The 57,671-nt window shown below is 32.9% G+C and carries 44 protein-coding genes and 2 tRNA genes (1 of these 46 running past the window's edge); 29 read left to right on the forward strand and 17 right to left on the reverse strand.

Annotated features, from left to right (window positions below):
- On the forward strand, positions 1-260 hold a 260-nt coding region (locus tag HNV08_RS14365; protein WP_173282054.1), incomplete at its 5' end, for a T9SS type B sorting domain-containing protein.
- 7 nt (positions 261-267) lie between these two features.
- Positions 268-1,281 carry a PorP/SprF family type IX secretion system membrane protein gene (locus HNV08_RS14370; RefSeq protein WP_173282055.1) on the forward strand — a complete coding sequence of 338 codons (1,014 nt, stop codon included), beginning with the start codon at positions 268-270 and terminating at the stop codon, positions 1,279-1,281.
- Between the two features lie 55 nt (positions 1,282-1,336).
- Here HNV08_RS14370 and HNV08_RS14375 read toward each other — a convergent pair whose 3' ends face one another.
- Together HNV08_RS14375 and HNV08_RS14380 are read right to left on the reverse strand one after the other, a co-directional pair.
- Entirely contained in the window at positions 1,337-2,506 is a 1,170-nt protein-coding gene (locus tag HNV08_RS14375; protein ID WP_173282056.1) for a vWA domain-containing protein, read from the reverse strand.
- A gap of 11 nt (positions 2,507-2,517) precedes the next feature.
- Positions 2,518-3,546, reverse strand: a complete 1,029-nt coding sequence (locus HNV08_RS14380; protein ID WP_173282057.1) for an SIMPL domain-containing protein — start codon at positions 3,544-3,546, stop codon at positions 2,518-2,520.
- A gap of 235 nt (positions 3,547-3,781) precedes the next feature.
- On the opposite strand from HNV08_RS14380, the gene HNV08_RS14385 reads away from it, so the two are divergent.
- Together HNV08_RS14385 and HNV08_RS14390 are read left to right on the forward strand one after the other, a co-directional pair.
- Complete coding sequence (locus HNV08_RS14385; RefSeq protein WP_173282058.1) at positions 3,782-5,932, forward strand: histidine kinase; 2,151 nt, start codon at positions 3,782-3,784, stop codon at positions 5,930-5,932.
- A gap of 1 nt (position 5,933) precedes the next feature.
- Positions 5,934-6,668: a LytR/AlgR family response regulator transcription factor gene (locus tag HNV08_RS14390; RefSeq protein WP_173282059.1), complete on the forward strand. Its 735-nt coding sequence runs from the start codon at positions 5,934-5,936 to the stop codon at positions 6,666-6,668.
- A gap of 26 nt (positions 6,669-6,694) precedes the next feature.
- Here HNV08_RS14390 and HNV08_RS14395 read toward each other — a convergent pair whose 3' ends face one another.
- Positions 6,695-7,486, reverse strand: a complete 792-nt coding sequence (locus HNV08_RS14395) for a DUF2797 domain-containing protein (RefSeq protein WP_173282060.1) — start codon at positions 7,484-7,486, stop codon at positions 6,695-6,697.
- Between the two features lie 133 nt (positions 7,487-7,619).
- Here HNV08_RS14395 and HNV08_RS14400 point away from each other — a divergent pair, with 133 nt between their 5' ends.
- Positions 7,620-9,137 carry a GH3 auxin-responsive promoter family protein gene (locus HNV08_RS14400; protein WP_173282163.1) on the forward strand — a complete coding sequence of 506 codons (1,518 nt, stop codon included), beginning with the start codon at positions 7,620-7,622 and terminating at the stop codon, positions 9,135-9,137.
- A 146-nt stretch (positions 9,138-9,283) separates the two neighbouring features.
- Entirely contained in the window at positions 9,284-10,504 is a 1,221-nt protein-coding gene (locus HNV08_RS14405) for a carboxypeptidase-like regulatory domain-containing protein (RefSeq protein ID WP_173282061.1), read from the forward strand.
- 243 nt (positions 10,505-10,747) lie between these two features.
- Here HNV08_RS14405 and clpX read toward each other — a convergent pair whose 3' ends face one another.
- The 7 genes from clpX to HNV08_RS14440 all read right to left on the reverse strand — a co-directional run bounded on the left by clpX (position 10,748) and on the right by HNV08_RS14440 (position 17,435).
- Positions 10,748-11,977: an ATP-dependent Clp protease ATP-binding subunit ClpX gene (gene clpX, locus HNV08_RS14410; protein ID WP_173282062.1), complete on the reverse strand. Its 1,230-nt coding sequence runs from the start codon at positions 11,975-11,977 to the stop codon at positions 10,748-10,750.
- A gap of 111 nt (positions 11,978-12,088) precedes the next feature.
- Positions 12,089-12,763, reverse strand: a complete 675-nt coding sequence (locus HNV08_RS14415) for a ClpP family protease (RefSeq protein ID WP_173282063.1) — start codon at positions 12,761-12,763, stop codon at positions 12,089-12,091.
- A 157-nt stretch (positions 12,764-12,920) separates the two neighbouring features.
- Positions 12,921-14,243 carry a trigger factor gene (gene tig, locus HNV08_RS14420; protein WP_173282064.1) on the reverse strand — a complete coding sequence of 441 codons (1,323 nt, stop codon included), beginning with the start codon at positions 14,241-14,243 and terminating at the stop codon, positions 12,921-12,923.
- An 80-nt stretch (positions 14,244-14,323) separates the two neighbouring features.
- On the reverse strand, positions 14,324-14,671 hold the full coding sequence (locus HNV08_RS14425; RefSeq protein WP_173282065.1) for a phage holin family protein: 348 nt from the start codon (positions 14,669-14,671) through the stop codon (positions 14,324-14,326).
- Between the two features lie 42 nt (positions 14,672-14,713).
- Positions 14,714-15,808: an energy transducer TonB gene (locus tag HNV08_RS14430; RefSeq protein ID WP_173282066.1), complete on the reverse strand. Its 1,095-nt coding sequence runs from the start codon at positions 15,806-15,808 to the stop codon at positions 14,714-14,716.
- A 23-nt stretch (positions 15,809-15,831) separates the two neighbouring features.
- The gene (locus HNV08_RS14435) at positions 15,832-16,593 is read right to left on the reverse strand and encodes an alpha/beta fold hydrolase (RefSeq protein WP_173282067.1); all 762 of its coding nucleotides are present in this window, start codon (positions 16,591-16,593) and stop codon (positions 15,832-15,834) included.
- Positions 16,594-16,721: 128 nt separating this feature from the next.
- A complete protein-coding gene (locus tag HNV08_RS14440) occupies positions 16,722-17,435 on the reverse strand; it encodes a pyridoxine 5'-phosphate synthase (RefSeq protein WP_173282068.1) in 714 nt (237 codons plus the stop codon).
- 90 nt (positions 17,436-17,525) lie between these two features.
- Between HNV08_RS14440 and HNV08_RS14445 the strand changes: the two genes are divergently transcribed.
- From HNV08_RS14445 to HNV08_RS14485, 9 genes are all read left to right on the forward strand, one after another.
- Positions 17,526-18,182, forward strand: coding sequence for a CBS domain-containing protein (locus HNV08_RS14445; RefSeq protein WP_173282069.1), 657 nt, complete (start codon positions 17,526-17,528; stop codon positions 18,180-18,182).
- Positions 18,183-18,263: 81 nt separating this feature from the next.
- Positions 18,264-19,142 (forward strand): NAD kinase, encoded by an 879-nt coding sequence (locus HNV08_RS14450; protein ID WP_173282070.1) that lies wholly within the window; start codon positions 18,264-18,266, stop codon positions 19,140-19,142.
- Between the two features lie 112 nt (positions 19,143-19,254).
- Positions 19,255-19,944 (forward strand): type IX secretion system protein PorG, encoded by a 690-nt coding sequence (gene porG, locus HNV08_RS14455; RefSeq protein ID WP_173282071.1) that lies wholly within the window; start codon positions 19,255-19,257, stop codon positions 19,942-19,944.
- Position 19,945: 1 nt separating this feature from the next.
- Positions 19,946-20,686, forward strand: a complete 741-nt coding sequence (locus tag HNV08_RS14460) for an isoprenyl transferase (protein ID WP_173282072.1) — start codon at positions 19,946-19,948, stop codon at positions 20,684-20,686.
- Positions 20,658-23,237: an outer membrane protein assembly factor BamA gene (gene bamA / locus HNV08_RS14465; RefSeq protein WP_173282073.1), complete on the forward strand. Its 2,580-nt coding sequence runs from the start codon at positions 20,658-20,660 to the stop codon at positions 23,235-23,237. Before HNV08_RS14460 ends, bamA begins: the two co-directional genes overlap by 29 nt.
- A 138-nt stretch (positions 23,238-23,375) precedes the next feature.
- Complete coding sequence (locus HNV08_RS14470) at positions 23,376-24,500, forward strand: OmpH family outer membrane protein (RefSeq protein ID WP_241697237.1); 1,125 nt, start codon at positions 23,376-23,378, stop codon at positions 24,498-24,500.
- Positions 24,501-24,541: 41 nt separating this feature from the next.
- The gene (locus tag HNV08_RS14475) at positions 24,542-25,042 is read left to right on the forward strand and encodes an OmpH family outer membrane protein (RefSeq protein WP_173282074.1); all 501 of its coding nucleotides are present in this window, start codon (positions 24,542-24,544) and stop codon (positions 25,040-25,042) included.
- Between the two features lie 64 nt (positions 25,043-25,106).
- Positions 25,107-25,886: a glutamate racemase gene (gene murI, locus HNV08_RS14480; protein ID WP_173282075.1), complete on the forward strand. Its 780-nt coding sequence runs from the start codon at positions 25,107-25,109 to the stop codon at positions 25,884-25,886.
- A gap of 33 nt (positions 25,887-25,919) precedes the next feature.
- Entirely contained in the window at positions 25,920-26,267 is a 348-nt protein-coding gene (locus HNV08_RS14485; RefSeq protein ID WP_173282076.1) for a GTPase, read from the forward strand.
- A gap of 6 nt (positions 26,268-26,273) precedes the next feature.
- Here the strand turns inward: HNV08_RS14485 and HNV08_RS14490 are convergent, their stop codons facing one another.
- From HNV08_RS14490 to HNV08_RS14510, 5 genes are all read right to left on the reverse strand, one after another.
- The gene (locus tag HNV08_RS14490) at positions 26,274-26,789 is read right to left on the reverse strand and encodes a gamma carbonic anhydrase family protein (protein WP_173282077.1); all 516 of its coding nucleotides are present in this window, start codon (positions 26,787-26,789) and stop codon (positions 26,274-26,276) included.
- A gap of 127 nt (positions 26,790-26,916) precedes the next feature.
- Positions 26,917-27,111 (reverse strand): 30S ribosomal protein S21, encoded by a 195-nt coding sequence (gene rpsU / locus HNV08_RS14495; RefSeq protein ID WP_173282078.1) that lies wholly within the window; start codon positions 27,109-27,111, stop codon positions 26,917-26,919.
- A gap of 110 nt (positions 27,112-27,221) precedes the next feature.
- Positions 27,222-28,085, reverse strand: coding sequence for a sigma-70 family RNA polymerase sigma factor (locus HNV08_RS14500; protein ID WP_173282079.1), 864 nt, complete (start codon positions 28,083-28,085; stop codon positions 27,222-27,224).
- 116 nt (positions 28,086-28,201) lie between these two features.
- On the reverse strand, positions 28,202-30,898 hold the full coding sequence (locus HNV08_RS14505) for an AsmA-like C-terminal region-containing protein (protein WP_173282080.1): 2,697 nt from the start codon (positions 30,896-30,898) through the stop codon (positions 28,202-28,204).
- A gap of 113 nt (positions 30,899-31,011) precedes the next feature.
- The gene (locus HNV08_RS14510) at positions 31,012-31,716 is read right to left on the reverse strand and encodes a queuosine precursor transporter (RefSeq protein WP_173282081.1); all 705 of its coding nucleotides are present in this window, start codon (positions 31,714-31,716) and stop codon (positions 31,012-31,014) included.
- 72 nt (positions 31,717-31,788) lie between these two features.
- On the opposite strand from HNV08_RS14510, the gene folK reads away from it, so the two are divergent.
- Entirely contained in the window at positions 31,789-32,946 is a 1,158-nt protein-coding gene (gene folK / locus HNV08_RS14515; RefSeq protein ID WP_173282082.1) for a 2-amino-4-hydroxy-6-hydroxymethyldihydropteridine diphosphokinase, read from the forward strand.
- A 72-nt stretch (positions 32,947-33,018) separates the two neighbouring features.
- On the opposite strand, the gene HNV08_RS14520 is transcribed toward folK, so the two are convergent.
- Positions 33,019-33,675: a class I SAM-dependent methyltransferase gene (locus HNV08_RS14520; protein ID WP_173282083.1), complete on the reverse strand. Its 657-nt coding sequence runs from the start codon at positions 33,673-33,675 to the stop codon at positions 33,019-33,021.
- Between the two features lie 106 nt (positions 33,676-33,781).
- Positions 33,782-34,318, reverse strand: coding sequence for an RNA methyltransferase (locus HNV08_RS14525; protein ID WP_173282084.1), 537 nt, complete (start codon positions 34,316-34,318; stop codon positions 33,782-33,784).
- A gap of 184 nt (positions 34,319-34,502) precedes the next feature.
- On the opposite strand from HNV08_RS14525, the gene mutS reads away from it, so the two are divergent.
- From mutS to HNV08_RS14590, 13 genes are all read left to right on the forward strand, one after another.
- Positions 34,503-37,115, forward strand: coding sequence for a DNA mismatch repair protein MutS (gene mutS, locus HNV08_RS14530; RefSeq protein ID WP_173282085.1), 2,613 nt, complete (start codon positions 34,503-34,505; stop codon positions 37,113-37,115).
- A gap of 95 nt (positions 37,116-37,210) precedes the next feature.
- Positions 37,211-37,282 (forward strand) — tRNA-Gly (locus HNV08_RS14535).
- 47 nt (positions 37,283-37,329) lie between these two features.
- Positions 37,330-37,413 (forward strand) — tRNA-Leu (locus HNV08_RS14540).
- A gap of 338 nt (positions 37,414-37,751) precedes the next feature.
- Positions 37,752-40,556 (forward strand): triple tyrosine motif-containing protein, encoded by a 2,805-nt coding sequence (locus tag HNV08_RS14545; protein WP_173282086.1) that lies wholly within the window; start codon positions 37,752-37,754, stop codon positions 40,554-40,556.
- Between the two features lie 248 nt (positions 40,557-40,804).
- Positions 40,805-43,855: a SusC/RagA family TonB-linked outer membrane protein gene (locus tag HNV08_RS14550; RefSeq protein WP_173282087.1), complete on the forward strand. Its 3,051-nt coding sequence runs from the start codon at positions 40,805-40,807 to the stop codon at positions 43,853-43,855.
- Positions 43,856-43,861: 6 nt separating this feature from the next.
- Positions 43,862-45,340 (forward strand): RagB/SusD family nutrient uptake outer membrane protein, encoded by a 1,479-nt coding sequence (locus HNV08_RS14555; RefSeq protein WP_394353403.1) that lies wholly within the window; start codon positions 43,862-43,864, stop codon positions 45,338-45,340.
- A gap of 12 nt (positions 45,341-45,352) precedes the next feature.
- Positions 45,353-47,452, forward strand: a complete 2,100-nt coding sequence (locus HNV08_RS14560; RefSeq protein WP_173282089.1) for a hypothetical protein — start codon at positions 45,353-45,355, stop codon at positions 47,450-47,452.
- An 11-nt stretch (positions 47,453-47,463) separates the two neighbouring features.
- The gene (locus HNV08_RS14565; RefSeq protein ID WP_173282090.1) at positions 47,464-49,086 is read left to right on the forward strand and encodes a glycoside hydrolase family 16 protein; all 1,623 of its coding nucleotides are present in this window, start codon (positions 47,464-47,466) and stop codon (positions 49,084-49,086) included.
- Positions 49,087-49,260: 174 nt separating this feature from the next.
- Positions 49,261-52,725, forward strand: a complete 3,465-nt coding sequence (locus HNV08_RS14570; RefSeq protein WP_173282091.1) for a hypothetical protein — start codon at positions 49,261-49,263, stop codon at positions 52,723-52,725.
- 9 nt (positions 52,726-52,734) lie between these two features.
- Positions 52,735-54,027 (forward strand): glycosyl hydrolase family 17 protein, encoded by a 1,293-nt coding sequence (locus tag HNV08_RS14575; protein ID WP_173282092.1) that lies wholly within the window; start codon positions 52,735-52,737, stop codon positions 54,025-54,027.
- A gap of 2 nt (positions 54,028-54,029) precedes the next feature.
- A complete protein-coding gene (locus tag HNV08_RS14580; RefSeq protein WP_173282093.1) occupies positions 54,030-55,088 on the forward strand; it encodes a glycoside hydrolase family 2 TIM barrel-domain containing protein in 1,059 nt (352 codons plus the stop codon).
- Between the two features lie 77 nt (positions 55,089-55,165).
- Positions 55,166-56,674, forward strand: a complete 1,509-nt coding sequence (locus HNV08_RS14585) for a glycoside hydrolase family 30 protein (RefSeq protein ID WP_173282094.1) — start codon at positions 55,166-55,168, stop codon at positions 56,672-56,674.
- A 1-nt stretch (position 56,675) separates the two neighbouring features.
- Positions 56,676-57,671 carry the 5' portion of an MFS transporter gene (locus HNV08_RS14590; RefSeq protein WP_173282095.1) on the forward strand. The gene runs 417 nt beyond the window's last position, so only the first 996 of its 1,413 coding nucleotides appear in the window; its start codon is at positions 56,676-56,678; the stop codon falls past the right edge of the window.

Genomic DNA, 57,671 nt, shown 5'->3' on the forward strand with positions numbered 1-57,671 from the left:
ACCCATTGTATTTTACACCCAATGGAGATGGATTTAATGAAACTTGGAACATCGCAGGTATTGGAAGTAATGCAAAAATTTATATATTTGACAGATACGGAAAGTTGTTAAAACAATTAAGTCCAGACGGAAGTGGTTGGGATGGCACGTTTAATGGTAATAAAATGCCAACAAGCGACTACTGGTTTACAGTAGAGTATGACGAGCCAGGCACTGATATCCGTAAAGAATTTAAAGCCCATTTTACCTTGAAACGATAAAAAAAATATGAAATTAAAAAAGTATTGTTTAGTAGCCTTAATATCCTTAGTAGCAAATTTTGGATTTGCTCAAGAAGGAATCCCTATCTATTCGGATTATTTAACAGATAATTATTATTTAATTCACCCATCTATGGCTGGTGTGGCGAACTGTGCCAAAATAAGGTTAACAGCAAGACAGCAATGGTTTGGTGTAGATGATGCGCCTAGTCTTCAAACTTTAAGTATGAATGGCAGATTGGGAGATTCTCCTGTAGCCTTGGGAGGTGTTCTTTTTAATGATGAAAATGGATATCATTCTACAGTTGGTGGCTATGCAACTTTTGCCTACCACTTAATGTTTTCTAGAAATGAGATCGATTTAAATATGTTATCATTTGGTCTTAGTGCTGGGTTTTTACAATATAATTTAGATCAATCTAGTTGGTTAGCACCAGGTGAATTTGATCCTATTGTAGATCCATCGCAACAGAGTGCTACTAATTTTAATATAGATTTTGGATTCTCTTATCATTTTGTAGATTTTTATGCTCATTTTACGGCAAAAAATATTTTGGAAAACGAAGGTGTTAATGTGAATGAAAATGGACAATTTGAATTCAAAAATCTAAGAACATATTTATTATCTTCTGGATATACATTTAGTAAATTTGGAAGCGAATGGAGTTACGAGCCTTCAATAATGTATATGTATAGAGATGCCACTGAAGAATCTTCTATAGATATTAATGCTAAAGTTTATAGAGAAATGGATTTTGGTAAAGTTTGGGGTGGTTTATCATATAGACGTAGTTTAGATGGTGCAGAATTCTTTGATGGTACTGGAGTGAGTAGTCAAAAATTACAATATATTACGCCATTTTTAGGTGTGGATTATAATAATTTTGTGTTTGCGTATACCTATTCTTATCAGGCGAATACAGTGAATTTTAATACAGGTGGTTTTCATCAGTTTACTTTAGGTTTCAACTTTAATTGTAGAAGAGAGAAGTACGAATGTAATTGTCCTGCGATTAACTAATTATATTAAAAAAGGCTCAATAAAAATTGAGCCTTTTTCTTTTTCAAGATTTAGATTATTCCCATTTATAGTTTTTCTTTTCTGCTTGTGTTTTTAATGCTTCAAGCATAGCATTTTCTAAGTTGTTGGTTGAATTTGTTTTTTGTTTAGCAATGTAGTTTCTTCGTTTAATGTTAAGGGCTTCAATTTCATCTTGTAATTTTTCACGAGCTTTAGCTTTTTTTTCAACATAAGATTTAATTTCAGCTTTAGATTTACCTTTTAGTGCTTCTGGTAATTGTTTATCATCCAAATCATCATAAGAGAAGCCTTTTTCTTTTTCAGCATCTACTAAATCCCACGAACTATTTTTATATAAGCGTGAGCTTTTACTTACCGTTCTGCTTACAGCATTTGCTTTATTATAGCTCATAGCATTTGAATCTTGTTCTGCTTGCATTTCCATTTTTTTGCGACCATTTCTGCCATACGCCACATAAGTGTTATTTAGTTTGTTGTTTAACTCTAAAATTTTATCATCGTATGGAGACGCGACGTGTACTGTTGCTTCGTTGTGATTAATTGCCATATAATCTCCGTGCGTTAAGTCTGCACCATCTTTCCACAAGGCCGTGATCCCTTGATTATAATTTCCACAAAAAATTGTGTTCACAGTAACATCGTTGTTGTGCGCTAGTTTTGATGCTTCTTTATAGCTTACATTGCCTTGTGAATAGGGTTCATTTCCAGCTATAAAAATGAGTTTTAAATCCTCTTTACTGTTTCCCCATTCTAGTTGATTTAAGGCGGTTTTAATGACTTTTCCACAGTATTCGTTACCACCATTTGTTGTTAATGAAAATAAGGATTTTGAAATCTCATCTAAGTCATCACTAAAGGCAATAACTTGTCTTAAATAACCTTCATCGGCATTTAAATTATCGTTTCCATACTCATAGAGTGCAATTTTTAGGTTCGGACTTTCATCTTCACATTTTGCATAAGATAATTCGTTAACAATTTTCCATAATTGGGCTTTAGCCTGGTCAATTAAACCATCCATACTATTACTTGTGTCTAATAGCAAAGCAACTTTAATTTCTGGAGTTTCTTTTTTTGTATACGTTTCAATTACAGTTTCTGCGATAAGTTCATCAGAGGTTTCAGTGTTTTTGGTGTTGGCATTACAAGACATCAACGTAAACAAACTTACTGTAATGACAAAAGGTTTAAAATATGTTTTCATAATGTTTAATTTTAATTAGTTTTTAATTCTTTAACATCAATAGTACCGTTTGGTGAGATTACATAGTACTTATGATCTATTTTTGTTTGTACGCTAGGCGTAGGTTTTTGTTCAATGGGTTTTGGAGTAAATACCAGTTTAATATTCATGCCAATTTGTACTACGGGCTCTAAAATTGAAGGATTGACCACAACATCATAATTTTCGTAAGTCAAGGGTTGATAATAATAAGATGTTTGTTTTTTGACGGTTGTGACCCCTTTGTTTTTTTGTAAAGCTTCTACAGAAGTACTATTGTAAGCTTGGTAACTTTGGTAAAAATCTTTTGGAAAGTAACAGTATTTATCATCTGCTATAGCCACGTTATATGTAGACATGTCAAAGCCTAATGCTTTATAGTATGCTTTTTTCTCATCAACAAGTTGTAAAAGTTCTTCTTGAAGGTTTTTGTATACTTCTCTAATGTTTTCGATATAGTAATCTACTTTTACCAAGTTATAGACTTCACTTTGTGCGCAGGCTTCTAATATGGATTCAAAATGATTGGTATTAGTAAATTGAATATGAATGTTTTGTTGTAACTCAAATCCTTTAGGTACCTCAGTATAGGTTTTACTAAACAGTTTTTTTGTAACTTCAACTTCATAGATAGGGATAAAAGAGATGACATCTATAGCTATGTTTTTTTGCGGTATGCCTTTTTTATTCAATCGGTATTTTATACTGTCAATTCGTGCCTTCATTAATTTATTGGTAGTTTCTGCGGAAGGGCCCATTTGAGACAAATTGAATATGGCGGTGTACGTTGTGGCGTTTACATTTTGTAACGCTTTAACATCTATGGTTAACACGTTACTTGGATATAAGACTTTGTTGATTTGCTGCTGAACGGTTGGATTATAGATTTGTGCATTTCCAGAGGTTAAGATATTTTGTCTAGAAATATCATTAGTAATTTCATTGTAGTTGCCTCTATGTTGTGCATGTAGTTTAAGGCTAAAGACTAATAACAGAATTAGTGATAAATTGATGATTTTCATGTTTGTATCGTTTTTTGATTTATGATGTAAAACTCTGTCTAAAAAACAACGATAAAAACCACCAATGAGTAAAGCGGTCTTTTACATGAGTGAATAGGTCTATTGTTTTAGTATATCCTGCTTTTTTAGGGTTGAAATATGCGCAATAATAAAATTGACATTTTTTGAAACCAAATAAAGTATGTAAGTTTAGTCCAAGAAATAAAATAATACTGTGAATTTTTCTAAACCAAATATGCTGTTTCTAATATTTTGCTTCGTTGGGATTTTGTCCTATGCGCAACAAAATGAATTAGTAAGAGATAACAAGTCTGATGTAGTCTTTACAATAAAAGGTTCTGTGTATGAAAAGAGCACAAATACACCATATAAAGATGTTGAAATATTAATTAATGGAAGAGAATTTACAAGAACTCAAAGTGACGGTACATTTAGAATTAAAGCTAAGATTGGAGATGAGTTAATAGTTAGTCATAAAGATTTTGAAACCAAATATTATACAATAACCTCTAATGAGCGTATATCTATTGAGGTCATTGATGCCCAACGTACAGGTAGGAGAGAAAAACAATCGAGTGATCTGAAGCGATTTAATGCAATGATAGATTCTGCAGATGCTTATTTAAAGCAAGATGCGGAGAAAAGCATTAAGTTTATTGGTAATGCGCTAAATGTTAATATTAACATGTCTCAGAGTGCACAGGCACATGAATTATTAGGTGATGTTTACATGTACTGGAAGCATTATGATTTAGCCATTTCTGCATTTAAAATTAGTATTCAAAATACCGTAACGCGATCTGTACAACTAAAACTTGCTAAGGCATATAGAAACAATGGAGATTTTGAAAAAAGTCTTGAAATGTACCAGAAAATACCTAAGACTAATTTATCTAATTATCAAAAAGCGGTTTGGTATGAAGGCTATGGAGATACCTATACAAAGCTTAAAAACTATGAAGAGGCAATTGCCTCCTATGAAGCTGGTTTAGAAATAGCAAACACACATTTAATAGCACCAAAAATAACTGACTTAAATTCTAAAATAGCACAAGTTTACAGTGAGCAAGGACAAACCAGTAAAGCTAAAATGTATTTTAATAATTCCTTGAATTTAGCGAAGAATGAAAACAAAAAACGTGCGGTAGAAGAACAGGTAAAAGTAGCAGAGTTTAATAGTAATAATGCAGATTATGATGATGAAATACTACTGAGAAAACAAGCTATTGAAGGCATTAAAGATATAGAACGCGACTCTGTTATTACTAATGAAAGTCCTATTACCACGCAAAAGCAGAACTATAAAATAGGGAATGCATATTATTTGCAGAATGATATGGAAAATGCCATTCCGTATTACGAAAAAAGTAGAGAAGAAGCCGATAAGCGCGAAGATTTAGATGTAAAAATGGATGCGACCAGAAAACTATCTGAAGCGCATTTGAGATCTGGAAACACAAAAGAAGCTATAGCTTATAGTGAAGAATATAATAATGTTATTGATGCCCAATATGCTAAGAAAATACAAGAAATTTCTCAAGTTGCTCGCTATAGTAGAAACATCGCAGAACAACAGAGCAGAATAACATCTTTAGAGAGTGATAGGGCATTATCGCGAAGTAAATATGAGTTAACTCAAGAGAAAAACAAAAGACAAGAACTTATAATTTATAGTTTAATAGGTGGTTTAGTTTTACTGCTAATAACTGGGTATTTAATGTTTAAATACATAAAGCAGCAACGTTTAGCAAACAATTTATTGGCCTTAAAATCATTACGTAGCCAAATGAATCCTCATTTTATATTTAATGCTTTAAATTCGGTGAACACATTTATTGCAACCAACGATGAACGAACAGCTAATAAATATTTATCTGATTTTTCACTTTTAATGCGAGCTGTTTTAGAAAACAGTGAAGAGGATTTTATTCCGTTGAAAAAAGAAATAGAGTTACTAAATTTATATACCAAACTAGAGCATTTTAGGTTTCAAGATAAGTTTGATTATACCATAGATGTAGACGAAGCAATTGATGTAGAAGAATTTAAGATACCACCAATGCTGCTGCAGCCTTATATAGAAAATGCAGTTTGGCATGGCTTGCGTTATAAAACAGAAAAAGGCCATCTAAATATTAATATAGAGCCAAAATCTAAAGATGAAATTACAATTACAATTGCAGATGATGGTATCGGACGCCAACGCTCAAAAGCTTTAAAAACCGATCATCAAAAAAAGCAAAACTCTAAAGGAATGAACAACATTAAAAAACGTGTTGCCATTTTAAATGAAATGTATAAAGATAAAGTAGACGTAACCATTAGCGATTTTCAAGAATTGGAAGATGCAGGTACAGAGGTTGTTGTAACCTTAAAAAAGGATTAACATGAAATTAAACGCCATAATAGTAGAAGACGAAGAAAACAGTAGACTAATTCTTAGGAATTACCTTACTAAATACTGCCCAAATATTTCAATTCAAGGTGAGGCTTCAAATATTGAAGAAGCACTTATTCTAATTAGAAATAACGATTTAGATGTTGTGTTTTTAGATGTAGAAATGCCATATGGTAATGCCTTTGATTTGCTTGATAAAGTTGGTGATATAGATTTTGAAACCATATTTGTAACAGCCTACAATCATTATGCAATTGATGCATTAAATGCGCATGCCTCTTATTACTTAATGAAACCAATTTCTATAGATGAGTTAATAAAAGCTGTAGACTATGTTACCGAAATAAAAACCAAAGAAGACGCTTTACAAGATCAAGTACTTGTGCCAAAAACCAATGCAGTAATCGGTAAAATTACACTGCCTCAGCAAGATGGTTTTGAGGTCATAGAAACTTCAGATATTATGTATTGTAAAGCTGATGATAATTACACAGAATTATATTTAAGCAACAACAAAAAGAAACTCGTAAGCAAAACTTTAAAATATATAGAAGAAAGTTTGTCCGAAGGAAATTTTGCCAGAGTCCATAAGAGCTATTTGGTTAATGTCAATGAAATTGTAAAATACGTCAAAGGAAAAGGAGGTAGCGTGATTTTAAGCAATGGAAAAGAAATTATGGTATCTGCTTCTAAAAAATCTGATTTGCTGTCTTACTTCAAATAGTAACTTTTTGCTATTTACCTTAAAATTTAAATACCTAACTCTACTACTAAGCCTTCATTTGCTCTCACATTAAAAACTGTATTATCTTCAAAAATTAAATATTGACCTTTAATGCCTACTAGTTTTCCTGAGTAATTGGGCGTTTTGCTAAGATTAAGGCTTTTAGGTTTTACTGGATACTGGTCTACTGGGAAAAGGATATGGGTTTCAGAATTATTTTCAATCACATATTCTTGTGCCTCTTCTGGTATATATTCTTTTAATTTATGAGACCAATCTATTAAATTTTCATCTTCAATATCATTTTTTAGCATTTTTCGCCAGTTGGTTTTATCCGCGACATGTGCTTTGAGTGCAACTTCAGTAATACCTGCTAAATATCGGTTGGGCACTTCTACAATTTCCACAGCTTCGTGTGCACCTTGATCTATCCATCGGGTTGGGACTTGGCTTTTTCTTGTAACACCCACTTTTACGTTGCTAGAATTTGCTAAATACACTATATGTGGTTGCAGTTGTACTTTCTTTTCGTACTCTAAATCTCTATCTTCTTTTCCCAAATGGGCTGTACTTAATTCTGGTCGCATAATCCAATCACCTGCCAACGGTTTATCAAAAAAACAGGTTCTACAAAAACCTTGTCTATAAATAGGCCTATCTAATCCACAGCTTAAACATTGGTGGCCAACAAGTTTCATGCTAATAGATTTATTTAGCAATTGATTCATGTGTATAAAATCATTTTCAAAGACCAAATAGTATTGAATAGGCTCTAAAAATTCTGTTTGCATTTTTGTGAGGACTCCTGTGTAAACCATAAAAGAAATTTAGTATTTTTATCAAATTGCATCTTTATTCTTTTTTATAAAGTATGCTTTTAAACAACAAGATTTAAAATTACCATAACTAATAATAAACGCATCTCGCTTGGCGAGTAAAGATAGCTATTCTATGCCAATTCCAATTGTAAACTCTATAGCTTCATGGTTTTTAAAAAAGCGATTTCATCAAATAGAATTGTTTATTAAATATCCCAATGAAGTGCAGAATGAATTGCTTTTCAGCTTGTTAAAAGTTGCAAAGGATACAGAAATAGGTAGAAAATATAATTTTGAATCTATAAAGTCATACCGAGAATTTAACCAAAGAATTCCTATTGTTAATTACGAAGAATTTCAACCTTTAATAGAACGCTCTAGAAATGGTGAACAAAATATTTTTTGGCCAAGTGCTATAAAATGGTTTGCTAAATCTAGTGGAACGACTAATGCCAAGAGTAAGTTTATTCCGGTAAGTGCAGAGTCTTTAGAAGATTGTCATTATGCAGCGAGTAAAGATTTGCTATGCATGTACTTAAATAACAACGAAGATGCTCAATTATTTACAGGTAAGAGTTTGCGTTTGGGTGGAAGTAAAGAATTGTATAAAGAAAATGGGACTGTCTTTGGAGATCTGAGCGCTATTTTAATTGATAATATGCCGTTTTGGGCCGAATTTAGTAGTACACCAAGCAATAAGGTGTCACTAATGAGTGATTGGGATGCTAAGTTACAAGCGGTCGTTGAAGAAACAATAGAAGAGAACGTTACAAGTTTAGCTGGCGTGCCATCTTGGATGCTGGTATTACTGAACAATGTATTAGAAAAAACAAATAAGGATAGTCTTTTTGATATATGGCCCAATCTCGAAGTTTACTTTCATGGAGGTGTAAGTTTTAATCCTTATGTTGAGCAATACAAAGCCATACTGCCATCTCATAAGTTTAGATATTACGAAATTTATAACGCATCAGAAGGCTTTTTTGCTATTCAAGATCAAAACAATTCTAGTGATTTATTGTTAATGTTAGATTATGGAATTTTCTATGAGTTTATTCCAATGGGTACTTACGGAACACCACACCAAACGGTAATTCCTTTAAGTGACGTGCAACTAAACGTTAATTATGCTGTATTAATTACCACAAATGCAGGTTTGTGGCGCTACAAAATAGGCGATACTATACGATTTGTAAGTCTTAGTCCTCATCGTATAAAAGTAACAGGCAGAACTAAACATCATATTAATGCTTTTGGTGAAGAATTAATTATTGAAAACGCAGAAAGTGCTTTTAAAAATGTGTGCCAACAAACATCAGCAGAAATTGTGGATTATACAGCAGCTCCAATTTTTATGGAAGGCAAAGAAAAAGGATCACATGAATGGATTATAGAATTTAAAACACCACCAAAAGATATGTCTAATTTTGAGCTGTTGTTTGATTTAGAGTTGCAGGCCTTAAACTCTGATTATGAAGCCAAACGTTTAAATAATATGACATTAAATAAGCCAAAAATTCATAGCGCTAGACCTAATTTGTTTTACGATTGGTTACGAGAAAATGATAAACTTGGCGGCCAACATAAAGTACCACGTTTGTCTAATTCTAGAGCGTATTTAGAAGAATTATTACAACTCAATAGTCAATAATGTAAGGTTTTTTTGACCGAAAAATTAACAATCTGTACTATTTTATCGTTAAAAGTAGGGGATTTACCCAAAAAAATGTGAAATAATGATAGATTTTGTATGTATCAACGTATATTGAATTTGAATTAATCCATTATCCCTACATTATGAAATTTACAATTCACGTGCTCTGCGCACTACTGTTTTGTACATACACCTCGTATGACATTACGGACCCAGTAAAACCTAAAAAGGTTGATGCTCTTAACAAAAGTGGTTATGCTTTTGATGTCAAAGTTTCTCAAATAAATTCTAATTACTCCGAAATAGCAAGCACTATGTTTAGAAATAAACTAGTCATTGTGTCTTCTAAGAAAATTGGTGGCTTAGGGTCTGGTGTAGATCCTAAAACTAAGGAGCCGTACACGGATTTATTTTGTTTAGATGTAAAAGAGAACGGTAGCTTTTCTCAGCCTTTTTTATTTAGTAGAATTTTAAATACTAAAGGAAATGAGGGGAAAGTGGCGTTTTCGCCAGATGAACACACTATTTATTATACGCGTAGTGAGCGCGATAATGTGTTAAATTATAAACTGTATAAAGCAGAATTGAAGAAAAACTCTCAAGGAAAGTGGATAAACGAAACAGAACTTGCTATCAGTAGTGATGATTATTCTGTGGAAAACCCACATGTTTCTGCAGATGGGAAGTTTTTATTTTTCTCCTCTAATATGAAAGGTGGTTTTGGTGGTTTTGATATCTATATGGCCAGAATTAACAAAGATGGTAGTATAGGTAGTCATGTAAATTTAGGAGATAAAGTTAACTCAGATAAGAACGAAAAATATCCTTATACCACAGATGATAATAAGGAGCTATATTTTTCTTCCGAAGGTCACAATAGTATTGGTGGTTACGATATTTTTATTTCTAATCGTAAGCAAATTGCATACAGCAAACCTAGAAATTTAGGAAGAGCCATTAATTCTAACAAAGATGATATTGCGTTTATGATTATAAATGGAGATACAGGTGTGTTTTCTTCTAACAAAGGGAAGTCAACGAATGCATATAATATGTATCATTTTAAAGCAGAAATGATGTATAAAGATTTGCGAGGTGTTGTTACAACTAAAGATAATAAGATATTACCAAATGCAACCATTGTTTTGTTAAATGACGAAGGTGAAGAGGTAGAAAGACAAACAACGAGTGTAGATGCGTCCTATAGTTTTAAGTTAAAGCCTTATGATGATTATGAAATTATAATTAAAAAAGAAGGTTTTGAAGCTTACACCAAAAAACTAGCACCTAATACATTTCCGGAGAAGTCTGTTGTAAAAATGGAACCAAAAGTGGAGATCAGTTATAATACCGTAAAACATTAACGGTTTGTCTGAAAAATATACAGTTAAAAACCATAGAGCATGAATATTTAAGAGTTCAACCATTAATTGGCAACATTTGGTCAAACTTGTAATGAAGGTTCATATATTTGATGAAAATTAATGTGCTATTAACTTTTCAACAAATATTGCTAGCAATATTATTAATTAATTCCTTAACATAAAAAACCACAATTTCTAAATTGAAATTGTGGTTTTTTGATTTATTAAAGATTTTTAAGCAAGTTAAGACACGGCCTTAAGCTTTTTTAAAGTCGATTTATTTAATCGGTCTTCTGCGTAGGCTTTTGTAATGCTTAATTTAGTTTCTCCAGATCCTGGTAACTCAAACATAGCTTCAGTAAGGATTTCTTCACAAAGTGATCTTAATCCTCTGGCACCTAACTTATATTCTATGGCTTTTTCAACTATAAATTCTAAAGCGCCATTTGTAATTGAAAGCGCAACATCATCCATAGCAAACAATTTTTTGTATTGTTTAATTATAGCATTTTTAGGCTCGGTTAAAATAGCTCTTAACGTTTTAGCATCTAAAGGATCCATGTGAGTTAACACAGGTAAACGACCAATAATTTCAGGGATTAAGCCAAAATCTTTTAAATCCTTAGGAATTATATATTGTAAAATATTGTCCTTGTCTACACTTTCTTTATTAATAGAACTATAACCAATGGCTTGCATGTTTAAACGTTTAGTAATAACACGTTCTATACCATCAAATGCGCCACCAGCAATGAATAAGATGTTTTCAGTATCTACTTCTATAAATTTTTGATCAGGATGCTTACGTCCACCTTTTGGCGGAACATTAACAACTGTACCTTCTAAAAGTTTTAATAAAGCTTGTTGCACACCTTCACCAGATACATCTCTAGTAATAGAAGGATTATCACTTTTACGAGCAATCTTATCTATTTCATCAATAAAAACAATACCACGTTGTGCTTTTTCTAGATTGTAATCTGCAGCTTGTAATAAGCGCGTTAAAATACTTTCTACATCTTCACCAACATAACCAGCTTCTGTTAATACAGTAGCATCTACAATGGCTAAAGGTACGTTTAGCATTTTTGCAATGGTTTTGGCCATTAAGGTTTTTCCTGTACCTGTTTGCCCAACCATAATGATATTACTTTTTTGTATTTCAATATCATCTTCTGTTGGTGCTTGCAATAAACGCTTATAGTGATTATAAACCGCTACAGACATGACACGTTTTGTAAACTCTTGTCCTATAATGTATTCGTCTAAAAAGGCTTTAATTTCTTTAGGCTTTCTTAGCATTAATTCAGCACTTAATTCTGAATTTCCAGATTGTTTAGACTCTTCAACAACAATACCATGTGCTTGCTCAATACAACGGTCACAAATATGCGCATCTAAACCTGCTATTAATAAGCTAGTTTCTGGCTTTTTCCTTCCACAAAATGAACATTCTAATTCTTCTTTTGCCATAATTTTAAATTGGTGTCATTCTCATTAATGTGTCGCTTCTTATTAAGCGTTGCATCAATATGACTGTAAATAGTTTTGTAACTAGACATATTTAGTCGAAAGTAAATGGAATTACTTTCTTGTTAATACTTCATCAATCATTCCGTATTCTAAAGCTTCTTGAGAACGCATCCAGTAATCTCTGTCAGAATCTTTTTCTACTTGCTCAATAGATTTGCCAGAATGTTTTGCAATCACTGCATATAATTCTTCTTTAACTCTTATTGTTTCTTTTAAGGCAATTTGCATATCGCTTAATTGACCTTGCGTTCCGCTACTTACTTGGTGAATCATTACACGAGAGTGCGTTAATGCAGAACGTTTACCTTCTGCACCAGCACATAATAAAACGGCTGCCATTGAAGCTGCAATACCTGTACAAATTGTAGCAACATCTGGTTTTACAAACTGCATAGTGTCATAAATACCTAAACCAGCATATACTGATCCTCCTGGAGAGTTAATGTAAATTTGAATATCTTTTGTAGCATCTGTACTTTGTAAGAATAATAATTGTGCTTGTATAATATTAGCCACTTGGTCATTAACACCAGTGCCTAAAAATATAATACGATCCATCATTAAACGAGAAAACACATCAAAAACGGCAATATTCATTTGTCGTTCTTCAATAATATTTGGCGTCATGTTAGAAGGATACATGCTTTCTATTATTTTACTATAATAGTTGCTATTAATTCCTTGATCCTTTATTGCAAATTTTTCAAATTCTTTTCCGAAATCCATATAAATTTTAATTCTTTTTAATTAGTTGTGTGATATTTATAAAACAGAGAATTATGCCAAATATTATTTAAGCTTTTGATTAAAAAGCGAATTCATAAAAAAAGCGCAAAACTCATACGTTTTACGCTTTAAAGATACTAATTATTTTAAAGACTGCTTAACTATAAAATTCTTTTACAAAATCATCGTAAGTGATGTCTTTAGTCTTAATGTTTCCTTCAGTTTTATATAAGTTTAATAATTTTTGACTTACTAACTGTTCTGACATACGTTTTACTTCATCTTGGTTACCTAAGATACGTGCAGCGATGTCTTCTAATTCTTTATCTGATGGGTTCATTTGACCAAACTGAGCCATTTGACCTTTAATCATATCCATAGAATAGGATTTTAATTCTTCAAACTGAACTTGAAGATTATGTTCTGTGATTAATTTACCCTCTATTAACTGGTAGCGCATGCTTTTTTCAGATTTTTCGTATTCTTCTTTAGCTTGCTCTTCTGTCATTTCTTCTTCACCAGCGGTCTGCATCCATTTTTGTAAGAAGCTAGCAGGTAAATCAAACTTGGTGTTTTCAATTAAACTTTCGGTAACGTCGTTTAATAATTTTTGATCTCCTTGTTGTGCAAATTGCTTTTCAGAATCTTCTTTTATTTTTGCCTTTAATTCTGTTACTGAGGTTACTTTACCTTTTCCAAATAACTTATCAAATAACTCTTGATCTAAATCTGCTAATTCACGCTCGTTAATTTCAGTAACAGTAAAGTTAACTTCTATGTCTAATCCATGTGCATCATCATGAGGTACTTTTAAAGCATTCATTAAATCGTGATCGTCATTGAATAAACCTTTAGTTTTTAAAGAAATTACATCACCAACTTTTGCTCCAATAAATTTCTTAGGATTTGTTTTTCCTTTTAATTTATCTAAAGTAATCATTGTAGAATTCTCGATGTCTTTCTCTTCGTTAGTAAACGTACCTGAAATTTCAGAATCTTTTGTGATTTCAGTTTGAGAAACGATTTTTCCGTATTGTTTGCGGATGTGTTCTACTTGATCATCGATCATTTTGTCATCTGCAACAATATTATAATGCGTTATTGCTTTTTTGCTTTTTAGATTTACATCAAATTCTGGAGCTAAACCTAATTCAAATTCAAATGAAAATGCTTCAGCATCCCAATCTAAATCGTCTTGTGCTTTTGGTAATGGATTACCTAAAACGTCTAGTTTTTCTTCAACTAAATACTTACCAAGTGCATCTTGTAGTAATTTGTTTACTTCATCTACTAATACAGCTTTACCATATTGCTTTTTTACCATTCCCATTGGTACGTGACCTTTTCTAAAACCTGGGATGTTTGCAGACTTACGGTAATCTACTAATATTTTTTCTACTTTATCGCTATAATCTTCCTTTGCGATATCAACTTTTACAACTGCATTTAATGCATCGATGTTTTCTCTTGTAATGTTCATTTTTATTGAAACTAAAATTGGGCTGCAAAAGTACAATATTTTTTGCAACCCAACAACAGTTTTAAGCGTTTGTATATCAGCTACTTTTTGTCGTCTTTTAAAAACGATTGCAGCAACCATTGTAAGATAGAGAGTAGGATGCTAAATAAAATTGCGGTTCCGAAATTGGCAACGCTAAATCCGTCTATTAATTTATCTGCTACTAATATAATTATGGCGTTTATAACGAGTAGAAAAAGTCCTAATGTAATTATAGTAATGGGTAAGGTTAAAATGACTAATATAGGCTTTACCAATAAATTTAAAATAGATAAGACTACAGCGACAATAAGCGCGCCTATATAACCATCTACAGCTACACCAGTTAAAATATGTGCTAATACAAACACAGCTAAGGCGTTTAATAAGAGTCTTAAAATGAGATTCATGAGTAATGCTTTTTTGGTGACATGTAAGTTAAAAAATAATTGTTATTTCTGAACCTGAAATACAATAGGAATAGAAAAAGGCATTATAACTGGTTGGTCTCTTTGAAGTCCAGGTGACATTTTAGGCAATAAATTAATAACCCTTATCGCTTCTTCTGCCAAACCAGGATGTGGTGCTCTTGCTTTTACTTCTGTTACGTTACCTGTTTTGTCTATTTTATAGGTTACAATTATTCTTTGTTTTCCTATTAAATTTAATTTTGTCGCTAATTCTATGTTGAAATTTTTTCCAATAAGTTGGTTTACATGTTTATTCATACACGCTTTTTTGGTTGTGTTCGTTAACATGTCTTCACAACCAGGATAAACCGGAACGCGTTCAATAACACCATCTGCAACTTTTGAAGGTTTTAAAATTCCAATAAATTCAGCTTTACTAGCGATACCATCTTTAAATTTAATTTTTTCGACTTTTTTGCCCTTCGCGTTGTACTTTACCCAAGTATGAGTTAACATGCCATTGGAATAACTGCCTTCCCATTCTAGCACTTTTCCTTTTAAATATCGTTTTTCTTTACCATGCAGCTTTTCGTTTGCCATAGCGCCTTCTAATTTAAGGTCTCCATTTTCATAATAGTTTTTATAGGTTCCATGTCTGTAGCCATCCTTGTAGGTAACTATCCATTCTATTTGTCCGCTTTCGTAATATTTTTTCCATTCGCCAACTAAATCAAATTCTAAGTAAGTAGCTACTATTTCTTTGGCTCCGCTTTCGTAAAAACTTGTAAAATATCCAGATTTTAATTGTCTTTTAGATTCTAGATTTCCACTTTTAAAGAATCTAAAGTTGACATAAATATTGTCTTCTAATTCGGTTTTATGACTAACAATGCCAGTGTCGTAATACGAAACTTGTTCTCTGTTTAATTTGCCGTTGTCATAACTATAAGTTTTAGATATTTGGCCGTTTTTATGATATTGTTTCCATTGACCTACGCGTTTATTGTTTTTGTATTGTCCTTCTTTTTGGAGTTCGCCAGTCTCGTAATAGTCTTTGTACGGTCCATCTGGTTTAGCCTGAGCTTCAGAAAATTGAATGCGTAAAATGCATGCAATTATGATTAGGAGGGATTTCATATGAATCAATTATTTTTTTAAAGTTAAATGAAATTTATGACAGCATCATAAAATTCTTTAGGGTTTTCTGCATGTAACCAATGGCCAGCGTTGGTAATGGTTATAATTTTAGAATTAGGAAAATGACGATGTATAATGGTTTCGTCTGCTTTTGGTATATATTCTGAGCGATCTCCACGTAAAAATAAAGTGTCCTTTTCAAAACTAGCATGTATTGGCAAGGCTTCACCAACTTCAGAAACATTTTCTTTTAAGGCTTCTAAATTTATACGTAGACCTAGTTGCCCTTTTTCTACCCAATATAAATTTTTTAGCAAAAACATGCGTGTGCCAACATCTTGTATGTAGCTGCTTAAGGCTTTATCTGCTTCGCCTCTTGTTTTAATTTGTGTAAAATCTAAACTACTTAGACCTTCTAATATAGCATCGTGATGTACAGGATAGTAGCGCGGTGAAATATCTGCAACGATTAATTTATGTACTAATTCTGGATATTTTGAAGCAAAAAGCATCGCTGTTTTTCCTCCCATAGAATGTCCTAATAATACAATGTCCTTGAGATTATGAGTGTCGCAATAATGTTTTAAATCTTCTGCTAATAGATCATAATCAAACGCATTAGAATGGAAACTACGACCATGATTACGTTGGTCTACAAGGTGTATTTCATAATTAGATTCAGAAAATTGTCTTGCTAAGGTTTTCCAATTGTCTCCCATGCCTAAAAATCCATGTAGAATAATAAATGGTTTGCCTTCTCCTATGATGTTTGAGTGTAGTTTCATGTCGTTTCATTTTTTGCACAAAGGTGCAATGATACATAGTGTTAATTAATAAAGTGTGGTGTTAATACTAAGTAAATTATAGAATTTTCTCAATGTAATGAGCGCTATGTCTATCTATTAGTATGGTCTTATTTTAGTTTTTCTAAATACTTACCTATAACATTCTCTATTCCTAGATATAGGCTTTCGGCAATTAGCGCATGTCCAATAGATACTTCTAATAATCCATTGATATGGTCTTTAAAAAACTTAATGTTTTCTAGAGATAAATCATGCCCAGCATTAATGCCTAGGTCTAAGCTATTTGCTAGTTCTGCACATTCAGAATACGGCTTAATAGCGTCCATATTACCTAAACTATATTGATGCGCAAAGGCTTCGGTGTATAGTTCAATTCTATCCGTTCCTGTGGCTTTGGCACCTTCAATTTGTTGTAATTCTGGATCTACAAATATTGATGTTCTAATACCGTTGTCTTTAAATTCTTTAATGACGTCTACTAAAAAATCTTTGTGTTTTATGGTGTCCCAACCAGCATTAGATGTAATGGCATCTATAGAATCTGGTACTAAAGTAACTTGCGTAGGCTTTATGTTTAGTACCATATCTACAAATTTAGGAATGGGATTTCCTTCAATATTGTATTCTGTATAAACCTCTGTTTTTAAATCATAAGCGTCTTGGTAACGAATATGTCTTTCGTCTGGTCTTGGATGAATTGTAACGCCTTCTGCTCCAAATCGCTGAACATCTTTTGCAAACTGAACTACATTTGGTACATCACCACCACGACTATTTCTAAGGGTTGCAATTTTATTAATATTTACACTTAACTTGGTCATAGTTATAAATTTTGAAGAACAAAAATACAAACAAGTGCATGCTTTTTGTGGGTTTTTTTGATTAATTTGCAGCGTAATAAATTTTGCATAATGGAGCTTCAAAATTTTGTGATTAATGACATAAAACCGTTGCGTATCACTGATAAAATTAGTGATTTAAAAATGCTGTTCAATCAGCTAACGTATTCTCATATTCCTGTTGTAAAGGATAACGTTTATATGGGTTGTATTTCAGAAACAGATGCCCATTGTTTTGAGGGTAGTATTACAATTGAAGATTGTGCTTATGCAATTGAAGGCTTTTTTGTAAGACCGATGACCAACTGGTTAGATGTATTAGAATCTTTTGCGCAAAATGATTCTAATATAATGCCGATTTTAGATGAAAATAATAAATATCTTGGCTATTATGAGCTAAACGATATTATTCATCTTTTTAATGAAACGCCATTTTTTGCAGAACCTGGTGGTATTTTAATTGTAGAAAAAGGCATAAATGATTATTCATTTAGTGAAATTAGCCAAATAGTAGAGTCTAATGACGCCAAGCTCTTAGGCGCATTTGTTTCTAAGATGGATGGTGATTTAGTGAGAGTAACGCTTAAAATAAGTAATTCTAGCATCAATGAAGTTATTCAAACCTTTAGACGATATAGTTATAATATTGTATCTGGCCATGAGGATGATTCTTATGTTGAAAGTTTAAAGGAACGCTCAAAGTATTTAGATAAATACCTTAACATGTAAAGACAAAAAGGCGCTTTTACATTGATTCTGTAAATAGGAAATGAAAGCGACTTAAAGTGATTAGGAATAATAAAAATAAGCATGAAAGTAGCAATTTACGGTCAGAATTATGTTAAAGAAACTACACAAAAGGCAGTAGAGCAACTACTTGATGTTTTATTGAATAAAGACGCTAATGTTTTTTTTGAACGCGAATTTTTAACGACTCAGAGTTCTGCGGTTCAAAATAATGCTAGCGTACAAATATTTGATGCGCTAGATGCATCTTATGATCTATTGGTTAGTGTAGGTGGTGATGGTACAATTTTAAGGGCAGTGACTTATGTTAGAGATTTAGGGATACCAATTGTTGGTATTAATACTGGGCGTTTAGGATTTTTAGCGACCATACAAACAGAAGATATAGAAACAGCCTTAACTGAAATTTTTAAAGGAAAATATAAAATATCAGAACGTTCACTGTTGAGCGTGTCTACAGACCCTGAACATAAGGATATACTAAAAACAAACTTTGCCCTTAATGAAATCGCAATAAGCAGAAAAAACACCACCTCCATGATCACAGTAGATACGCATCTTAACGATATGTATTTAACGTCTTATTGGGCAGATGGTCTTATTTTATCGACACCTACAGGATCAACCGGTTATTCGTTAAGTTGCGGCGGACCAGTAATTACGCCAGACGCTAAGAGTTTTGCTATAACGCCAATTGCACCTCATAATTTAAGTGCTAGGCCATTAATAATACCAGATAATACAACAGTAAAATTAAAAGTGAATGGAAGAGAGGATCAATTTTTAATGTCTTTAGACTCTAGAATTGTGACCCTGTCTAACACCACGTTTGTAACCATAATGAAAGCAGATTTTGTGGTAAAAATGGTAGAGCTATTAGATGAATCATTTTTAGAAACACTTCGAAAAAAATTACTTTGGGGAGAAGATCGACGCAACTAAATAATTAAGAATAACAATAAATACCTTAAAAATCAGTTAATCTGTAATACATTTTGTGTCAAATTGTTTCACAAAAATCTTAATTGTTATATTTGCAAACTTTGAAAAATTTATGAGGTATTTTTTTCTATTTTTATTAAGTGCTTTTTTGGTTAATTCAACTGACGCTCAAATCTATGAGGTTGGTATTTTTGCTGGTGGAAGTAATTTTATTGGAGACGTAGGATCTAGTAAGTATATTTCGCCAAATCAACCAGCTTTTGGTGCCTTAGTTAAATGGAATAGAAGTCCAAGACATTCTTTTAGGGCTTCTGTAATATTTACAGATTTAAATGGAATTGATGGAAAATCAGATGATCCAAGACGCATAGAAAGAGGTTATGAATTTAGTGCTAATATTATAGAGATTTCTGCAGGTATGGAATTTACCTTCTTAGATTTTGATTTGCACACTAGCGGAATGAAAGGTACACCATATTTGTACTCAGGGATTTCAATGGCAAATCATGATAATTTTTATTTTTCGCCAGCAGGTGAGATTACCTCAGAAAACACAAGCAGTTGGGCGTTTGGAATTCCTATGGTTATTGGTTATAAAACCAATATTTCAAACCAATTAATCTTAGCAGCAGAAATAGGAGCTAGGTATACATTCTCAGACGAATTAGATGGTAGTATGCCAGATTCTGAGTATAGAGAGCAGTATAGTTTTGGAAACATTAATAATAATGATTGGTATATGTTTACAGGATTTACATTAACTTACACCTTTGGTAGACGACCTTGTTATTGTAATTTTTAAAATGAGTATTAAAGAACAAATAAATAAAGACAAACTTCCTAAGCATATTGCTGTAATAATGGATGGTAACGGACGATGGGCTAAGCAACAAGGTTTAATAAGAGCTATAGGTCACGAGAACGGTACAAAATCTGTAAGGGAAACGGTTGAAGCTAGTGCAGAATTAGGTATAAAACACCTAACGCTCTATGCATTCTCTACAGAAAACTGGAACAGACCAAAACTAGAAGTGCAAACTCTAATGAAACTTTTAGTAAAATCTTTAAAGAAAGAAATTAAAACATTACAAGATAACGGAATAAAGCTGTCTGCTATAGGGTCTCTTAAAGATCTTCCTAAAAAAGCCCATACAGAACTGTTAGATGTTATAGAAAAGACAAAAAATAATGAAAATATGACATTAACCTTGGCTTTAAGCTATGGTTCTCGTGAAGAAATTGTTAATGTTATTAAAGAATTGTCAGTTAAAGTTAAAAATAATATAATTTCTTCTGAAAGTATTGATGAATCAATTATAAATAAGCATCTTTACACGCAAAATTTACCAGACGTAGACTTACTTATTCGCACAAGTGGAGAACAACGTATTAGTAATTTTTTGCTTTGGCAGATCGCCTATGCAGAATTATATTTTACAGATATTTTATGGCCAGATTTTAAAAAAGAAAATCTATATGAGGCAATCGTAAATTATCAAAACAGAGAACGAAGATTTGGAAAAACAAGCGAACAACTTACCTAATAATTCAGTTTTGAATTCATTTTTTAAACTTTTTTGTACCCTATTACTATTTACAATATCAATTGCTAGTAATGCCCAAGTAGAAGGAGGAGAAACCTATTTAATCAAAGAGATTTCTGTTACGGGAAACACTAATTTTAGTGCACAAACTATTATTGCTTATTCCAAATTAAGAAAGGACGAAGAAATACAAGTAGGTGGAGAAAAAATTGCTAATGCTGTAAAAACGTTATGGAAATCTAACCTATTTAGTAGCATAGATATTTATGTTACTAATATTGATGGTAGTACTGCCGATCTAGAAATTCAGTTAATAGACTTGCCAGAGCTAAAAGACCTTAGCATTGAAGGTGTAAAGAAAAACAAGAAAGACGAAATTATTTCTGAAAATAAGTTAAAGGCAGGTACTAAAGTCACTGAGAACTTAATCGCTACGACAAAAAATTACCTGACAAATAAATATAGAAAAAAAGGATTTTTAAATACTAAAGTAAAAATCTCAACAACTCAGGTTGTAGACTCTGTAGAGAAGGAGCGTGTTAATATGAATATAGATATTAGCAAAGGAGAGAAAGTAAAAATAGAGGCAATTACTTTTGATGGTAATGACAAAATCTCGGATAAGAAGCTTCGCAAAGCGATGAAAAACACAAAGCAGAAAAGCCTTAGCCCTTTGAGAATTATAAAACGCTCTAAGTATATTGAAGATGATTTCAGAACGGATTTAGTAACGTTAATAGATTACTACAAAGAAAATGGTTATAGAGATGCCAGAGTTATATCAGATTCAATTACATATTTAGACGAAAAAACTATAAACCTAAATATTAAGGTTGAAGAAGGTGAGAAGTATACATTTGGTAAAATAACCTTTGTAGGTAACACAGTATATTCAGATAGACAATTAGCCTTAGTATTAGGTATCAAAGAAGGTGATACGTATAATGGAGTAGAATTAAGAGAGCGTATTGCAGATGATACAAATCCAGATGCACAAGATATCACTAATTTATATCAAAATAACGGTTATATGTTCTCTACTATAAATCCAGTAGAAGTTAGTGCAGAAGGTAATGTTATTGATATGGAAATCCGTATTTCTGAAGGAAAACCAGCTTACTTTAATAATGTAACTATAGTAGGTAATGATGTCACGAATGATCATGTTATTTATAGAGAGATTAGAACACGTCCAGGAGAATTATATAGAAAATCAGATATAATTAGAACCATTAGAGAACTAGGACAATTAGGATTTTTTGATGCACAGCAAATTGCACCAAACATTAAGAACCCAAACCCAGTAGATGGTACATTAGATGTAGAATATTCAGTAGTAGAGCAAGGTTCTAGTCAAATTCAGCTACAAGGTGGTTATGGTGGAGGAGGTTTCATTGGTACGTTAGGATTATCATTTAATAATTTCTCAATCAAAAACCTATTTAATAAAGATGCTTATGTGCCAGTGCCTCGAGGTGATGGTCAAAGTTTAGCCTTAAGACTACAAGCGAGTCAGTATTTTCAAACCTATAGTTTTTCATTTAGTGAACCTTGGCTAGGTGGTAAAAAACCATATCAGATGTCAACATCGCTATCACATTCTAAACAGTTTTTGTATGATTCATCAACAGGTACTGCAGATAAGAGTAGAAGCTTTAATATTACAGGCTTAACATTTGGTTTATCTACCAGGTTATCAAAACCAGATGATTACTTTTTGTTATCTCAAGCTTTAAGTTTTCAGCATTATAACCTAAATAACTATACCACAAGCTTATTTACCTTTGGTGATGGTACATCTAATAACTTGTCGTACACTATTGGTTTAAGTCGAAGTGATTTAAGAATAGATCCAATATTCCCAACAGGAGGATCAAGTTTCAATATCTCTGCTAAATTCTCATTCCCTTACTCTTTAGTTAATGGTGTAGACTATGGCGCTTTAATAGAAGAAAGAGATGGATTAGATGCGTCAGATGCTAGTGATTTTGAACGTATAGCAGAAATTGATCAAGAACGTTTTAAATGGTTAGAATTTTATAAAATTAAATTTAAGGCAGATTGGTATCAGTCGTTAACAAAAAAGTTTGTTTTAAAGCCTAGTGTAGAGTTCGGATTCCTTGGTGCATATAACAATGATAGAGGTGTAATTCCTTTTGAGCGTTTCTTTGTTGGAGGAGATGGTTTGGCCAATTATTCATTAGATGGAAGAGAGGTTATTCAGTTACGTGGTTACCCTAATCAATCATTGTCAGACACGGATGGTGGTTCTATATACAGCAAATTCTCTTTAGAATTACGTTATCCAATTACATTAGCCGCTCAAGCTAAAATCTATGCTTTATCATTTTTAGAAGCAGGTAGTTCTGTAAATACGTTTAGGGATTTTGATCCTTTTAACCTTCAGAGATCTGCCGGATTTGGTCTAAGAATCTTTATGCCAGCCTTTGGTTTACTAGGTATTGATTTTGGTCATGCGTTTGATGAAGCGCCTTATGGTGCCTCAGTAAAAAGATGGGAAACTCACTTCATAATTGGTCAGCAATTTTAAGTTTGGCACGATATTTTCTAATAGTAAATTAAGAAATCATCATGGTGTTAAAATTTTTAAGAATTTATTTCGTTAAATTTGAACATTAGTAACTATAAACTAAAATGATTTATAGTTACCATAAAAATGGCTCAAAACATGAAAACAAAAGTGATGAATTATAAAGTTCTTTTTTTATTAATTATTATAGGTTTCTTTGGCTTTAATGCAAATGCGCAACGTGGTGTAAGAATAGGATATATAGATACAGAGTATATATTACAAAACGTACCAGAATATCAAGAAGCTTCTGCGCAGTTAGATCAAAAAGTTTTAGGATGGAAATCCGAAATAGAATCAAAACTTAATATTATTGCACAGAAGAAAAAAGAGTTAGATAACGAAAGTGTTCTTTTAACAAAAGAATTGTATGATGAACGCTATGAAGATATAACTTTTGAGGAAGCTGAGGTTTTAGATTACCAACAAAAAAGATTTGGGCCTAATGGCGATTTAATGATACAAAAACGTCAATTAATTGAGCCTATACAAGATCAAATTTTTGCAGCAGTACAAGATATTGCAGAAACAGGGGAATATGATTTTGTGTTTGATAAATCGGCAGATGTGGTAATGCTATATTCAGCAGATCGCTATGATATAAGTGAGCGTGTTTTAAAAACGATAACAAGAACATCTAAACGTACACAAGCAAAAAATAAAAAGGAACGAAAAGAATTAGAAGAGGAAGAAGTTGTGCCTACAGTGAGTGCTGGGAAAGATGATAGACAAAAAGCGTTAGAAGAGCGCAAAGCAAAGCGCGAGGAGCAATTAGCAGCTGCGCGTGCAGAGCGTGAAAAAGCAGCGGAAGAAAGAAAGAAAGCGCAACAAGAGTTAAGAGATAAAAAGAAAAAGGAAGCTGAAGAGCGTCGCCAAAAAGCGATGGATGAGAGAAACGCAAAAACTGAAGCAGTAAGTAAAATAAATACTTCAGAAAAAGATTCAGTTTCGCAATCAAATAAATCAGCGATAAAAATAGACAGTACATTGGCTAAGGGCGTTGTAAAAAAGGATTCTATTAGTTCAAAAACACCAAAAACAGCAGCGGAAATAGCTGAAGCAAAACGGTTACAAAAACTAAAAGAAAGAGAAGCGCGTCAAAAAGCACTAGAAGATAGAAAAAAGAAAATTATAGAAGACCGTAAAAAAGCGCGAGAAGAGCGAGAAAGACAAGTGAAAAAGAATGATTCTATAGCTAAGGCAAAAGCAAAAAATAACGATTAAACAATAAATAATTTATAACACACAAATACAATTAACAAACAATGAAAAATTTAAAATCACTTTTATTTGCAGCAGTACTATTTATAGGTGCTACTGGTTTTACAGCAGCACAAAGTAAAATTGCACATATCAATAAACAAGAGCTAATAAAGGCTATGCCAGAATATGCACAAGCTCAAGCTGAAATTGAAAAATTAGGAAAAACTTATGAGGCAGAAATTCAAGGATCTTACAAAGAATTAGATGCTAAGTACAAGCAGTATAATGCCGAAGCAGAATCTAAAACTGAGGAGGAAAATTTAGCACGTATGCAAGAAGTTGAAGGTATGAAACAAAGTTTAGGTCAATACCAACAACAAGCTCAAAAGCAGTTGCAAGAAAAAGAATTTAATCTTTTAAAGCCAATTGTTGAAAAAGCAGATAACGCTATTAAGGCTGTAGCTAAAGCTCAAGGTTTTCAATACGTTGTAGATGAAGCTATGTTAATCGTTGCTGAGGGTAAGGATATTATGGCAGATGTAAAAAAACAATTAGGTATGTAATCCTAAAATAAAATAAACAAACAGAAAGTCGCTTATTATTAAGCGACTTTTTATTTTTGTATTAATGAGTAAACATCCTATTGGCATATTTGATTCTGGTATTGGAGGGACATCAATCTTCAAGGAAATTCATGCTTTGTTACCAAATGAGAACTGTATTTATTTAGCAGATAGTAAAAACGCACCTTATGGTGATAAGTCAAAAGATGAGATTCTTCAACTCAGTATAAAGAATACGGAATATTTAATAAATCAAAATTGTAAAATTATCGTTGTGGCTTGTAATACAGCTACCACCAATGCTATTAATCAATTACGGGAAAATTATAGTATTCCTTTTATTGGTATTGAGCCAGCAATAAAACCAGCGGCTTTAAACACGCAGACCAAGGCGGTTGGAATATTGGCAACAAAGGGGACTTTAAGTAGTCAACTCTTTCATAAAACCACAGATTTATATGCATCTGGTATAAAAGTGATAGAACAAGTAGGCGAAGGGATTGTACCACTAATAGAATCGGGTAAAGTGGAATCTAAAGAGATGCAAGATCTTCTAGAAATGTATTTAAGTCCTATGTTAGAACAAAATATTGATTATTTAGTGTTAGGGTGTACGCATTATCCTTACCTTATTCCAATGCTATCTAAAATGCTTCCTGAGGATGTTAAAATTATTGATTCAGGGTTGGCTGTAGCAAAACAAACCCAATCTGTATTGTCTGCTCATAATTTATTGAATGCTTCTGAAATGAAGCCAAATATTAACCTGTTCTCTAATGGGAATGTGGCTGTTTTAAATTCTATTTTAGACCATAAATTCAATGCTTCTTTTTTAGAATTCTAGTAAGGAATTATCATTTAGTTGCACTAATGCAACATGAAATTACTTTTTATTTACAATGCTAATTCTGGGAAATTAAACGCTTTGTTTGATATTGGTCATAAATTAATTAGCCCTTCCACTTATGCCTGTAGTCTCTGTGCATTAACGCATGATGTTTTTAAGGAAAATACACAATGGAAAAATTTTAAAGCGAATAGTGGCTACGAGATGGCATTTTTCCATAAAGATGAGTTTGAATCTAATTTCCCAAACGTAAAGGTTTTGTATCCGACGGTTCTAAAATTAAATGAGAAAGGGGTTTCTACCGTTTTAAGTGCTGATGTTTTAAACCAAATTTCAAATGTTGATGAATTGATAGGGCAGTTAGACCAAAGGCTCTAAAAGAACTTAGTCTTTAAACCAACTTGAATACTCTACGTAATTATTAGCAATTCTATCAATTTCTCCTGAGATGAGTTTTTTACTAATGTCTTTAACTTTTTTTGCAGGCACACCAGCATAAATGCTCCCAGATTCTACGGTTGTGTTTTTTGTGACTACAGCACCAGCCGCAATAATGCTATTGCTTTCTATAATACAGTCGTCCATTATAATGCTTCCCATACCAATCAATACATTATCTTTTATAGTACAGCCGTGTACAATGGCATTATGGCCAATGGATACGTTATTTCCTATTGTAGTTGGCGATTTTTGATAAGTTGCATGGATCACGGCGCCATCTTGTATATTAACTTTATTACCAATTTTTATAAAATGGACATCGCCTCGTAGTACAGCATTAAACCATATACTACATTGTTTTCCTAGGGAAACTTCTCCAACAATTGTGGCATTTTCTGCGACATAACAATCGTCTGGTATTTGTGGTTGATGTCCTCTAACTGCTTTAATAATTGGCATAATGTGAAATTAATTTTGATTAAAAATACTCAAGAAATATTGAAAAATTAAATTACGACAAATTATGGCATAAAAAAAAGAGTAGCACAAATGCTACTCTTTTATAAAAACTTTATAATTGAGAAAACTATACGTTTGCAGCGTCTCTTAAACCTTGAATGTATTCTGCTTTTTGAATTTCTCTTCTTCTCTTTACAGAAGGCTTAGTGAAATAACGCGATTCTCTAAGGTTTTGCATAATTTGCACATTTCTGTGTTTACGCTTGTAACGTTTTAAAGCACGTTCTATATTTTCTCCTTCTTTGATTTCGATTTTAATCATTATCGATATATTTTTATTAACTAATTCTTGCAAATGGTCGGCAAATATATGCTAACTATTTGAGAATAAAAAATTAAATGCGTCTTTTAGGCATTTATTTTTAATCTCCTTTATCCTAAATACGTTTTTAAGATTTTACTCTTACTAGCATGTCTTAATCTTCGGATCCCTTTTTCTCTAATTTGTCTTACTCTTTCTCGAGTTAAATCATAGATGCTTCCAATTTCTTCAAGCGTCATTGGTGGTTGATCTCCAATACCAAAGTTTAAACGAATCACATCACTTTCTTTTTGAGTAAGTGTTTCTAAAGCGCGTTCTACTTCTGTATTTAAAGACTCTTTCATTAATGCTTTGTCTGGTCTTGGTGATTCACCAGAACTTACAACATCATATAAACTAAACGTTTCGCCGTCTTTTAATGGCGCATCCATTGATAAATGACGACCAGAATTTTTCATTGACTGCTTTACTTCACGCTCGCTAATATCAAGCTCTCTAGCAATTTCGTCAGCGTTTGGTGGTCTTTGGTTAATTTGCTCTAAGTGAGAAAATGCCTTATTTATTTTATTAATTGTACCAATTTTATTTAATGGTAAGCGAACAATACGCGATTGCTCAGCTAATGCTTGTAAAATGGCTTGTCTAATCCACCATACCGCATAAGAAATAAATTTAAAACCTCTAGTTTCATCAAATCGTTTTGCTGCTTTTACCAAACCTGCATTACCTTCATTAATTAAATCTGGTAATTTTAAACCTTGGTTTTGATATTGTTTTGCAACAGAAACAACAAATCTTAAGTTGGCTGTTGTTAGTTTGTCTAATGCTGCTTGATCACCGTTTCTAATTAGCTGTGCTAATTCTACTTCTTCATCTGCAGTAATCAATGGGATTTTACTTATATCTTGTAGATATTTATCTAAAGATTTATCCTCTCTATTGGTAACCTGCTTGGTGATTTTTAACTGCCTCATATATCCTATTTAAAATTTAGTGAACCTTCAATGTAACTTTATAATTAAGAAAAACAAGTATATAGGTGAATATTAACACATTTTAGGTTAAAATACTTGTTTTTAACGTTAAACGGTTAGTTTTTTGTGGAGTCTTGTGCTTTTGTGTCAGTATTTTTTTTCTTACCACTTAAGAGTCCACCCAAGATATTATTGACACCTTCTTTAACTTTATCTGCCGCTTCTTGCTTTGTGTTTTCTTCTTTTGTTGGTGTCGTTGTCGTTGTAGAATCTGTTTGGGTTGTATTAGAGTTTCCGCCTAAAAGTCCACCAATTAAATCCGTAACTTTATCTTTTCCGGTGTTAATTAATTTTTGCTTTTCAATCTCAATTAATTGCTTTGTTAAGTTGGTTACACCTGAGGTTAAATCAGTTTTTATATTTGGGCTTGTAAAGGAACCACCAATATTTGCCGTAACCGGAATAGTTAAATTACTGACTTCGCTATCATTTATCTTACCTATTAATTGATTGACATCACTTCCTAAATATTTTGCAGGCACTTGCAAAACAGCACTATAATTCATAGTGTTTGAAAAACTATGAGAACCAGAAACTTCAATAGGAATATCTTTATAATTAATAGTGAATGGTTTTACAGCAACTTGTCCGTTTTCAAAACTTAATTTTGTTTTAAGGTCTTTTAAATCGAGTTTACTAAAGTCTATAAAATCTAATTTGCTATCTAAACTAGAAAGTAATGGACTATTAGTAGCATCAATATTATTGGTTAATATATCTGCAATGGCGCTACCAGAAATAGAACTTAAATCTGGTAAAAAACTACTATCTAATAAACCACTAACATCTATTGTAGAATTTAATTTTCCTTGCAGCACTTTAGCAATAGGTGCTAAAGCTTTCAACATATCTAAATCTTTAAAGGATTGTGAAATATCAAAATTCTGCATGGCTAAACTCATATCAAAAGCAGGTTGAGCCTCTTTTGTAGATACATTACCAGATAAGCCTAATTGACCATTAAAAATATCCGTAGTCATGTTTTTTAAGGTAGCACTTTGGTCTTTAATTAATAACTGCCCTTTTACATTTTTCAGGTTTAGATTATCGTAAATAACCGTTTTTGCATTGGCAGTTATGGTGCAATCTAAAAAATCTGGAATCTTTAACGATTCGGTTGTAGATGTAGTTTCAGAAGGTGTTTTAGTTGTGCCTGTTGTTTCGGTTGCAGGTTCTTCCTCAGACATAAAATCTGAAAGGGCAAACGTATTAGAATTCAGGTTAAAATTCCCTTCTAATTTTTTATCGCTTAATAAGAAACCTAATAAATTATTAATGGTTCCTGTGGCAGAAAAATCACTTTTTCCGGTTAAGGCATCAAATTTATTTAAGCTTACCGTTCCTGGTTTAAAAGATAAATCTGCTGTATTTATTTGAACAGGATTTAGAATATCTTCCGAAGAAAATATAAAATTACTCATCGATACATTACCAGTATTTTTAATACGTTGATAAGCATTCGTTTCAAGAGCATTCATATCAAAAGCGGTAGTGATATTGGCTTTTAAAATACCACTCAATTCATTTTCTAATTCAACAGGATAGGCTTTGGTAATGTTTGCTAAATTTAAAACACCGTCTAATTTGGCATCAATTTGTTGATTGGTCGTTAAGTTTTTCACATGAATTTCCGACTTAAAAATGTCTTCATCAATTTGAAAATTAAGCTTATCAATATTTACAAACGTATCATCTACATTTCCGGTTGTGTTTTTTACAGAGGCATCAATAGCAATGTTTCTTACACTTTTTGGTAGGTCTGGATATTTAAATGATGCATTGGTTGCGTTTAAATTAATATCTAACGTCGGAATTGTTTCTTCTGAAACCAATCCTTTTACGATACCATTAACCGTAAAGTTTCCTGTGGTGCTTACATTTTCTATATCCTTGGCATAGGCTTTTGGTATTACTGCTAAGAAATCTTTAAAAGAGGCTTCTGGGTTTTTAAATGTAATATCCATTTGTTGCCCAGCTTCTACCATTTGAATATAACCATCAAACTCAAGTGGAAGTGCATTTATATAACCTTTATTTTCTTTAAAGGTGTATTTCTGTTGGTCTAAATCTAAATCTATAAGCGCATCTAATTTTATACTATTGTTGCTAAAATATTCAGTGCTATCCATTGCAAAAGTAATGTTAGCTTCTGTATTGGTATCTAATTGAGACGTGCTACCAGAGAAAATTCCTGTTCCGCCGTGATTAATTTCTGTGAGGTAAAATTTTAAATCTGAAGTATCATCGATATAAGTAAAAGCACTATTGTTTAATTCGTAGTGGTCTATGTCAAAACTAAAACCTGCAGCACTCTCTGATTCTGTTGTTGCCTCTGTTTCAGCTGATTCGCTTTCCTTAACAATATCATAATTTACTGCACCTGTTTTATTGGTTTTAATAACAAGTAGCAACTCATCTGCAATGATTTCGTTAACTTCTAAGGGCTCTTCTGTTCCTTTTAATAATTGCGTCATTCCCATTTCAAACGATAATGATTTTGCAACCAGTAAATTTTCGCCTTCAAAAGGTGCTCTATTGGTGATTTTTAAATTTTCTACGCTCACTTCAGCTTTAGGAAAACTACTAATTAAGCTTAAGCTAATATCATCAAAAGATAAATCTGCATCTAAATTTTCATTGGCATAATTCTGAACAATGGTGTCTATTTTAGATTCTAAAACAAAAGGTATAGCGATAAGAATTGCAATGAAAATAAGTAATACAATTCCGATAATTTTTAAAAATTTCTTCATAAGGTCTATTTGTAGGTTTTTAAAACAGCGTCTTTATAGGATATACGCAAATTTCTGCATAAAAGTTGCTGTGAGTGTCAAGTTTAAGAAGATTTTAATGTTTTGGTTAACCGTTACAGTAAATTTATTTCCTCATTTACGTTGAGCTTAAAACGTTTTCTAAACAAAAACACGCCAAGATATAACAATGGTGTATCTAACATGGCGATTAAAACTTTGAACAGAAAGCCGCTAATAAGTAAGCCTTTGAAGTTTTCCCAAGGTATAATTCCGAAACTACAGAGTAAAACAAGTATGGTAAATGTGTCTACAAATTGCGAAAACCATGTAGAAAAATTATTTCTTAGCCACAAGTGTTTGCCTTTGGTTAATCGTTTCCAGAAATGGTAAATCTGAATATCCACAAACTGCGCAAACAAATAAGTAACCATACTAGCGAAAACCGCTAGTGCAGTATTGCCAAAAACCAATTTAAAAGTACTATCGTCTACATAAGACCATGAGGTAGCAGGTACGTTTGAAGCGGTATAAATAATTAATAACGAAAATAATGAGGCAAATATGCCAACAATAACAATGTCATTGGCGCGTTTTTTACCATAAATCTCGCTGATTAAATCTGTGATAAGAAACGTAATAGGATACGGTAAAATACCTACTGAAATTTCAAATAACTTAGAACCAAATATTTCAAGGTCAAAAGGATGCCAGTAAAAGAATTTTTGAAAAATTAAATTTGAAACTACGAGCGATGTGATAAAAAGTCCACCAAGAACGAAGTAAATACGTTGGGCTAAAAGCTTGTCTTTTAATGACATTGAAAATGGTTAATAAATAGTTTCCGTAAAGGTAAAGTTATAAAAATTGTTTTAGTTATTTTGTTGATTCAAATGAAACCGACCAAAATCACTCACATAGCATTAGGAAGTAATAAAGGCAACAAATTGCAATATTTGCAAGCTGCTGTAGATGCTATATTTGAAAAAATTGGTGCGGTTAAAAAGATTTCTAAAGTTTATAAAACACCAGCTTTAGGCTTTGAAGGCGATGATTTTTACAACGCATGTATCATCGTAGAAACCGAATATAGACCAAAGAAAGTTTTAAAGTTGCTTCAAACAATTGAAGTAGAGTTAGGACGAGAATCTAAAACTACTAACGGTTATGCATCGCGAGAAATAGATTTGGATATTTTATTTTTTGAAGATGAAATTATAGACGAAAAAACTTTAGTGATTCCGCATCCACAGTTGCAGCATCGTAAATTTGTGTTGCAACCGCTTTTAGATATTACTAAAGATTTTAAGCATCCTATTTTAGATAGAACACTAGAGTTGTTGCTACTAGAATGTGTTGATGAGTCTGTTATTGAACCCATAAATATCTGGCTTAAAAATCCAAGAAAATCTTATAGCTTTACCGACTACAATTATATCGCAATTGAAGGTAATATTGGTGCCGGAAAAACAAGTTTAACTAACAAGATTTCTAAAGATTTTAATGCGAAACTTATTTTAGAACGTTTTGCGGATAATCCGTTTTTACCAAAATTCTACAAAAATCCAGAACGCTACGCATTTACCTTAGAAATGTCTTTTTTGGCAGACCGTTTTCAGCAAATTAGTGATGATTTATCGCAATTAGACCTATTTAAAGATTTTATGGTTAGCGATTACGACGTTAATAAATCGCTCATATTTTCTAAAATCACATTGCCAGAAGACGAATTTAGACTATACAGAAAACTGTTTTACCAAGTCTATAAGGATATTGCAAAACCAGATTTGTACGTCTATCTCTACCAAAACACAGAGCGTTTACAACGAAATATTAAGAAACGCGGACGCAACTACGAGAAAAATATAAAGGATGATTATCTAAAAAAAATTAATTCAGGTTACTTAGAGTTTTTAAAAAGTCAGCCAGAAATGAATGTGAAAATCATAGATATTTCTGATAAGGACTTTGTGAAAAATCGTGAGGACTATTTGTGGTTGTTGGGCGAGATTAATGAAGTTTCAGTAAGCAGTAAGCGGTTGGAAGTGTGAAGTAATTAGTCTGAAGTTGGATTCATAAATTAAAATTACGCTTTGTCATTCTGAACTCTTTTCAGAACCTACTTATAAGCTATAAAGCGTAGTCACAATAACTCCTTTATTATCCTTTGGAATTATTTCATTTAAAATTTTCATTTCTTTTACTTTTAAATAAAAAGGAGCAGCCAGTACATCTGCACCACTTTGTTTTTTAATCCTGATGCCTTGACCTGAAATAATATCTTTATTGGGTTCAAAATTTCCAATAGGTAAATGTTCGGTTAGAATCACATAATTGTAATTTGAAAGTTTATGCACCACTTTCAAAATTTCAGTATTAGATAAATGTTGTAATACTTGTCTTAGTATAATGCAATCGGCTTTTGGTAAGTTATCTTCAACAATATTTAAGCAGTGGAATTCTAAATTTTCAGCTTTAAATAATTTTTTGTTGCGTTCAATGAGGTTCTCTACGATATCAATTCCAATATATTTTTTGGTGTATTGCGTAAGTTGTTTTCCAATATTAAAATCGCCACAACCTAAATCGCAAACGGTAAGTGAATTTTTATGTGATTGCAAAAATGTAGACACAGCATCTAAATAAGGTACTACAATATGAGCATCATGAGAGCCAAAACCTGAGTAAAAATCAAAGTCTTTTCCGCCCCAAAGATGTAAATCATAAATCTGATTCATGACGTCTTTAGTTGGCCAAGGTGTCTTTGTTTTCTTTTTCATATTTTGTCATTCCTGCGAAGGCAGAAATCTTTTTGTTTGAAATAATGTGGATTCCTGCCTTTGCAGAAATGACAGTACTGAGTGAAAGTCTTCCTTTTGGGAAGATTTAGATGGGCTTCTTCATTTTACTAAACACATCCCAAATCACAACACCGCAACTCACTGAAATATTCAAAGAATGTTTGGTGCCATATTGTGGAATTTCAATCACAACATCACTAGCATTAACCACATTTTGGTCTACACCTTTAACTTCATTACCAAACACAAATGCATATTTTTTATTGGGTTGAGGTTCAAACGCATTGAGCATTGTGGCGTTTTCGGCTTGTTCAATTGCACATATGTTTACGTTTTCAGCTTTTAGCTTTTCAATAATGTCTATAGTGTTTTCAATATATTCCCAATCTACAGTTTCCGTGCTTCCTAAAGCGGTTTTTCTAATGTCGTTATGAGGTGGTTGTGCGGTAATGCCACAGAGATAAATTTTTTCAATTAAAAAAGCATCACTCGTTCTAAAGACCGAACCAATATTGTTTAAACTTCTAATATTATCTAGAATAATAATGATAGGCGATTTTTTAGCGTCCTTAAATTCGGAAACTTCTAATCGGTCTAATTCTTCGTTTTTTAGTTTACGCATTTTTGTAGTTTAGGAGACCTCGCAGGTTTTAAAAACCTACAAGGTCAGTGAAAGCAACGTTATCAACAGCTGTAAATAACTTCTAGTCTTTCGGTTTTAATAAGCCTCAAAATATAAGTAATTTAGCAAACTTGCAATTCTGAAATAATTCAGCACAAAAGTATAATTTAAAACGCGATTTCCATTGGCAAAAAAGGCAAAAAAAGTAACACCGTTAATGAAGCAGTATAATGCCATTAAGGTAAAATATCCTGATGCTTTATTGTTGTTTCGTGTGGGCGATTTTTATGAAACTTTTGGTAGTGATGCTGTAAAAGCGTCTAAAATCCTCGATATTATTTTAACCAAGCGTGGTGCTGGTAGTGAAAGTGAAACCGAATTAGCAGGTTTTCCGCATCATTCCTTAAATACCTATTTGCCAAAATTGGTAAAAGCAGGTGAGCGTGTGGCTATTTGCGACCAATTAGAGGACCCAAAACAGACTAAAACCATTGTGAAACGAGGCGTTACGGAATTAGTAACACCAGGAGTTGCGCTTAATGATGATATTTTACACTCTAAATCTAATAACTTTTTAGCAGCTGTTTATTTTGAAAAACAACGCATAGGTATCGCTTTTTTAGATATTTCAACAGGCGAGTTTTTAACCTCTCAAGGGAATACTGAGTATATTGATAAATTGCTTCAAAATTTTAAGCCGAGTGAAGTATTAATTTCAAAACAAAGCCGAAAAGTGTTTTCTGAAACTTTTGGAAATGATTTTCATACGTTCTATCTGGAAGATTGGGTGTTTCAAGCCGATTACGCCAATGAAACTTTAACCAAGCATTTCAATACGAAAACATTGAAAGGGTTTGGTATTGAAGATTTGTATGAAGGGATTATCGCTTCTGGTGTTGTATTGCATTATTTAGGCGAAACACGTCATAATAAATTAGAGCATATTGCTACGATTTCGAGAATTGCAACGGACGATTATGTGTGGATGGATAAATTCACGATTCGGAATCTAGAACTATACCATTCTACCAATGCTAATGCGGTAAAGTTAATTAACGTGATTGATAAAACGATTTCCGCAATGGGAGGACGTACTTTAAAACGTTGGTTGGCCTTACCACTTAAGCATGCCGAAAAAATAAAACAACGTCATGAAGTTGTTAAGTATTTATTGGAAAATGAAAGTGTGCTTCAAGATATTCAAGGACAAATAAAACAGATTGGTGATATTGAACGCTTAATTTCGAAAATTGCCACGACTAAAGTGAGTCCTCGTGAAGTGATTCAACTTAAAAATTCTTTAGATGCTATTGTTCCTATAAAATCGGTTGCCGAAACTTGTGAGAATGAAGCCTTAAAAATTTTAGGCGATAATTTACATCGCTGTGATTTGCTTCGCGAAAAAATAAAGGAAACTATAAACGAAGAAGCACCAGTAAATATTTTAAAAGGGAGTACGATTGCTACAGGTTTTTCTGCGGAATTAGACGAACTAAGAGGCTTATCGCAATCAGGTAAAACCTATTTAGATAATATGCTAACGCGCGAAAGTGAGCGTACAGGAATTACCTCTTTAAAGATAGCATCTAACAACGTGTTTGGCTATTATATTGAAGTGAGAAATGCTCATAAAGATAAGGTTCCTGAAGAATGGATACGTAAGCAAACATTAGTAAATGCAGAGCGTTATATTACCGAAGAACTCAAAGAATACGAAGCAAAAATATTAGGTGCTGAAGAACGTATTTTGGCCATTGAACAACAATTATTTGCAGAATTGGTGACGTGGATGCATCAGTTTATAATTTCTGTGCAGCAGAATGCACAGTTAATAGGTCAGTTAGATTGCTTGTGTGGTTTTGCAAGTTTGGCTAAAATGAATAAATACACCTATCCGCAAATTGATGATAGTTATGATTTAGACATAAAAGAAGGTCGTCATCCTGTTATAGAAAAGCAATTACCTATTGGTGAGCCATATATTGCTAACGATTTGTTTTTAGATAGAGATGCGCAACAAATTATAATGATTACAGGTCCTAATATGTCTGGTAAATCGGCTATTTTAAGACAAACCGCTTTAATTGTATTGTTAGCGCAAATAGGAAGTTTTGTGCCTGCAGCAGAAGCTAGAATCGGTTTAGTGGATAAAATATTTACCAGAGTTGGTGCTAGTGACAATATTTCTATGGGCGAATCTACATTCATGGTAGAAATGAATGAAACAGCTTCGATTCTTAATAATATATCTGATAGAAGCTTGGTGCTTTTAGATGAAATAGGAAGAGGAACGAGTACCTATGATGGTATTTCCATCGCTTGGGCCATAAGTGAGTATTTGCATGAGCATCCATCGAAACCAAAAACATTATTTGCTACACATTACCATGAACTTAATGAAATGTGTGAAACATTTGGTCGGATTAAAAATTTCAATGTAGCGGTAAAAGAATTAAAAGACAATGTGCTTTTTGTTAGAAAATTGGTTGAAGGTGGAAGTGAGCATAGTTTTGGTATTCATGTAGCAAAAATGGCAGGAATGCCTCAACAAGTCATTAGACGAGCTAATAAAATTTTATCAAAATTAGAAAAATCGCATTCCAGTGAAGAGCTAACGGATAAGGTAAAAAGTATTAAGGACGATTTGCAATTAAGCTTTTTTAATCTCGATGATCCTCTTTTAGAGGAGATTAAAGATGAAATATTGCATACAGATATAGACACATTAACACCTGTTGAAGCCTTAATGAAGCTCAATGAAATAAAACGAATGTTACTTAAGAAAAAGCAAGCTTAAAATTTTTTTAATTTATTTTTAAAAAAGGCTTTGCAATTCTAAGAAATATTATAAATTTGCATCCGCTTTGAAAGCGAAATAGTTCTTTAAAAACTGCGAAAGTAGCTCAGGGGTAGAGCATCACCTTGCCAAGGTGGAGGTCGTGGGTTCAAATCCCATCTTTCGCTCTATTCATTAAAAATATACCAATTTGATTGCAGTCTGTAATCAAGATGCTGAAGTGGTGGAATTGGTAGACACGTTGGACTTAAAATCCAATGTCCATTAGGACGTACGGGTTCAAGTCCCGTCTTCAGTACTGAACCTCCTTTGTTTAACGACATTGGAGGTTTTTTTATGCTTTTTTGTATGGTTTTTGATGGTCAATTGCTAATAAATCACATTTTATTTTAAGTGTATGATTCTGATTAAAACATTAGACGCTGTCCTGAATTAGCGTGTTTTTGAAAACCTAATGTCATTTATGTACAAATTTGAATTATGTATTGTAGTGGCACTACAATCTTGCTCGTAAGTACTACAAAAAAGAGTTTGTCCTTTTATTTATCTAACTTAGTACCTTAACATTAAATTTCGGATATAGATTTCTTCGTAATTTTATACTATTAAAATGTAGCCCTTAAGGTGTTCGTGGCCATGCAGTATATTAAATATTTTTTATTCATAATTTTTGCATTATTCAGTGTAATTCTGAATTCGCAAGAATTTCCTCCTATTCAAGTTTTTGCTCCTAATGATTATGGAGCAGAAGATCAAAATTGGAAAATATCTCAATCAATGGATAATTATATCTATGTGGCTAATAATAAAGGCTTATTAGAATATGATGGTGCCACATGGAATGTCTATGATTCGCCTAATAGTGGAATTTTAAGATCAGTTAGAGTAGTTGGTAATAAGATTTACACTGGAGGATACATGGATTTTGGGTATTGGACAAAAAATAATGAAGGTACAATGTTGTACACTTCCTTAAAACATGCTTTAACTACAAAAATTAAGGAGGATGAAGACTTTTGGAGTATAATTGATTTAGAAGGGTTTGTGTTGTTTCAATCCTTTGATAGGATATATGTTTATAATACGGCAAATTCAAGTGTTTCCATTATTGAATCTGAAGCTAGGATTAATAAAATGTTTAAAGTAGGAGATGCTATTTATTTTCAGAAAACAGGCGTTGGTGTTTTTGAGATTATAAATGGTGTTCCAGAAATGATACTATCATCTGAGATTATTAATTCTAATGTATTGGTGAATATTTTTAAGGCAGATAATGGCTTATTGTTACAAACACAATCTAACGGTTTTTATACTTTTAATAATCATGAAATAGCGAAATGGGAGACACCTTCAAATAGTTTATTATCTACATTAAGTGTTTATAGTAGTATAAAACTTAAAAATGGAGGTTATATGATAGGTACTATTTCAAATGGTATCGTTCAATTAGATAAACATGGAAATGAACTCCTGAGAATTGACCAAAATTATGGCTTAAGTAATAACACTGTATTATCGATGTTAGAAGATAATTATGGTAACATATGGCTAGGGCTCGATAATGGTATTAACGTTATAAATATTAACTCTCCATTTAGGGTTTATAAAGATAAGCAAGGAGAGTTGGGTACAGTTTACACGTCTGCAAAAGTAAATGAAGTGATCTATTTAGGTACTAATCACGGGTTGTTTTATAAGTTAATAGATTCAAAAGAGAAATTTAAATTTGTTGAAGGCACTGAGGGTCAAGTTTGGAATTTATCTGTAATTAATGACACGCTGTTTTGCGGACATGATAGTGGTACTTTTATTATAGAAGGGTTTTCAGCAAGCAAAGTTTCTAGTGAATTAGGAACATGGATTATTAAGGAAATTGATAGCGCTCCAAATTTATTGATACAAGGAAATTATCGTGGTTTAAATATTTTAGAAAAAATTAATAATCAATGGCGTCATAGGAATAAAATAGCAGGATTTAATATTTCTTCAAGATATATAGAATTTATTTCGTCTAATGAGCTATTGGTAAGTCATGAGCATAAAGGGGTTTATAAAATTAAAATAGATGATGCTTTTAGACGCATAACAAACCTTAAGGAGCTGCCAGTAAATAAAGGTGTGAAATCCAGTATTGTGCGCTACAATGAAAAGGTGTTGTATGGTTTTAAAGAAGGGGTTTTTGAATATGATGATAAAAAAGAATTGTTCCAAAAAGATTCAGTTTTATCTTCAGTTTTTAGTGCAGATCACTATGTGTCTGGTAAACTAATAAGTGATGAAAAAGAAAATAAATTATGGGGATTTACACAGAATGAAATAGTTTGTATTTCTCCTGGTAATTTAACACATAAACCAAAAATTGATAAAATAGCCATTTCAAGTATGGCTCGGAAAACAAAATCTGCCTTTGAAAACGTATTAAATTTAGGGAACAATTACTATCTCATCGGAACTACTGAAGGATACTTAGTAATGGATTTAAACAAGTTTATTGATAAGGCCTTAGATATTAAGCTAAATACTGTGTTTTGTGGAAATTTACCAAACGCATTAGTGCCAATTGATACACATAAAACGGATGTTTTTAAAAATAAATCCAATAATATCAAATTTAATTATAGTGTAGCTAATTTTAATAAGTTCATAACCTCGAAATATCAATATAAGCTCACAGGGATTTATGATGAATGGAGTGATTGGTCTGCAGAACCTGAAGTGTTTTTTAAGAACTTACCTCATGGTGATTATACGTTTGAAGCTAGAGCAAAGACAGGAGGCGAAGTTTCTAATACACGTATTACATATAGTTTTACTATAGAGAAGCCTTGGTATTTAAGGTCTATTGCTATAATTACTTATTTTTTACTCGCTTTGCTATTTATTTATATCCTGTTTTATTTTAATAGAAAACATTATAAAAAAATTCAGAAAAAACTAATAGAAAAGAAGCAGCGACAGCTAGAAATAGAGCAATTAGAAAATCAACGCCAATTAATTCAATTCAAAAATAAGAATCTACAGCTTGATATTGAAAATAAAAATAGAGAGTTAGGTATGGCAACAATGAATTTAGTAAAACGTAATGAGTTGCTTGGAAGTATTAAAAATGAGTTGTCAAAAAGCAAATCCTTAAACGAGGTTGGGAAAGTAATAAAAACAATAAACTCAAGTATCAATGATACGAGTGATTGGGCTTTGTTTGAAAAAGCATTTAATAATGTTGATAAAGATTTTATGCAACGGATAAAAGCACTTCATCCAACTATTACTCCAAACGATTTAAGACTATGTGCATATTTGAGATTAAATCTGTCTTCAAAAGAAATTGCGCCACTACTAAATATATCTCATAAAAGTGTTGAGGTGAAGCGCTATCGTTTAAGAAAAAAGCTTGATTTAGATCACAAACAGAGTTTAACAAACTATATCATTGAACTGTAGAGCCTATACATCTGCAAAAAACACCTATACATTACCTATACATTTCTATTATTTTTGACTTTTTGAAATGTAATTGTTAATTATTGTTAAAACCTTAATAATTGTAAGAAATCTATAATTTAAGGGTGTTTCTGTTGTGGTATTGTTATTTTTTACTGAATTAATTTATTATGTATGTTTTTTGTATAGTATTATTTTGAGAATTTTGCAATGATATGTTCTACATTGCAGTAACTAAATAATAAACTATGAAAATAAAACTCTTTACGCTCATATCCTTCATTTTTACAATGGCAGTATTTGGGCAAAATGTAAATGTTACTGGGACTATTATAGAAGCATCCTCAGGGCAACCTTTACCTGGTGTTAACGTAGTCGTTAAGAATACATCGAAAGGAGCATCCACAAACTTTGATGGTGAGTTTACTTTAAATGATGTGCCGTTAAATTCTGTGGTGGTTATTTCTTATCTAGGATTTGTAACTCAGGAAATCACTATATTAAATAGTGATCCTTTAAAAATTTCATTAGTAGAAGATACTGAATCTTTAAATGAAGTTGTAGTCATTGGTTATGGTACTCAAAAGAAAAAAGAAGTAACAGGTGCGGTGTCCGTTGTTAGTTCGGAAACACTAGAAGAGTTACAACCCGTTAAAGTTGAACAAGCTTTGCAAGGAACAGTTTCTGGTGTAAATGTAACCTCGCAATCTGGAGCACCAGGTGCTGGATTGGATATTAGAATTAGAGGTATATCTACTAATGGAACTAATGGACCATTAGTAATAATAGATGGTTATCAAGGAGATTTAAGTATTCTTAATCCAAATGATATCGATACTATAACGGTTTTAAAGGATGCGCAAGCTGCTATCTATGGTACTATTGGAGCCAATGGAGTTGTTCTTATTACCACAAAAAGTGGTAAGAAAGGAGGGAAAGTTAAAGTTTCATATAATACATATGTAGGCCTGCAAGAAACTTCAAGAAAACTACCATTATTAAATGCTACAGAATATGCATTGTTGCTCAATGAAAGTTATGCTAATGGAGGTCAAGCTCTACCATATACTAATGTATCTAATTTAGGAGCAGGAACGGATTGGCAAGATGAAGTATTTAATGAGTCTGTTCCAATCAATAGTCACGACTTCAGTATTTCGGGTGGTTCTGATAAAATTGCATATTCCTTAAGTGGTTCTCATCTCTATCAACAGGGAATTATTGCTCCAAAGAAATCAGATTTTAGAAGAAATACAGCAAGGGCGTCTATTCGCGCTGATCTGTCCGATAAATTTAAAGTAAGTACAAACATTATTTATACGTATTTAGATCGAGATTCTGTAAATGATTTTGGTTTAGGTTCGGTTTTATTTAATGCATTAAATACACCATCTACTTTATCTGCATATGATGAAAACGGAGATTTTACTTTGGTGCCAAGTGTTGCAGGTTTAGGTATAGAAATTATAAATCCACTAGCTCAAATAGCAAACACATTTAATGATTATGATTTGAGAAAATTGAATGGAACAGTTTCTTTAGATTATCAAATACTAGAAAAACTTAATATTACAGGACGTATTGGTTTCAATACCACAAATAGCGAAAGTAAATCATTTTCAAAGATTGTGGATTATGGAGGAAAAGTTTTTGATGTAAACAGAAGTAGTGTTGCCCAAAATTCTATTAATGATAATGATTATTCATTGGATCTGTATGCAACTTATAAAAATACTTTTTTAGAAGATCATAATGTAACTCTTACAGGAGGAACGACGGTTTTTAAGACTTTTGGAAATGGGTTATTTGCAACAGGTTATGATGTACCTAATAATTCGTGGGAGTTTGCGGATATTTCATTGGCATTAGGAACAGGAGGCGATGGTGTTAGAGATGTAGGTTCTTATTCTTACGATGAAAGAAGATTATCTTTTTTCACAAGGTTGCAATACGATTATAAAGGGAAATATTTATTTTCTGCAATGTTACGTAGAGATTCTTCAACAAAATTTGGTCCTGAAAATAGGGTAGCTTATTTCCCTTCTGTAACGGCAGGTTGGATTATTTCAGATGAAGAATTTTTTAATGATTCAGGTGTTTTTAACTTATTAAAGTTGAGAGCAAGTTATGGTATATTAGGAAATGATCAAATTCCAAATAACGGATATGTTGGTCAACTGAGTGGTGAGGCAACATATATTTTTGATAATTCATTAGTCAACGGAACTGCAATTGGTCAATTGCCAAATTCTGAGTTGCAATGGGAAGAAGCAAAAAAATTAGATATAGGTTTAGATATTCGTCTGTTGGATAATAAGCTAGATATTACAACTGATTATTTTATTAATAAAAGAGATAATCTATTAATATCAAACATTCCTGTTTCCGGAATTACAGGTGTATTTGCACCTGGTAGTTCTGCTCCAACAGTAAATGCTGGTGGTGTAGAAAATAGAGGTTTTGAATTTGCTGTAAATTATAAAGATAATATATCAGATAATTTTAAAATATCGGCAAGTTATAATATTACTACTTTAAAAAATGAAGTAACCGAAGTAAACAACAGCACTGGCTTTGTTGAAGGAGGAACATTTGGTGTGGGTCAACCAGCCATTTCAAGAATGGAAACGGGTCAACCTCTAGGTTACTTTTATGGATATAAGACTGATGGGATTTTTCAAAATCAAGCTGAGGTAAGTGCGCACCCTTCACAAATTGATTTAGGTGCAGAAGCATCGCCAGGAGATATAAGATTCGTTGATGTTAATAATGATGGGGAAATAAATGCAGATGATAGAACAAATCTTGGTGATCCCATTCCAGATGTTACTATGGGACTTAATCTTACTTTAAATTTCAAAAATATTGATTTTACAGCGTATGCATTTGCTTCAATCGGTAACGATATGGTTAGAAATTATGAAAGAACGTTAACGGATGTAAATAGATTAAACTACGTTTTAGATAGATGGACAGGTGAAGGAACTAGTAATTCAGTGCCAAGGCTAACTACAGCGTCTACATCTAATAATGTATTTTCAGATTACTTTGTAGAAGATGCCTCTTATTTAAGAATTCAAAATGTTCAAATAGGTTATTCTATACCTAATGATGTTGTTGAAAAAATAGGAGTAGATAAAGTTAGAATTTATGTAGGAGTTAACAACTTGTACACATTTACAAAATATAGAGGTTATGATCCTGGTGCTACAAGTGGAGCACCTATTGGTGGAGGTATTGATTTTGGTTTTTACCCAATTCCAAGAACGTATTTATGTGGTCTTAATCTAAACTTTTAAAAAAACATGAAAATGAAAAATAATAGTATAAAAAAGGTACTTGCCTTATTGATAGCTTTAGTTTGCTACCCATCTTGTACCGATGATTTCGTTGACAGAGATCCCGTATATTCTATAGATTCAGAAAATTATTTTAATTCTGAAGATGATTATTATAATGCATTAATTGCAACATATGATTTACTGCAGTCAACCTACGTAAATGTTATGTTAGGTGAGATAGCTTCAGATAACACGTTGTGTGGAGGAGAAAGTGCGACTGATGTAATAGGTTTTCAGCAAATTGATGACATGATACATACGTCTGTAAATAGTAATTTAAGAGATATTTGGAACTGGATGTTTGCAGGTGTTAATAGAGCAAATTATTTATTGGAATTTCAAAATAAAATAGATTTTGAAGGAAAAGAAATAATATTAGCAGAAGCTAAATTTTTAAGAGCATATTATAATTTCGAACTTGTAAAGTGGTTTGGAGGTATTCCATTGAAAGTAGATCAAAGATTCGGTTTAGGTGACGAAACAACTATTCCGAGATCGTCCGTATCAGAGGTTTATGCTTTAATTGAGTCAGACTTAGAATACGCAATAGCTAATTTGTCTTATACAGCACCTCAAATTGGTAGAGTTACTAAAGGTGCAGCAGAAGCATTATTAGGTAAAGCGTATTTATATCAAGACAAATTTGCAGAAGCAGCTACAGTTTTAGACAATTTAATTATAAATGGACCATACGATTTGGTTTCTGATTATGATACGATTTTTGAAAACGCAGGAGAAAATGGAATCGAATCTGTTTTTGAAGTTCAATATACAGATGTTGAAGGTGCAGGTTTTGGATGTCTACAATGTAGTGAAGGAAATGTAGCTGTTGGTTTTAACGGAATTAGAAATTACAACGGACCAATGTTTGATTCCGGATTTAGTTTTAATGTTCCAACGCAAGACGTTGTAGATGAGTTTGAAGATGGTGATTTACGTAAAGATGTTGCAATTTTAGATATTAATGATTGGGCAGCAGATACAGGAGCTACATTTGGAACTGGTTTTGAGCATACAGGGTATTATAACAGAAAATATATTGCTAGACAAGGTGATTTAAATACAGGTGATCAAAACTTAACAAATCCTAACAACTATAGAGCTATTAGATATGCTGATGTATTATTAATGGCTGCTGAAGCTTTTAATAGAGGAGGAATAGATGATGCTAAAGCGCAGCTTTATTTAAATAGAGTAAGAAATAGAGCATTTGGAAATACTGATAATGAAGTTAGTGCTTTAGGAGCAACACTTACTGAAGCTATATATCACGAAAGAAGAGTAGAGTTAGTTGGTGAAGGACATCGCTTTTTCGATTTAGTGAGAACTGATAGAGGATCAGAAATTGATGGATTTTCTTCAAATAAAAATGAATTATTCCCAATACCAATTGAAGAAATTCAATTCTCTAATGGTAATTGGAATCAAAATCCTGGATATTAAAAAAAAACAAGCATGAAAATACTAAAACACACATTAAGATTTTGTCTTTTAGTTATAGTCTTTTACGGCTGTACTAAAGAAGATGATAATACAGATTTTGTAGATGCAATAGAAGCACCAATTAATATTTCTGCAAATGTTACTATAACTCAAGATAATTCAGGTTTAGTGACATTAACTCCTCTTGGAGAGGGCGTAACAAATTTTGTGATTGACTTAGGTGATGGCTCAGAATTGTCTGATGCAATTACACCAGGTTCTAGTTTAGACCATACATATGAGGAAGGAAGTTATGACGTATTAATTACAGCGTATGGGTTAAATGATTTGTCTACCACGATTTCACAGACAATAGTGGTTTCGTTTCAAGCACCTCAAAATTTGGTGGTTACTATTGAAAATGATGGAACTTTATCCAAAACGGTTAACGTAACGGCTTCTGCAGATTTTGCAATGTACTATGAGGTTTCTTTTGGAGAAGACCCAACTGTGGATCCAACAACTGTAAATATTGGCGAAACAATATCATTTACCTATCAAGAAGCAGGTATTTATACCATATTTGTTGAGGCAATGGGAGGCGCAATTGCTACTACAAGTTATTCAGAAGAATTTGAAGTTACAGCAATTTTGCAGCCTTTAGCATCTGCAGATATTCCGCCAGCTAGAGCAAGTGCGGATGTTATTTCTATTTTTAGTTCTTCATATACAGATGTAGAAGGCTCGGATTTTTTCCCAGATTGGGGTCAAGGAGGATGTTGTGGTAGCGGATGGTCGTTATTCGATTTAGAAGGTGATGAAATGTTACAATACAGTAATCTAAGTTATCAAGGAAATCAGATAGGTGAAGCCATTGATGTTTCTCAAATGGAATATTTACACTTAGATGTTTGGACAGCAGATGTTTTGCAAACAATAGAAGTTTCTTTAATAAGTGTTTCTAACGGAGAGCGTCCGGTTGTAGTAGATTTAACGCCTAACGAATGGACAACTATTGATATTCCTATTTCAGATTTTACAAGTCAAACAGGTTTTACAGTTAACGATATACATCAATTAAAGTATGTTGGAACTCCTTTTGGTGATGGAGGAACTGCATTTATTGATAATATCTATTTTTATCGTGCAGCAACAGAAGAAGTATCAATTGCAGGAACTTGGAGAATGTCTTCTGAAGGCGGTTCATTAGGTGTTGGTCCTAGCGTTGGAGACACAAGTTGGTTTGCATGTGATGATAGCTGTGTAGCTGAAAGATCATGTTATTTTGATGATGCTTATGTGTTTGGTGCAGATGGTTCATTTGCAAACGTATTAGGAACTGAAACTTGGATTGAGCCATGGCAAGGCGGTTCTGATTCATGTGGAGTTCCTGTAGCACCTCATGATGGGTCAGCTGCAGCAACTTATACTTTTGATGCTGTTTCTGGTTCACTTACTGTTTCTGGTATTGGAGCATATATTGGTCTTCCAAAAGCGAATAACGAAGGTGAGTTACCAAACGTGGCTGTGCCTAATTCTATTACATATACTGCAACGCTTTCTGATAATAACAATACTATGGATGTTTATATTGAGTCTGGAGCAGGCGTATTTTGGCAATATAGATTGGTCAAGGATACATCAGTGGTTAGTTCACCAATTGAAGGTTCATGGCAAATGTCTTCAGAGAGTGGATCTTTAGGCGTTGGTCCTAGTGTTGGAGATACAAGTTGGTTTGCATGTGATGATAGCTGTGTAGCAGATAGATCATGTTATTTTGACGATACTTATGTATTTGGTGCAAATAATTCTTTTGCAAATGTTCTTGGTACTGAAACGTGGATTGAACCTTGGCAAGGCGGAAGTGACGCTTGTGGTGCTCCAGTTGCGCCGCACGATGGTAGTGCAGCTGCAACATACGTTTATGACGAGGCAGCTGGAACGCTAACTATTAATGGAACAGGAGCTTATATTGGTTTGCCCAAAGCAAACAACCAAGGTGAATTACCTAATGTAGCGGTTCCTGAGTCTATCGTTTATAACGTTACGCTTTCTGATAATAATAGTACAATGGATGTATATATTGAGTCAGGAGCAGGTGTATTTTGGCAATATAAGCTTACTAAAATTTAAAAAAATTGAAAATGAAAAATTTAATATTTAATTCGGTTGCACTTTTAGGCGTTTTTCTATGTCTATTCAGTTGTCAAGAAGATGATGCATCAATAGGAGATATTGTAGCACCAAGTAACTTGGTTATATCTTCAGAAATTTTTGGACAAGATGATTCAAATCTATATGGAGATGGTAGTGGTGTAGTTAATTTTGTTGCTTACGCAGATAATGCTATAAGTTATAAATATTTTTATAATGAAACAGAGAGAAATGCACCTTCAGGAGAGCTTGAGGCATTGTTCACTAATTTAGGTGTTAATACTTATGATGTCACTGTAATTGCTTATGGAACAGGTGGCTTGTCTACCTCTATTTCAACTACAATTGAAGTTTTAGCAACATACTCACCTCCTCAAGATTTGCTAGATACTTTAATCGGAGACGGCACTAAAGTTTGGAGAATGAAATCAGAAGGTGCAGGACATTTTGGTTTAGGTCCTGTTGGAGGAACTGTACCAGCAGAATGGTATGGTGCTGGTCCTGATGAAAAAGTTGGAGTAGGTATGTATGATGATCGCTTTATGTTTAACGCAGACGGTTCATTTACTTATATCACAAATCACACAAATGATGAGGCAGGTACAGATACTTCAGGTACTGTTTTTGGCAGAGTTGGGTTAATAAGTGATTTAGGATCTGGAGGAACGGAAAACGGAGCAGATGTAGAGAATTTACCTTATTCTGACTTCGTAGAAGACTATGTTTTAATTGCGCCAGGAGGTGTAGAAACCATAAGTTTAAGTGGCATAGGATTTATTTCATATTACATTGGTGGAAGTCATAATTATGAGATTTTTGATAGATCTGTACCTAATGAATTGGTTTTAAGATCTACAGATGGTAACGGAGAATTTGATTGGTGGTTTACAATAACTTCTGAAGAAGAAGAGGAAGATGTTGTCATAGTTTACGAATTAGTTTGGTCTGATGAGTTTGATGTAGATGGAGCACCAGATCCAGCCAATTGGACGTACGACTTAGGTGCTGGTGGTTGGGGAAACCAAGAAGTTCAAACGTATACTAACAACGCGGAAAATGTTATTGTAGAAGGTGGATCTTTGAAAATTACAGCTAAAGCTGATGGCACTGGATATACATCAGCACGAATTAAATCTCAAGGTCTACAACAGTTTACGTACGGAAAAGCAGAAATAAGAGCTAAATTGCCAGCATCCGAAGGTACATGGCCTGCCATATGGATGTTGGGTTCTAATTTTCCAACTGTAGGTTGGCCTCATTGTGGTGAAATGGATATCATGGAACAAACAGGTTGGGATAAAGACACCACTTTAGGAACATGTCATTGGTTTGATAATGGCACAAATGCAAATGCGAGTTATGGCGAAACTACAGCAATTGCCAATGCGTCAACAGAATTTCATATTTATTCTATTGAATGGAATGAAGACACTATAAAAATAGCATTAGACGATGTCCCTTTTATGACATTAACAAATAATCCCGATTTACCATTTAATGCAGACTTCTTTTTTATAATGAATATTGCAATGGGAGGGACGCTAGGAGGCACCATTGATCCTGCATTCACTGAAGATACAATGGAAGTAGATTATATAAGAGTTTATCAATAAAAACACATAACGATTAATTGAGTTAAGTTTAAGTTACAAAAGGTCGAGTTTTTTGTGCTCGACCTTATTATCTAAATGAAATTCAAGCTAAATCATATATAACATTGATTACGAAAATATTATCATATTCAGTAAACTTTATTTAAAAATACGATTAGAAATTATAATTTACCAATGACAAAAAATCCAATCTACATAGGAAATAAAATCGCTTCAAACGATGAATTTGAAGTCAAAGGAGAACTTGTAACGCTTCAAAATGAAACGTATTACAAAATCTCTAACAGTGATAAAATGCGACCATTCTTTATGAGTTTGGTAAGCAATTCTAATCACTGGTTGTTTATTTCAAGTAACGGAGCATTATCTGCAGGTCGTAAAGATTCTAACAATGCGTTATTTCCTTATTACACGGATGATAAAATCACAGAATCATTAGAAACCACAGGAAGTAAAACTATATTTCAGGTGCATAAAGATGACAAAACATTTTTATGGGAACCGTTTTCTAATCGTTACCAAGGGGTTTATGCTACCAAACGCAATTTGTATAAAAACAGTTATGGTAATAAAGTACTTTTTGAAGAAATCAATGAAGATTTAAAACTTACCTTCAGATATGAGTGGAACACAAGTGATCAATATGGTTTTGTTAGAAAGTCTAGTATTATAAATAATTCTGAAGAACTTGTTAATGTAACATTCTTAGATGGCATTCAGAATATTTTACCCTATGGCTTAGATTCTGTATTTCAAAATGCGACTAGTAATTTAATTGATGCTTATAAAAAATGTGAGTTAGAAGCAGATTCTGGTATTGGTATTTTTGCATTAAGCGCCATCATAGTAGATAAAGCAGAGCCTAGTGAAGCTTTAAAAGCAAATACTGTGTGGTCAACAGGATTAGATAATCCAACGCATTTAATTTCAGCGTTACAGTTAGATAATTTTAGAAATGGAAAAGCCCTTGTAGAAGAAAATGATATTAGGGCAGAAAAGGGCGCTTATTTTCTATCCAAAACTAGTCATTTAAGTCCTGCTGAAGAGAAAAAATGGATGTTGGTAGCAGATGTGAATCAGACGGTAAGTGCCGTTAATAATATTTTCGAAAAAATAAAACACAATACCGCTATTGAAACCCTTGTGCAAGAAGATATTGATGCAGGTACAGAGCACCTTATTGCATTGGTTGGTGCTTCAGATGGTATTCAATTAACGGATGATAAACTAAGAGATACACGTCATTTTGCAAATACGCTTTTCAATATTATGAGAGGTGGTATTTTTGATGATGATTATAACATTGAAAAAGCAGATTTTTTAAAATACATGGCTAAGGCCAATGTAAAAGTATCAAAAAGTAAGGAGGCTATTTTAAACAATCTTCCAGATATTTTCAAGGTAGAGTTTATAAAAAACATTGCAGATCAGGACGATGATAGTAATTTTAAACGCCTGTGTTATGAATATTTGCCCTTAAAGTTTAGTCGAAGACATGGAGATCCAAGCCGACCTTGGAATAAGTTTTCTATTAATACGCGAAGTGAGGTTGATGGCTCTAAAATTCTAGATTACCAAGGCAACTGGAGAGATATTTTTCAGAATTGGGAAACGTTAGCACATGCTTATCCGGAGTTTATGGAAGGCATGATTCATAAATTTTTAAATGCAACGACATTTGAAGGTTACAATCCATACCGTGTAACTAAAGATGGATTTGATTGGGAAACCATAGAACCAGATGATCCATGGTCATACATTGGGTATTGGGGAGATCATCAAATTATTTATTTATTGAAGTTCTTGGAGTTCATTGAAAAGCATGCACCACATAAACTAGCAAACAGTTTTAGTCAAGATGTATTTGTGTATGCCAATGTACCATACAAGATTAGGAGCTATCAAGAGACATTAAAAAATCCTAAAGACACTATTGATTTTGATCATGCTTTAGATGAGAAAATAAATACAGTAAAGCAAAGGTTAGGCGCTGATGGCGCATTGCTAAGAGACCAAAATTACTTTATTCATAAAGTTAATTTAGTTGAGAAATTATTAGCAACAGTGTTGGCTAAAGTGTCTAATTTTATACCAGAAGGCGGAATTTGGTTAAACACACAACGACCAGAATGGAACGACGCCAATAATGCTTTGGTTGGTAATGGAGTGTCTATGGTTACGCTGTATTATCTGAGACGTTTTATTAATTTCTTTGAAGGCATTGTAAATCAAACATCAGATGAAACCTATTTGCTTTCATCAGAATTAAAATCATTTTTTGAAAACGTAGTGTTAACATTAAATGATAATGTCCACGCATTATCAGGTAAAGTGTCAGATAAAGTCCGCAAAACTATTTTAGATGGTCTTGGCTCTGCAGGAAGTGATTATAGATTAAAAATCTATGAATTAGGTTTTTCAAGTGATAAGGATGCCATTTCTAAAAACAATTTGCTTGACTTTTTTACGGTGTTAAAACAGTATTTAGACCATACTATAGAGGCTAATAAACGTTCAGATAATTTGTATCATGCCTATAATTTAATGACCGTTGAGAATGATCAAGAAATTTCTATATCGTATTTATCTGAAATGTTAGAAGGTCAGGTTGCTGTCTTAAGTTCAGGATATTTAGAACCCAAGGAGGCGCTCAGTCTGTTAGATGCTTTAAAAGCTAGTGCACTGTTTAGGCCAGATCAATACAGTTATATTTTGTATCCGAATAAACAATTAGCACGCTTTGTAGATAGAAATACGATTCCGGCTAAATCAGTAGAACAATCAAAATTATTAAAGCAATTGCTCGCGGATAATAATAAGCAGATTATTGAGCAGGATGTTACGGGTGAGTATCACTTTAACGGAAATTTTAATAATGCAGATAGCCTAAGAGCGGCATTGCATGCATTGCCTGAAGGAAAATATGATGCCTTAATTAAGGCTGAAAAAAACTTATTATTAGACATTTTTGAAGCCATGTTTGATCATAAATCCTTTACAGGTCGTTCTGGTACTTTTTATGGATATGAAGGGTTAGGATCTATATATTGGCATATGGTTTCTAAATTATTATTAGCCGTACAAGAAAATTGCTTATTGGCAGTTTCAAAAAATGAAAGTGAAGACGTTATAGGAAGATTGTTAGAGCATTATTATGAAATAAATGCAGGTATTGGTGTTCATAAATCGCCAGAGTTATATGGTGCTTTTCCAACCGATCCTTATTCACATACACCAGGAGGCAAAGGCGCACAGCAACCAGGAATGACAGGGCAAGTAAAAGAAGATGTGTTGTGTCGTTTTGGAGAATTGGGTGTGTTTGTAGCCCATGGTAAATTGTTTTTTAACCCAAGACTTTTGAGAAGTGAGGAGTTTTTAAGCGACGCTAAAGATTTTAATTACACGGGGATTGATAAAACACAAAAGACGGTTTCATTAGAAAAAGGATCACTTTGTTTTACTTATTGTCAAGTCCCAATAATTTTTCAGCAAGGCACCAACAATGCTATTGAAGTTGTAAATTCAGATGATTCATTATTAAAGTTTAAAGGTTTAGAGCTCGATGTCGTTACCAGTGAAAAGATTTTTAAGCGTACTGGTGAAGTCAATAAAATAATAGTTTCTATAAAATCAAAATAAAGGAAAGTAATGGACAAGTGTTTAAAATTAGTCGTTTGTGTATTTGTTTTTTTAATCGTGTTGTCGTGTAAAGATGATCATAAGAAGCAAGATGAAAACAGTCCAGAAAAAGAAGTGCAACCAGTAAGTGCAAAAGATATTTTAGGAAATTCAGATTATCTGGCGATGTCTTATGGAGGTTATAGGGAAAAGAATAGAGACTTACAGCCAACACTCAGTCAGTTAAAAGAGGATATAAAAATACTAAGTGCCATGGGAGTAAAGGTGCTAAGAACATATAATGTCCATTTTGCTCATGCCGAGAATGTATTGAAAGCCATTACCGAACTGAAAAAAGAAGATGCAACGTTTGAAATGTACGTGATGTTAGGTATTTGGATTGATTGTAAAAATGCATTCAACTGGGAAGTAGGCGAGCCAATTCATTCTGAAGAAAGTGAACGTAATCCTATTGAGGTTAAAACCGCAGTAGAATTGGCAAAACAGTATCCAAACATTGTGAAAATATTAGCCGTTGGAAATGAAGCCATGGTAAAATGGGCTACAAGTTATTATGTAGAACCTGCGATTATTTTAAAATGGGTGAATCATCTTCAAGGCCTAAAAAAATCGGGAGAATTACCAGCAGACTTATGGATAACGAGCTCAGACGATTTTTCATCATGGGGCGGAGGAGATGCAAGTTATCATACTGAAGAATTAGAGCAATTGGCTAATGCTGTAGATTATATTTCAATGCATACCTATCCTTATCATCAATCGCATTACAATTCAGGATTCTGGGAAGTGCCAGAAAATGAAGCAGATTTGTCAGAAAAAGAACAGGTAGATAAGGCCATGTTAAGAGCCATGAATTTTGCTAAAGCACAGTACGATAGTGTTTCAAATTACATGGCTAGTATTGGTGTTTCCAAACCGATTTACATAGGTGAAACAGGTTGGGCATCCGTCTCTAATGGGCATTATGGTAAAAATGGTTCTAGAGCTACAGATGAATATAAACAAGGGTTGTATTATAAGCATATGCGCGAGTGGACAAATAAAGCCAATATATCTTGTTTCTATTTCGAAGCTTTTGATGAACAATGGAAAGATGGTCAAAATCCTTTGGGTTCTGAAAATCACTTTGGCTTAATAAACTTAAATAGCGAAGCCAAATATCCGTTATGGCAAATGGTTGACGAAGGTGTTTTTGAAGGTTTAACAAGAGATGGGAAACCAATTACTAAAACCTATGATGGCAATTTAGAGATGTTAATGAAAACCGTTTTGGTACCAAATACAGATTATCCAAAAGACTAAAAATGAGAAAAATATTATGCATAGCTGCTCTGTTAGTTGGGTTGGTCTCATGTAAAAATGAAACAAAAAATCTAGACACTAATGCTGCAGATGACCTTACAGTAAAACAAGATGTTGTATCTGTTTCTGGTCGGCAATTATTGTTAAATGAAGAGGTGTATGTCATTAAAGGTATTTGCTACCATCCTGTACCTAAAGGTGATTCAACTAAAAGAGATTTTGGAACTTTGACTGAAGACCTAAAGCTCATGGTAGAGGCTGGCGTCAATACAATTAGAGTGTATGCGCCAATTCTAGAAGAAAGCGTTCTTGATGAAATCAGTAATTCTGGTATAAAAATTATTATGGGTTTTGGATACAATCAAGGCGGAAAAAATGATATTTATTCGGGCACATTTATAGATTACGTCAATACATATAAAAACCACAACGCTATTTTAATGTGGGAATTGGGTAACGAATATAACTATCATCCAGAATGGTTTGATGGCGATATTAAAAATTGGTATAAAGCTATGAATGAAGCTGCAGCTGTAATTCATAAAAACGATCCATTTCATCCTGTAACTACGGCACATGGCGATTTGCCAAAAGAATTAGCACGATCCTTGAGTCCAAATATCGATGTTTGGGGCATGAATGTATATCGTTCCGTACGACCAGAAACTATATTTAAAGAATGGAAAAAAGTTAGTGACAAACCCATGTATTTGTCTGAAACAGGAGCTGATAGTTATATGCAAATGGCTACCGATAAATATAAACAAGGTGTTAATGAATCAATGCAAGCTGATGCTACAGAAATTATTTTGAATGCCACATTTAACGGACAAGATATTTGCTCAGGAGTTACTTTATTTCAATTTACAGATGGTTGGTGGAAAGCAGGAAATAATAATGTACAAGATACCGGAGGAACAGCACCAAACAGTACAGGAGTTCCTTTTGATGGTAGCCCTAATGAAGAATTTTGGGGCATTGTAGACATCGATAGAAACAAAAAACAAGTATTTGATGTTGTCAAATACATTTATACAAATGTAAATAAAACTAAAAATTAAACTATTTGGACTGTCCCTTAAGGGACTTTAGGGGTGTAGTTGCCCAATTATACTACTAAAACAACAAATAAAGGCACATGAAATTATCGAGATATAGTACAATCGTATTCTTAATTCTTACTGTAATCAGTTGTACATCTGAAAAAAAAGAAATTAAAAGCTTAGACGTTGAGGTTTACGAAACTTCAGAACGTGGTCATAAACTCACTAAAATAACGGAACGTTCTACAGCAGACACGTTAACCGTTATAAAATTATTACCAGAACAACAGTTTCAAACCATTACAGGTTTTGGAGGGTCGTTTACAGAGTCGTCAGCTTACTTATTAAATAAGTTGAGTAAAAAGAATAGAGATACTATTCTTCAAGCGTATTTCGCAGAAGATGGTGCCCGTTACTCGTTAACCAGAACACATATTGCATCTTGTGATTTTTCATTAAATAATTACACATACGCTCCAAAAGTGGATGATAAAGAAATGGAGAGTTTTAGTATTGATGAAGACCGAGACGATTTAATACCAATGATTAAGGAGGCTCAAGCTATTTCTCAAGATGGTTTTAAAATTATTTCCTCACCTTGGACATCTCCACCATGGATGAAAGACAATAAAGCCTACGTTGGTGGAAAATTATTGCCAGAATACTATGATGCATTTGCATTGTATTTTTCAAAATACTTAGATGCCTATAAAGCAGAAGGTATAAATATTTGGGGTTTAACACCAATAAATGAACCTCATGGTAATGGTCATAACTGGGAGAGCATGCACTTTTCGCCAGAAGAAGAAGCCGATTTTGTAAAAAACCATTTAGGCCCAAAATTAGAAGATGATGGTTTTGGAGATGTCAATATATTGGGATATGACCAAAACAGAAAAGGAATTAAAGAGTGGGTAGATGCGATGTATAAAGATGAGTTATCATCAAAATATTTTGATGGATTAGCAATACATTGGTACGAAAGTACTTTCGATTATTTCCCCGAAGAATTACAATATGCTCATCACAAAGCGCCTAATAAATATCTTATAGAAACTGAAGGCTGTGTCGATTCTGAAATACCAAAATGGCAGGATGATGCGTGGTATTGGAAAAAAGAAGCTACAGATTGGGGTTGGGATTGGGCATCAGCAGAAGACAAACACTTACACCCTAAATATGCACCAGTAAATCGCTATGCTAGAGATATTATTGGTTGCCTAAACAATTGGGTTGATGGATGGGTAGACTGGAATATGGTGTTAGATAAACAAGGTGGTCCAAATTGGTTTAAAAACTGGTGTGTTGCTCCTGTAATTGTAGATACAGATTCTGACGAAGTCTACTTTACACCTTTATACTATACAATGGCTCATTTTAGCAAATATATAAGACCAAATGCTAAGGTTATTGGCGTAGAAAACACAAATATAGACTTAATGGTTACAGCCGCTAAAAATCCAGATGGTTCTATTGCAGTTGTATTATTTAACGAAGGTAAAACTTCAAAGGATTTTACATTAACACTAGAAGAAGAAACCGCAAAAGTGAAAATTAATCCTCAAGCTATTCAAACCATAATAATACCTACAAAAACTAATTAAGATGTCTATTACAGCAAATAAAGTATCGCTAAGTCAAAAAATAGCATTTGGAGTTGGTATGCTTGCCAACCAAATGTTCCCAGCAGTTATCGGTATTTTTATTGTGGTATTGGTAAAAGATTTAGGTTTTCCGGGATGGATGTGGGGTGTGGTGTCATTGGCACCAAGAATTTTTGACGCTATTACAGACCCAATTATGGGTTATATTTCCGATAATACAAAATCACGTTTTGGTAGGCGACGTCAATATGTTTTTATTGGTGCGGTAATAATGGGTATCGCTTTTATTTTTATGTGGCAATTGTTTAGAGAGAATACTCTAGATTATAATTTTTGGTATTTCTTATTAACCTCTTTTGCATTCTATTTAGGTTTAACCATATTTAGTGTGCCCTATGTAGCGATGGGTTATGAAATGAGCAATGATTTTCATGAACGAACAAGCATCATGGCGATCGCTCAATGGATTGGTCAATGGGCATGGGTAATTGCACCTTGGTTTTGGGTAATTATGTACGATCCAGAATGGTATTCAACAGCTGATATTGCTGTAAGAGAACTAGCAGTTTGGGTTGGTGTTATATTTGCCATTTGTGCTATGGTTCCAGCGATTTTTATCAATAGTAAATCTACGCTTAATGAAGATTATTCGCCATTAACTCTAAAGAATATAGGTGGTAGTTTAAAAGAAATAGGAAATAACTTTGTTGAAGCTTTTAAGTCTGCGGCATTTAAAAAATTATGTTTTGCTACATTTTTTGTGTTCAATGCATTTAATACCGTTGCCAGTTTTACCTTTTTTATAATTGTATATTATCTTTTTAATGGCGATGCAGAAGCAGCAGGTATTTGGCCAACATTATTTGGTAGTATTGGCGCCATAGTAACTACATTTATTGTAATACCTATTGTTGCCAAAATGTCTAAAGTGTTAGGAAAGAAAAAAGCATTTATGGTCTCACAAGGCATTTCCGTAGCAGGTTATATAATGTTATGG

Source organism: Winogradskyella eckloniae (genome assembly GCF_013249045.1).
Lineage (GTDB): Bacteria > Bacteroidota > Bacteroidia > Flavobacteriales > Flavobacteriaceae > Winogradskyella > Winogradskyella eckloniae.

Coding starts and splice junctions, on each gene's coding strand:
- HNV08_RS14370 (WP_173282055.1), top strand. CDS start 268: ATGAAATTAAAAAAGTATTGTTTAGTAGCCTTAATATCCTTAGTAGCA.
- HNV08_RS14375 (WP_173282056.1), bottom strand. CDS start 2,506: ATGAAAACATATTTTAAACCTTTTGTCATTACAGTAAGTTTGTTTACG.
- HNV08_RS14380 (WP_173282057.1), bottom strand. CDS start 3,546: ATGAAAATCATCAATTTATCACTAATTCTGTTATTAGTCTTTAGCCTT.
- HNV08_RS14385 (WP_173282058.1), top strand. CDS start 3,782: ATGCTGTTTCTAATATTTTGCTTCGTTGGGATTTTGTCCTATGCGCAA.
- HNV08_RS14390 (WP_173282059.1), top strand. CDS start 5,934: ATGAAATTAAACGCCATAATAGTAGAAGACGAAGAAAACAGTAGACTA.
- HNV08_RS14395 (WP_173282060.1), bottom strand. CDS start 7,486: ATGGTTTACACAGGAGTCCTCACAAAAATGCAAACAGAATTTTTAGAG.
- HNV08_RS14400 (WP_173282163.1), top strand. CDS start 7,620: ATGCCAATTCCAATTGTAAACTCTATAGCTTCATGGTTTTTAAAAAAG.
- HNV08_RS14405 (WP_173282061.1), top strand. CDS start 9,284: ATGAAATTTACAATTCACGTGCTCTGCGCACTACTGTTTTGTACATAC.
- clpX (WP_173282062.1), bottom strand. CDS start 11,977: ATGGCAAAAGAAGAATTAGAATGTTCATTTTGTGGAAGGAAAAAGCCA.
- HNV08_RS14415 (WP_173282063.1), bottom strand. CDS start 12,763: ATGGATTTCGGAAAAGAATTTGAAAAATTTGCAATAAAGGATCAAGGA.
- tig (WP_173282064.1), bottom strand. CDS start 14,243: ATGAACATTACAAGAGAAAACATCGATGCATTAAATGCAGTTGTAAAA.
- HNV08_RS14425 (WP_173282065.1), bottom strand. CDS start 14,671: ATGAATCTCATTTTAAGACTCTTATTAAACGCCTTAGCTGTGTTTGTA.
- HNV08_RS14430 (WP_173282066.1), bottom strand. CDS start 15,808: ATGAAATCCCTCCTAATCATAATTGCATGCATTTTACGCATTCAATTT.
- HNV08_RS14435 (WP_173282067.1), bottom strand. CDS start 16,593: ATGAAACTACACTCAAACATCATAGGAGAAGGCAAACCATTTATTATT.
- HNV08_RS14440 (WP_173282068.1), bottom strand. CDS start 17,435: ATGACCAAGTTAAGTGTAAATATTAATAAAATTGCAACCCTTAGAAAT.
- HNV08_RS14445 (WP_173282069.1), top strand. CDS start 17,526: ATGGAGCTTCAAAATTTTGTGATTAATGACATAAAACCGTTGCGTATC.
- HNV08_RS14450 (WP_173282070.1), top strand. CDS start 18,264: ATGAAAGTAGCAATTTACGGTCAGAATTATGTTAAAGAAACTACACAA.
- porG (WP_173282071.1), top strand. CDS start 19,255: ATGAGGTATTTTTTTCTATTTTTATTAAGTGCTTTTTTGGTTAATTCA.
- HNV08_RS14460 (WP_173282072.1), top strand. CDS start 19,946: ATGAGTATTAAAGAACAAATAAATAAAGACAAACTTCCTAAGCATATT.
- HNV08_RS14470 (WP_241697237.1), top strand. CDS start 23,376: ATGAAAACAAAAGTGATGAATTATAAAGTTCTTTTTTTATTAATTATT.
- HNV08_RS14475 (WP_173282074.1), top strand. CDS start 24,542: ATGAAAAATTTAAAATCACTTTTATTTGCAGCAGTACTATTTATAGGT.
- murI (WP_173282075.1), top strand. CDS start 25,107: ATGAGTAAACATCCTATTGGCATATTTGATTCTGGTATTGGAGGGACA.
- HNV08_RS14485 (WP_173282076.1), top strand. CDS start 25,920: ATGAAATTACTTTTTATTTACAATGCTAATTCTGGGAAATTAAACGCT.
- HNV08_RS14490 (WP_173282077.1), bottom strand. CDS start 26,789: ATGCCAATTATTAAAGCAGTTAGAGGACATCAACCACAAATACCAGAC.
- rpsU (WP_173282078.1), bottom strand. CDS start 27,111: ATGATTAAAATCGAAATCAAAGAAGGAGAAAATATAGAACGTGCTTTA.
- HNV08_RS14500 (WP_173282079.1), bottom strand. CDS start 28,085: ATGAGGCAGTTAAAAATCACCAAGCAGGTTACCAATAGAGAGGATAAA.
- HNV08_RS14505 (WP_173282080.1), bottom strand. CDS start 30,898: ATGAAGAAATTTTTAAAAATTATCGGAATTGTATTACTTATTTTCATT.
- HNV08_RS14510 (WP_173282081.1), bottom strand. CDS start 31,716: ATGTCATTAAAAGACAAGCTTTTAGCCCAACGTATTTACTTCGTTCTT.
- folK (WP_173282082.1), top strand. CDS start 31,789: ATGAAACCGACCAAAATCACTCACATAGCATTAGGAAGTAATAAAGGC.
- HNV08_RS14520 (WP_173282083.1), bottom strand. CDS start 33,675: ATGAAAAAGAAAACAAAGACACCTTGGCCAACTAAAGACGTCATGAAT.
- HNV08_RS14525 (WP_173282084.1), bottom strand. CDS start 34,318: ATGCGTAAACTAAAAAACGAAGAATTAGACCGATTAGAAGTTTCCGAA.
- HNV08_RS14545 (WP_173282086.1), top strand. CDS start 37,752: ATGCAGTATATTAAATATTTTTTATTCATAATTTTTGCATTATTCAGT.
- HNV08_RS14550 (WP_173282087.1), top strand. CDS start 40,805: ATGAAAATAAAACTCTTTACGCTCATATCCTTCATTTTTACAATGGCA.
- HNV08_RS14555 (WP_394353403.1), top strand. CDS start 43,862: ATGAAAATGAAAAATAATAGTATAAAAAAGGTACTTGCCTTATTGATA.
- HNV08_RS14560 (WP_173282089.1), top strand. CDS start 45,353: ATGAAAATACTAAAACACACATTAAGATTTTGTCTTTTAGTTATAGTC.
- HNV08_RS14565 (WP_173282090.1), top strand. CDS start 47,464: ATGAAAAATTTAATATTTAATTCGGTTGCACTTTTAGGCGTTTTTCTA.
- HNV08_RS14570 (WP_173282091.1), top strand. CDS start 49,261: ATGACAAAAAATCCAATCTACATAGGAAATAAAATCGCTTCAAACGAT.
- HNV08_RS14575 (WP_173282092.1), top strand. CDS start 52,735: ATGGACAAGTGTTTAAAATTAGTCGTTTGTGTATTTGTTTTTTTAATC.
- HNV08_RS14580 (WP_173282093.1), top strand. CDS start 54,030: ATGAGAAAAATATTATGCATAGCTGCTCTGTTAGTTGGGTTGGTCTCA.
- HNV08_RS14585 (WP_173282094.1), top strand. CDS start 55,166: ATGAAATTATCGAGATATAGTACAATCGTATTCTTAATTCTTACTGTA.